Annotated in this window: 49 protein-coding genes (2 of these 49 running past the window's edge); 32 read left to right on the plus strand and 17 right to left on the minus strand. The window is 63.2% G+C overall.

The window, feature by feature from the left end:
- The 4 genes from IB265_RS03575 to glcF all read left to right on the plus strand — a co-directional run.
- A protein-coding gene (locus IB265_RS03575) for an FAD-linked oxidase C-terminal domain-containing protein (RefSeq protein WP_057250902.1) crosses the window boundary here: on the plus strand, positions 1-1,124 show its 3' portion. The gene continues 316 nt to the left of window position 1, outside the view; only the last 1,124 of its 1,440 coding nucleotides appear in the window; its start codon lies off the left edge, out of view; it ends in the stop codon at positions 1,122-1,124.
- Complete coding sequence (gene glcE / locus IB265_RS03580; protein WP_057250900.1) at positions 1,121-2,332, plus strand: glycolate oxidase subunit GlcE; 1,212 nt, start codon at positions 1,121-1,123, stop codon at positions 2,330-2,332. Before IB265_RS03575 ends, glcE begins: the two co-directional genes overlap by 4 nt.
- A gap of 30 nt (positions 2,333-2,362) precedes the next feature.
- Positions 2,363-2,743: a hypothetical protein gene (locus IB265_RS03585; protein WP_057250898.1), complete on the plus strand. Its 381-nt coding sequence runs from the start codon at positions 2,363-2,365 to the stop codon at positions 2,741-2,743.
- Positions 2,744-2,861: 118 nt separating this feature from the next.
- On the plus strand, positions 2,862-4,157 hold the full coding sequence (gene glcF / locus IB265_RS03590; protein WP_057250896.1) for a glycolate oxidase subunit GlcF: 1,296 nt from the start codon (positions 2,862-2,864) through the stop codon (positions 4,155-4,157).
- Between the two features lie 64 nt (positions 4,158-4,221).
- On the opposite strand, the gene IB265_RS03595 is transcribed toward glcF, so the two are convergent.
- The gene (locus IB265_RS03595; RefSeq protein WP_057250895.1) at positions 4,222-4,917 is read right to left on the minus strand and encodes a L,D-transpeptidase; all 696 of its coding nucleotides are present in this window, start codon (positions 4,915-4,917) and stop codon (positions 4,222-4,224) included.
- Between the two features lie 180 nt (positions 4,918-5,097).
- Positions 5,098-5,868 (minus strand): L,D-transpeptidase, encoded by a 771-nt coding sequence (locus IB265_RS03600; protein WP_057250893.1) that lies wholly within the window; start codon positions 5,866-5,868, stop codon positions 5,098-5,100.
- A 253-nt stretch (positions 5,869-6,121) separates the two neighbouring features.
- On the opposite strand from IB265_RS03600, the gene IB265_RS03605 reads away from it, so the two are divergent.
- Positions 6,122-6,766 (plus strand): DNA-3-methyladenine glycosylase I, encoded by a 645-nt coding sequence (locus tag IB265_RS03605; RefSeq protein WP_057250891.1) that lies wholly within the window; start codon positions 6,122-6,124, stop codon positions 6,764-6,766.
- Positions 6,767-6,884: 118 nt separating this feature from the next.
- On the opposite strand, the gene IB265_RS03610 is transcribed toward IB265_RS03605, so the two are convergent.
- On the minus strand, positions 6,885-7,487 hold the full coding sequence (locus IB265_RS03610; RefSeq protein ID WP_244495599.1) for a hypothetical protein: 603 nt from the start codon (positions 7,485-7,487) through the stop codon (positions 6,885-6,887).
- A 254-nt stretch (positions 7,488-7,741) separates the two neighbouring features.
- On the opposite strand from IB265_RS03610, the gene hisS reads away from it, so the two are divergent.
- From hisS to IB265_RS03640, 6 genes are all read left to right on the plus strand, one after another.
- Positions 7,742-9,316: a histidine--tRNA ligase gene (gene hisS, locus IB265_RS03615; RefSeq protein WP_246805865.1), complete on the plus strand. Its 1,575-nt coding sequence runs from the start codon at positions 7,742-7,744 to the stop codon at positions 9,314-9,316.
- Between the two features lie 39 nt (positions 9,317-9,355).
- A complete protein-coding gene (locus IB265_RS03620) occupies positions 9,356-10,498 on the plus strand; it encodes an ATP phosphoribosyltransferase regulatory subunit (RefSeq protein ID WP_057250887.1) in 1,143 nt (380 codons plus the stop codon).
- On the plus strand, positions 10,495-11,190 hold the full coding sequence (hisG, locus tag IB265_RS03625; RefSeq protein WP_057250885.1) for an ATP phosphoribosyltransferase: 696 nt from the start codon (positions 10,495-10,497) through the stop codon (positions 11,188-11,190). The genes IB265_RS03620 and hisG overlap by 4 nt, the downstream gene beginning before the upstream one ends.
- Positions 11,191-11,340: 150 nt before the next feature.
- Positions 11,341-12,048 carry a glutathione binding-like protein gene (locus IB265_RS03630; protein WP_057250883.1) on the plus strand — a complete coding sequence of 236 codons (708 nt, stop codon included), beginning with the start codon at positions 11,341-11,343 and terminating at the stop codon, positions 12,046-12,048.
- A gap of 89 nt (positions 12,049-12,137) precedes the next feature.
- Complete coding sequence (locus tag IB265_RS03635) at positions 12,138-13,361, plus strand: NAD(P)/FAD-dependent oxidoreductase (RefSeq protein WP_057250881.1); 1,224 nt, start codon at positions 12,138-12,140, stop codon at positions 13,359-13,361.
- 212 nt (positions 13,362-13,573) lie between these two features.
- Positions 13,574-16,372 carry an EAL domain-containing protein gene (locus tag IB265_RS03640; protein ID WP_057250879.1) on the plus strand — a complete coding sequence of 933 codons (2,799 nt, stop codon included), beginning with the start codon at positions 13,574-13,576 and terminating at the stop codon, positions 16,370-16,372.
- Positions 16,373-16,453: 81 nt separating this feature from the next.
- On the opposite strand, the gene IB265_RS03645 is transcribed toward IB265_RS03640, so the two are convergent.
- From IB265_RS03645 to groES, 3 genes are all read right to left on the minus strand, one after another.
- Positions 16,454-16,903, minus strand: a complete 450-nt coding sequence (locus tag IB265_RS03645; RefSeq protein ID WP_057250878.1) for a hypothetical protein — start codon at positions 16,901-16,903, stop codon at positions 16,454-16,456.
- Positions 16,904-17,432: 529 nt separating this feature from the next.
- On the minus strand, positions 17,433-19,073 hold the full coding sequence (groL, locus tag IB265_RS03650; protein ID WP_057250876.1) for a chaperonin GroEL: 1,641 nt from the start codon (positions 19,071-19,073) through the stop codon (positions 17,433-17,435).
- Positions 19,074-19,135: 62 nt separating this feature from the next.
- Positions 19,136-19,432: a co-chaperone GroES gene (groES, locus tag IB265_RS03655; RefSeq protein WP_004675403.1), complete on the minus strand. Its 297-nt coding sequence runs from the start codon at positions 19,430-19,432 to the stop codon at positions 19,136-19,138.
- A gap of 434 nt (positions 19,433-19,866) precedes the next feature.
- Between groES and IB265_RS03660 the strand changes: the two genes are divergently transcribed.
- The 5 genes from IB265_RS03660 to IB265_RS03680 all read left to right on the plus strand — a co-directional run bounded on the left by IB265_RS03660 (position 19,867) and on the right by IB265_RS03680 (position 26,111).
- Positions 19,867-20,715 carry a TIGR01459 family HAD-type hydrolase gene (locus IB265_RS03660; protein ID WP_057250874.1) on the plus strand — a complete coding sequence of 283 codons (849 nt, stop codon included), beginning with the start codon at positions 19,867-19,869 and terminating at the stop codon, positions 20,713-20,715.
- 13 nt (positions 20,716-20,728) lie between these two features.
- Positions 20,729-21,712 carry a bifunctional riboflavin kinase/FAD synthetase gene (locus IB265_RS03665; protein WP_057250872.1) on the plus strand — a complete coding sequence of 328 codons (984 nt, stop codon included), beginning with the start codon at positions 20,729-20,731 and terminating at the stop codon, positions 21,710-21,712.
- A 247-nt stretch (positions 21,713-21,959) separates the two neighbouring features.
- Positions 21,960-24,869, plus strand: a complete 2,910-nt coding sequence (gene ileS, locus IB265_RS03670; protein WP_057251100.1) for an isoleucine--tRNA ligase — start codon at positions 21,960-21,962, stop codon at positions 24,867-24,869.
- Positions 24,870-24,996: 127 nt separating this feature from the next.
- Positions 24,997-25,617, plus strand: coding sequence for a hypothetical protein (locus IB265_RS03675; protein WP_057250871.1), 621 nt, complete (start codon positions 24,997-24,999; stop codon positions 25,615-25,617).
- 14 nt (positions 25,618-25,631) lie between these two features.
- A complete protein-coding gene (locus IB265_RS03680; RefSeq protein ID WP_057250869.1) occupies positions 25,632-26,111 on the plus strand; it encodes a GNAT family N-acetyltransferase in 480 nt (159 codons plus the stop codon).
- Between the two features lie 51 nt (positions 26,112-26,162).
- On the opposite strand, the gene IB265_RS03685 is transcribed toward IB265_RS03680, so the two are convergent.
- Entirely contained in the window at positions 26,163-26,612 is a 450-nt protein-coding gene (locus IB265_RS03685; protein WP_057250867.1) for a nucleoside deaminase, read from the minus strand.
- Between the two features lie 73 nt (positions 26,613-26,685).
- On the opposite strand from IB265_RS03685, the gene IB265_RS03690 reads away from it, so the two are divergent.
- The 3 genes from IB265_RS03690 (at position 26,686) to IB265_RS03700 (ending at position 30,455) form a co-directional block, all read left to right on the plus strand.
- Entirely contained in the window at positions 26,686-28,860 is a 2,175-nt protein-coding gene (locus tag IB265_RS03690; RefSeq protein ID WP_058325441.1) for a pseudouridine synthase, read from the plus strand.
- A gap of 6 nt (positions 28,861-28,866) precedes the next feature.
- Positions 28,867-29,427 carry a 16S rRNA (guanine(966)-N(2))-methyltransferase RsmD gene (gene rsmD / locus IB265_RS03695; protein ID WP_057250863.1) on the plus strand — a complete coding sequence of 187 codons (561 nt, stop codon included), beginning with the start codon at positions 28,867-28,869 and terminating at the stop codon, positions 29,425-29,427.
- Between the two features lie 146 nt (positions 29,428-29,573).
- Positions 29,574-30,455, plus strand: coding sequence for a patatin-like phospholipase family protein (locus IB265_RS03700; RefSeq protein ID WP_057250862.1), 882 nt, complete (start codon positions 29,574-29,576; stop codon positions 30,453-30,455).
- A gap of 36 nt (positions 30,456-30,491) precedes the next feature.
- On the opposite strand, the gene IB265_RS03705 is transcribed toward IB265_RS03700, so the two are convergent.
- On the minus strand, positions 30,492-32,327 hold the full coding sequence (locus tag IB265_RS03705; protein ID WP_057250861.1) for a monovalent cation:proton antiporter-2 (CPA2) family protein: 1,836 nt from the start codon (positions 32,325-32,327) through the stop codon (positions 30,492-30,494).
- Between the two features lie 146 nt (positions 32,328-32,473).
- Here IB265_RS03705 and IB265_RS03710 point away from each other — a divergent pair, with 146 nt between their 5' ends.
- The 6 genes from IB265_RS03710 (at position 32,474) to lpxK (ending at position 38,501) form a co-directional block, all read left to right on the plus strand.
- Complete coding sequence (locus IB265_RS03710; RefSeq protein WP_057251099.1) at positions 32,474-33,820, plus strand: TldD/PmbA family protein; 1,347 nt, start codon at positions 32,474-32,476, stop codon at positions 33,818-33,820.
- 82 nt (positions 33,821-33,902) lie between these two features.
- A complete protein-coding gene (locus tag IB265_RS03715) occupies positions 33,903-34,718 on the plus strand; it encodes a 3'(2'),5'-bisphosphate nucleotidase CysQ (RefSeq protein ID WP_057250860.1) in 816 nt (271 codons plus the stop codon).
- Positions 34,719-34,777: 59 nt separating this feature from the next.
- Positions 34,778-35,014: a DUF4170 domain-containing protein gene (locus IB265_RS03720; protein ID WP_057250859.1), complete on the plus strand. Its 237-nt coding sequence runs from the start codon at positions 34,778-34,780 to the stop codon at positions 35,012-35,014.
- 91 nt (positions 35,015-35,105) lie between these two features.
- On the plus strand, positions 35,106-36,419 hold the full coding sequence (waaA, locus tag IB265_RS03725; RefSeq protein ID WP_057250858.1) for a lipid IV(A) 3-deoxy-D-manno-octulosonic acid transferase: 1,314 nt from the start codon (positions 35,106-35,108) through the stop codon (positions 36,417-36,419).
- Between the two features lie 25 nt (positions 36,420-36,444).
- Positions 36,445-37,149: an HAD family hydrolase gene (locus tag IB265_RS03730; RefSeq protein ID WP_057250856.1), complete on the plus strand. Its 705-nt coding sequence runs from the start codon at positions 36,445-36,447 to the stop codon at positions 37,147-37,149.
- Between the two features lie 311 nt (positions 37,150-37,460).
- On the plus strand, positions 37,461-38,501 hold the full coding sequence (lpxK, locus tag IB265_RS03735) for a tetraacyldisaccharide 4'-kinase (protein ID WP_057250854.1): 1,041 nt from the start codon (positions 37,461-37,463) through the stop codon (positions 38,499-38,501).
- A 34-nt stretch (positions 38,502-38,535) separates the two neighbouring features.
- Here the strand turns inward: lpxK and IB265_RS03740 are convergent, their stop codons facing one another.
- A complete protein-coding gene (locus IB265_RS03740; protein WP_057250852.1) occupies positions 38,536-38,769 on the minus strand; it encodes a DUF2093 domain-containing protein in 234 nt (77 codons plus the stop codon).
- An 89-nt stretch (positions 38,770-38,858) separates the two neighbouring features.
- Entirely contained in the window at positions 38,859-40,670 is a 1,812-nt protein-coding gene (gene mutL / locus IB265_RS03745; protein WP_192494630.1) for a DNA mismatch repair endonuclease MutL, read from the minus strand.
- Between the two features lie 378 nt (positions 40,671-41,048).
- Here mutL and IB265_RS03750 point away from each other — a divergent pair, with 378 nt between their 5' ends.
- Both IB265_RS03750 and IB265_RS03755 read left to right on the plus strand, forming a co-directional pair.
- Positions 41,049-42,773 (plus strand): response regulator, encoded by a 1,725-nt coding sequence (locus tag IB265_RS03750; RefSeq protein ID WP_057250849.1) that lies wholly within the window; start codon positions 41,049-41,051, stop codon positions 42,771-42,773.
- Between the two features lie 310 nt (positions 42,774-43,083).
- Positions 43,084-44,391, plus strand: a complete 1,308-nt coding sequence (locus tag IB265_RS03755; RefSeq protein WP_057251098.1) for a bifunctional diguanylate cyclase/phosphodiesterase — start codon at positions 43,084-43,086, stop codon at positions 44,389-44,391.
- A 5-nt stretch (positions 44,392-44,396) separates the two neighbouring features.
- Here the strand turns inward: IB265_RS03755 and IB265_RS03760 are convergent, their stop codons facing one another.
- Positions 44,397-45,335, minus strand: coding sequence for a LysR substrate-binding domain-containing protein (locus IB265_RS03760; protein WP_057250847.1), 939 nt, complete (start codon positions 45,333-45,335; stop codon positions 44,397-44,399).
- 92 nt (positions 45,336-45,427) lie between these two features.
- Here IB265_RS03760 and IB265_RS03765 point away from each other — a divergent pair, with 92 nt between their 5' ends.
- Entirely contained in the window at positions 45,428-46,978 is a 1,551-nt protein-coding gene (locus tag IB265_RS03765) for a trimethylamine methyltransferase family protein (protein WP_057250845.1), read from the plus strand.
- Between the two features lie 39 nt (positions 46,979-47,017).
- Positions 47,018-49,066, plus strand: a complete 2,049-nt coding sequence (locus tag IB265_RS03770; protein WP_192494631.1) for an NADH:flavin oxidoreductase — start codon at positions 47,018-47,020, stop codon at positions 49,064-49,066.
- Positions 49,067-49,147: 81 nt separating this feature from the next.
- Here IB265_RS03770 and IB265_RS03775 read toward each other — a convergent pair whose 3' ends face one another.
- Positions 49,148-49,756, minus strand: coding sequence for a PRC-barrel domain-containing protein (locus IB265_RS03775; protein ID WP_057250841.1), 609 nt, complete (start codon positions 49,754-49,756; stop codon positions 49,148-49,150).
- A gap of 361 nt (positions 49,757-50,117) precedes the next feature.
- Between IB265_RS03775 and IB265_RS03780 the strand changes: the two genes are divergently transcribed.
- Entirely contained in the window at positions 50,118-51,221 is a 1,104-nt protein-coding gene (locus IB265_RS03780) for a hypothetical protein (protein WP_057250839.1), read from the plus strand.
- Between the two features lie 65 nt (positions 51,222-51,286).
- On the opposite strand, the gene IB265_RS03785 is transcribed toward IB265_RS03780, so the two are convergent.
- The 5 genes from IB265_RS03785 to IB265_RS03805 form a co-directional block, all read right to left on the minus strand.
- Positions 51,287-53,011, minus strand: coding sequence for an IlvD/Edd family dehydratase (locus IB265_RS03785; RefSeq protein ID WP_057250837.1), 1,725 nt, complete (start codon positions 53,009-53,011; stop codon positions 51,287-51,289).
- A gap of 91 nt (positions 53,012-53,102) precedes the next feature.
- Complete coding sequence (locus IB265_RS03790) at positions 53,103-53,987, minus strand: SMP-30/gluconolactonase/LRE family protein (protein ID WP_057250835.1); 885 nt, start codon at positions 53,985-53,987, stop codon at positions 53,103-53,105.
- Entirely contained in the window at positions 53,987-54,622 is a 636-nt protein-coding gene (locus IB265_RS03795) for a 2-dehydro-3-deoxy-6-phosphogalactonate aldolase (protein ID WP_057250833.1), read from the minus strand. Before IB265_RS03795 ends, IB265_RS03790 begins: the two co-directional genes overlap by 1 nt.
- Positions 54,623-54,637: 15 nt before the next feature.
- Positions 54,638-55,555: a 2-dehydro-3-deoxygalactonokinase gene (locus IB265_RS03800; protein WP_057250831.1), complete on the minus strand. Its 918-nt coding sequence runs from the start codon at positions 55,553-55,555 to the stop codon at positions 54,638-54,640.
- Positions 55,555-56,325, minus strand: coding sequence for an SDR family NAD(P)-dependent oxidoreductase (locus IB265_RS03805; protein ID WP_057251097.1), 771 nt, complete (start codon positions 56,323-56,325; stop codon positions 55,555-55,557). Before IB265_RS03805 ends, IB265_RS03800 begins: the two co-directional genes overlap by 1 nt.
- Before the next feature lie 151 nt (positions 56,326-56,476).
- On the opposite strand from IB265_RS03805, the gene IB265_RS03810 reads away from it, so the two are divergent.
- Together IB265_RS03810 and IB265_RS03815 are read left to right on the plus strand one after the other, a co-directional pair.
- Positions 56,477-57,292: an IclR family transcriptional regulator gene (locus tag IB265_RS03810; RefSeq protein ID WP_162261289.1), complete on the plus strand. Its 816-nt coding sequence runs from the start codon at positions 56,477-56,479 to the stop codon at positions 57,290-57,292.
- 194 nt (positions 57,293-57,486) lie between these two features.
- Positions 57,487-57,671: the beginning of a LuxR family transcriptional regulator gene (locus IB265_RS03815; RefSeq protein WP_192494632.1), read on the plus strand. It continues 556 nt past the right edge of the window; 185 of the gene's 741 nt are visible here — the first part of the coding sequence; the start codon lies at positions 57,487-57,489; its stop codon lies beyond the right edge, outside the window.

Below are 57,671 nucleotides of genomic sequence, written 5' to 3' on the forward strand. Positions count from 1 at the left end.
TTTCGAAGATGTCGCGCATACTCGATATCGACCTCTTCAATCGCGCCGCGACGGTTCAGGCAGGCGTCACCAATCTCAATATTTCCGAGGCGGTTTCCGCCGACGGTTTCTTCTATGCGCCGGACCCGAGTTCGCAGCTTGCCTGCACGATCGGCGGTAACATCGGCATGAATTCCGGCGGCGCCCATTGCCTGAAATATGGCGTTACCACCAACAATCTGCTCGGCGTGAAGATGGTGCTGTTCGATGGCACGGTTATCGAGCTCGGCGGCAAGGCGCTGGATTCGGTGGGCTACGATCTGCTCGGCCTCGTCTGCGGTTCCGAGGGGCAGCTCGGCATCGTCACCGAAGCGACGGTGCGGTTGATCGCCAAGCCGGAGGGTGCCCGTCCCGTGCTCTTCGGCTTTGCCTCTTCCGAAGCGGCCGGCGCTTGCGTCGCCGATGTCATCGGCTCCGGTATCATCCCCGTCGCGATCGAGTTCATGGACAAGCCGGCGATCGAGATCTGCGAAGCCTTCGCCCATGCCGGCTATCCGCTCGATGTCGAAGCGCTGTTGATCGTCGAAGTCGAAGGCTCCGAGCCGGAAATGGATGCGACGCTTGCCGGTATCGTTGCGGTCGCGCGCCGTCATGGGGTGGCGACGATCAAAGAGTGCCAGTCGGCCATGGAAGCGGCTGCGATCTGGAAAGGCCGGAAATCCGCCTTCGGCGCCACCGGCCGCATCGCCGATTATATCTGCATGGACGGTACGGTGCCGCTCAGCCAGCTTTCGCATGTGCTGCGTCGCACCGGTGAGATCGTTGCGAGCTACGGCCTGCGCGTCGCCAATGTCTTCCACGCCGGCGACGGCAACATGCATCCGCTGATCCTCTACAACATCAACGACCCGGAGGATGCGGCGCGCGCCGAAGCCGCCGGCAACGATATCCTCAAGCTCTGTGTTGACGCCGGCGGTTGCCTGACGGGCGAGCACGGCGTGGGCATCGAAAAGCGGGACCTCATGCTACACCAGTACAACCGGATCGACCTCGACCAGCAGATGGCGGCACGGGCCGCCTTCGATCCGCAATGGATCCTGAACCCGTCCAAGGTCTTCCCGCTCGAAGGGCGTCCCGCCGCATGATCGTGCATTTCGAACCGGCAAGCGAAGAGGGGATTGCGACCGTCGTTCGCGCGATGGCGGCCGATAGGGCTTCGCTCGCGTTGATCGGCGGCAACACGCGCTCGGGTCTTGGCAATCCCGTGCGTGCCGACCGGGTACTGTCGACGCGCCGCTTGTCCGGCATCGTCAGCTACAATCCGGCCGAGATGACGATCACCGCGCTTGCGGGGACGCCGCTGCGCGCGATCGAAGAAGCACTGGCCGAGAACCGGCAGATGCTTGCCTTCGAACCGATGGACCATCGGCCGATTTTCGCCTCGTCGGGCGAGCCGACGATCGGCGGGGTCTTCGCCGCCAACGCCTCCGGCCCCCGGCGCTATGTCGCCGGTGCCGCCCGCGACAGCCTGCTCGGCGTTCGCTTCGTCAACGGTGAGGGGGAGGCAATCAAGGCCGGCGGACGGGTGATGAAGAACGTCACCGGCCTGGATCTTGTCAAGCTTTTGGCCGGCTCGCACGGCACGCTCGGCATCCTCACCGAAGTCACCTTCCGCGTCCTGCCGCTGCCGCCAGCGTCCGAGACCATTGTGGTCTCCGGGCTCAACGATGCCGAAGCCGCGGCGATCATGGCCGAGGCGATGGCGCAGACGGTGGAAGTTTCGGGTGCTGCCCATCTACCGGAAAGCGTGCGCGGGCGGTTCCTGGATGGCGGGCTTCCGGACGGCGCCGCGACGGTACTGCGGCTCGAAGGACTGGAGGCATCGGTTGCGCTCCGGGCTGAAAAACTGACGAATGCGGTCGGTCGCTTCGGCGCGGTGACCCGGCTCGATGCTATCAGGACATCGAGGCTCTGGGCCGAGATCCGCGACGTCAAACCCTATGCCGACGGCACCAGGAAGCCGCTCTGGCGCGTCTCCGTCGCTCCATCGCTCGGCCATCAATTGGTGGCGGCGCTCAGGCTGCAGACCGGCGTCGATGCCTTCTATGACTGGCAGGGCGGTCTCGTCTGGCTGCGCATGGAGGCCGACCCCGAAGCGGAACTCGTGCGTCGTTATATAAAGGTTCTCGGTGGCGGCCACGCGACCCTCGTCAAGGCCGAAGAAGGCTATCGTGCCGCCATTCCATCGTTTGAACCACAACCCTTGGCCGTGGCACAATTGAGCGAGCGCGTCCGCGCGAAGTTCGATCCGCACCGGATCTTCAATCCGGGCCGCATGGCTGCGGTCTCCTGAGGCGACGGCGGTGGAACATGGGAGGAGTTGATGAGCGATAATGGTCCGCAGACACCGTTTTCCCGCGAGACTGATCGCTGGCTGGAGCCGGGCAAGATCAATGTCCAGGTGATCTATGTCCTTTATCTCGTGGGCTTTGCGGTGGGGATCACTCCGATCATCGGCGTGGTGATGGCCTATCTCAATCGCGGCAAGGGTGCGCCGTGGGTCCAGACGCACTATGAATGGGCGATCCGGACCTTTTGGATCGCCCTGTTGTTCGGCGTAATATCGTTGCTGCTGACGGTGCTGTTGATCGGCGTTCTCGGTTTCATCGCCACCGCCGTCTGGATCGTCGTGCGCTGCGTCGTCGGCCTGCAACGGGCCGCGCGCCAGGAGCCGATCACCAATCCCGAAAGCTGGATGGTGTAGACCACGGCGCAAACCCTGAAACCGGGTCCGGTCGAAGGATGCTGAAATGAGAATGCCGCGGTGACCGAAGCACGTCGCAAGTGCCCGTTACCGCGGAACCGGAAAGTGGAGTTCGCGTTTGCAGACCAATTTTACCCCCGCGCAGCTTGCCGACCCGCATGTGGCCGAATCCGAGGCCATCCTGCGCAAATGCGTGCACTGCGGCTTCTGCACCGCCACCTGTCCGACCTATGTGACGCTCGGCGACGAACTCGATAGTCCGCGCGGGCGCATCTATCTCATCAAGGACATGCTGGAAAACGGCAGGGCGGCCGACAAGGAAACGGTCACCCACATCGACCGCTGTCTCTCTTGTCTCGCCTGCACAACCACCTGTCCCTCCGGCGTCGACTACATGCATCTGGTCGACCATGCGCGCGTCCACATCGAAAACACCTATCGGCGCCCGTTTAAGGACAGACTGGCGCGTTCCGTGCTGGCGGCGGTGCTGCCCTATCCCGCGCGCTTCCGCCTGTCGCTGAAGGCGGCCGGCCTTGCCCGGCCCTTCGCAGGGATGATGAAGCGCATGCCGTTGCTGAAGACCTTCGGCGTCATGCTCGATCTCGCGCCAAGCGCTGTGCCGCAGCCCTCTACTTCCGCCATGCCCGGCGTCCACACGGCGCAGGGAAAACGTGTCGGTCGTGTCGCGCTCCTGTCCGGATGCGCGCAGCCGGTGCTGAAGCCGGAGATCAACGAGGCGACGATCCGTCTTTTGACGCGCTTTGGTGTCGAGGTGGTTGTTTCGGCCGGCGAAGGCTGTTGCGGCGCCCTGGTGCACCACATGGGCCGCGAGAACCAGGCGCTTGAGGCGGCGCGCCGCAACGTCGACGCCTGGCTGAAGGTCGCAGACGAGGGCGGGCTCGATGCCATCGTCATCACCGCTTCGGGCTGTGGAACGACGATCAAGGACTACGGCCACATGCTGCGGCTCGATCCTGAGTATGCAGAAAAGGCGGCACGTGTCTCGGCGCTGGCAAAAGACATCACCGAGTACCTGTCTACCCTGGACCTGCCGGAACAGGATGCGAGGGGCATGACGCTTGCCTATCATTCCGCCTGCTCCATGCAGCATGGCCAGAAGATCACCGTGGCGCCGAAGCAGCTTTTGAAGCGTGCTGGCTTCGTCGTCCGCGATCCGGCCGAAGGCCACCTCTGCTGCGGTTCGGCCGGCACCTACAACATCCTGCAGCCGGAAATCTCGGCGAAACTGAAGGCGCGCAAGGTCAAGAACATCGAGGCGACGAAGCCGGATGCGATCGCGACCGGCAATATCGGCTGCATTACCCAGATCGCCAGCGGCACTGCGATCCCCATCCTGCATACGGTCGAACTGCTCGACTGGGCCTATGGTGGAGCAAAGCCCAAGGGGCTCTGATGGACAGGCAAAAGGCCGGCTCCGTGAGGAACCGGCCTTTCAAACTGTGCATGGTCGATGACCGTCAGCCGCCGAAGATCTGGCGGAAGATGTCGACGCCGCGATCGTCGAAATAGGTGTCGCCGGCTTTGCTGCCGGGGCCGATGACGATGACCTTGGTGCCGATGTCGGCGCGATCGTAGAGGTGTTCCACGTCGTCGTTCATCATGCGGATGCATCCGGATGACATGTTCTGGCCGATGGTCCAGGGCTGGTTGGTGCCATGGATCCGGAAGATCGTGTCGCGGCCGCCCTTGTAGAGATACATGGCGCGGGCGCCGAGCGGGTTGTCGATGCCGCCTTCCTGGGTGACCGGCAGGATGCGGCCCTTGGCAGCCTCGCGCTGGCGCATCTCCGCCGGCGGTGTCCAGGTCGGCCATTCGGCCTTGCGGCCAACCTTCACGACACCCGACCAGCCGAAGCCGTCGCGGCCGACACCGATGCCGTAGCGCGTCGCGCGGTTCGGGCCGTCGATGTAGTAAAGGTACTTGTTGTTGGTATCGACGATGATCGTGCCGGGGGCTTCGTCGGTGCGGAAGCGAACCTTGGTGCGCCAGTATTGTTTTGCCGGCTTCTTCGGCGTGGCCACGAGTACAACGTCTGATGATTTGACCTTGGAGCCTGTCGCCGGCGTCGGCGTGAAAGCCGAGGCGCTGGCGGCGACAAGAATAGTGCTGGTCGCGATGGCGATCGCGACCACTTTGCTGGCATGACGCTTCATATACGATTCCCTCTAACCCTCGTTGCAGGCAGGCTAAGCAAAATGCGCCGAAGTTCAAGCCTGCCATACAGCCGGCGGACCGCCGAACTTATATCTGTTCATGCTGCTGTTGCCTGAAAATCACGCATAGGCAATAGCAAAACGTGCGAAGGGGAGGGAATATTCTATGCTATGCTCCAATTATATGACGATAACCTTCGTGCCCACCTTCACGTGCTCGTAAAGGTCGACGACGTCTTCATTGCGCATGCGGATGCAGCCGGAGGAAACGGCATAGCCAATCGTCCAGGGCGCATTGGTGCCGTGGATTCGATAGAGCGTCGAGCCGAGATACATGGCGCGCGCGCCAAGCGGGTTTTCCGGGCCGCCGTCCATGCGCGCCGGCAGGTAGTGGCCCTTGGAGGCCTCGCGGCTGATCATCTCCTGCGGCGGCGTCCAGCTCGGCCACTCCGCCTTGCGGGTGACCTTGTGGGCGCCTGCCCATTCGAACCCCGGCTTGCCGACGCCGACGCCATAGCGCCGTGCCTCGCCGTTGCCAGTCACCAGATAGAGAAAGCGGTTGTTCGTATCGATGACGATCGTGCCCGGCTTTTCCTTGCTCTCATAGGCGACCGTCTGCGGCAGGTATTGCGGGTCGAATTTCGACTTGACCGGCCGCTGGGCGCGCATGGCGTTGGCCGGCTGGATCAGCGGGTTGATGGTGCGGCGCTTGACCTGCGGCTGTGCGACCTGTCCCTGATAATACTGTTTTCGGGTGGCTGCCGGAATCTGCTGCCGGTAGATGACCTGCCGCGTGCGGGCCTGCTGCACGCCGAGCTGCATTACCCAGGGGGCGGTGAGGTCGGGGCTGACGACCACCGGAGGCCGGTTCTGATACCGATCCTGCGCCACGGCGGGAGCGGCGACGAGGGTCAGCAGGGAGACTGCTAAAAGAAGGGATTTTTTCAACATCGGACGGACTCGCTACCTTTCGCCGAAATTCATCAAGGGGCGCAGACAGCCGAAGAACCGGACGCTCGAGCGGGGGGTATGCGCCTTGGCAATGGCGCGATCGTGTCACCCGGGGGGCCACCGAATGGTAAACGGCGCTTCATTAAAAGGCGAAGGCGCCGATAAAGCTTTGGGTAGGGTTATCCGCCGCTTTAGGAATCTGGTTTGCAAATGGTAAAGGCAAGGAAATGAACAGGATGGAGCGAGGAAAGCGATGACGGTCAAGGGCATAGTGATCGGCGAGGACGGACTTCAGCGCTGCGCCTGGCAGGGCAATCTCGACGACTACCGTCGCTATCATGACGACGAATGGGGCCGTCCGGTCACCGACGATCGCCGCCTGTTCGAGAAGATCTGCCTCGAAGGGTTCCAGTCCGGCCTGTCATGGCTGACGATCCTGCGCAAGCGCGAGGCATTCCGTGCCGCCTTTGCCGGCTTCGATTTCGACAAGGTCGCGATGTTCGATGAGACCGATATCGAGCGCTGCCTTGCCGATACCGGCATCGTGCGCCATCGCGGCAAGATCGTCTCGACCATCAACAATGCCCGTCGCGCCCAGGAACTCAGGCAGGAATTCGGTTCGCTCGCGGGCTATTTCTGGTCCTACGAGCCGCAGGCAGCCGAGCGCCCGAAACTGGTAACCTACGAGGCGATCGTCGCCAACCCGACGACCCCGACCTCGACGCGGATTTCCAAGGACCTGAAGAAGCGCGGCTGGACTTTCGTCGGCCCGACGACGATCTACGCCTTCATGCAGGCCATGGGCCTCGTCAACGATCACATCGAAGGCTGCCATTGCCGTGTGGTTGTCGAGGAATTGCGTGGCAAGCTCGCAAGACCCAGGGCTCGCGTGGCCTGAGTGAAGCGCCCGTCGTCAGCTTGGCGATGGGCGTTTCCCGGTGAGGGAGCGCCATCGAGGCGCCTCATAGAGCTGCTTCAGTCCAAGGGAAAAGGGTCTGCGGTTTCAAGTTTTGCGCTCAAGCGCAGAGTATCACGCGCTCGCGCGGAAAGGCAAAGACGCCTTGCAGCAGATCCTCGCCGGTTGGGGTATCGAGCACGGACCGCCCGACGCAGATAAGCTGCGCCGCTTGCGATGTCGGCGCGCGCACCATGGCGGTAAAGCAGAACGAGGATGACGAGGCGGTCGCCTGTTCGAGTATGTTGAGCACGGTTGGGCGATCCTTGCGGTCATAAGCGCGCACCAGATCGATGACACCGCAGGAAGGAGCGGAGATGCCGAGCAAGGCGGCGGTATTTTGGCCGAGCTGGAAAATGCCGGTCTCGAGATCGCAGCGCCAGGCTTCGATGAGGTAGGTCCCCTCGTCGAGGCCCCGCATCCAATTGTCATGTGCGCCCAGATGTCCGGGCCGGATCGCCCCGCAGCCCGGTGTCATGAATCTCAACATGATGCCCATCCCTCTCTTCGCGCCGACGGCGAGACGTCTCCGCAGAAATCCGCCATTCCCGATGAAATGGTTCGCCGTTCCATTTTGCCGTTGGGGTATTAGGTCCGATGCTCGCATTGCATCCGGAGTGACCTGCGGGTAAATGCCGGACCGAAAATAGCCGATGATCTCCATGATCGAAACGTCGGCGATCGATCGAGCGATAAACTTTTAGTGATTGTTGGCGATTTATTGCGCCTTATGGTTGAAGTCAACCCGTTCCGATCGATAGGTCGAGACGACCGGCTCCAGCTTCGGCTCGCGCCGAGTACCCCGCATCGCTTGCTACGACCAGCGCGACGCGCGCTTTGCGCGGTGCAAACCCTTGCCGCCCCCCACTTGATCCGATAGGGAAAGCAGCCAACACGCTGACAGTCCGGAATGCTCCCATGACCGAGAAACAGAAGAAACCGCAGAAGCTCAAGGCGCGCCTGCCGCGCGGCTTTGTCGATCGCTCCGCCGCCGATATCCGTGCGACCGACGAAATGATCGGCAAGATCCGGGCGGTCTACGAGCATTATGGTTTCGATCCGGTCGAAACGCCGCTGTTCGAATATACCGACGCGCTCGGCAAGTTCCTGCCGGATAGCGACCGGCCCAACGAAGGCGTCTTCTCGCTGACGGACGATGACGACCAGTGGATGTCGCTGCGCTACGACCTGACGGCGCCGCTCGCCCGCCACGTTGCCGAGAATTTCAACGAGATCCAGCTGCCGTTCCGCACCTACCGTGCCGGTTACGTCTTCCGCAACGAAAAGCCGGGTCCGGGCCGCTTCCGCCAGTTCATGCAGTTCGACGCCGATACGGTCGGTGCCGCCGGCGTCCAGGCGGATGCCGAAATGTGCATGATGATGGCCGACACCATGGAAGCCCTCGGCATCGCGCGCGGCGGCTACGTGATCCGCGTCAATAACCGCAAGGTGCTCGACGGCGTCATGGAGGCGATCGGTCTCGGCGGTGACGACAAGGCGAACGCGCGCCTGACGGTGCTGCGCGCCATCGACAAGCTTGACAAGTTCGGCACCGAAGGCGTGCGGCTCCTGCTCGGCGAAGGCCGCAAGGATGAGAGCGGCGACTTCACCAAGGGCGCCGGCCTGAGTGCCGAGCAGATCGACAAGGTGCTCTTCTTCGTCGGCATCAAGGACTATGCCGAAAGCGCCGCCGATCTCGCTGCCCTGGTTGCCGGTACGGCCAAGGGTGGGGAAGGCGTCGAGGAACTGAACACGATCCGCAGTCTGGTTCTGAGCGTCGGCTACGAGGCCGATCGTATCAAGATCGACCCCTCGGTCGTGCGCGGTCTTGAATACTACACCGGCCCAGTCTTCGAGGCCGAGCTGCAGTTTGCCGTCACCAACGAGAAGGGCGAGAAGGTCGTCTTCGGTTCGGTTGGCGGCGGCGGCCGCTATGATGGCCTCGTGTCGCGCTTCATGGGCCAGCCGGTGCCGGCCACCGGTTTCTCGATCGGCGTTTCCCGTCTGATGACGGCGCTGAAGAACCTCGGCAAGCTCGGCGCGTCGGAAGTGCTCGCCCCGGTCGTCGTCTGTGTCATGGACCGCGACATCGAAAGCATGGGACACTACCAGCGTTTCGTGCAGCAGCTGCGCCACGCCGGCATCCGCGCTGAGATGTACCAGGGCAACAAGAAGAATTTTGGCGATCAGCTGAAATATGCCGACCGCCGCGGCTCGCCGCTGGCGATCATCCAGGGTGGCGACGAACGCGCCGCCGGTCTCGTGCAGATCAAGGATCTGATCGAGGGCAAGCGCCTGTCGGGTGAGATCGAGGACAATGCGGCCTGGCGCGAGGCGCGCGTGGCCCAGGTTTCCGTTCCAGTGGGTGATCTGGTTACGAAAGTCCAGGAGATGCTGGCGGCGCAGGCCGAGGATCGAAAATCAACTCTGGTAAATTCGGAGAAAGAGTACCAAGCCGATCGAGAAGCTGATGAAGATGAAAATCTGCTTTGAATTTAGCAGTCTGCTAACGCGGGTTGGTATGAGTAGAAAATGCCTCTGATCAACCTACCCATTTTCGCGGACGCGCTGCTTGCCGATTTCGAAAGCCTCGGCGCGCTGCGCGTCGACACGCCGGTGATCCAGCCGGCCGAACCCTTCCTCGCCATGGCCGGCGAGGATCTGCGCCGTCGCATCTTCATGACCGAGAGCGAGACCGGCGAGAGCCTGTGCCTGCGCCCGGAATTCACCATTCCGGTCTGCCTGCGCCACATCGAGGCGGTGACCGGCACGCCGAAGCGCTACGCCTATCTCGGCGAGGTCTTCCGCCAGCGCCGCGAAGGCGGCAACGAGTTCTACCAGGCCGGCATCGAGGATCTCGGTGATACGGATATCGCCAGCGCCGATGCGCGCATCGTCGGCGATGCCATGCGTGTTGTCGCCAACCGTCTACCCGGTCGCGCCCTCAGCGTGACTCTCGGTGACCAGGCTGTGTTCGAAGCCGTCGTCGGCGCCTGCGGCCTGCCGGCCGGCTGGCAGAAGCGGCTGATCCATGCCTTTGGCGACCAGAAGCACCTGCAGAAGCTGCTCACCGAACTCGCTCATCCGCGGACGGTCGGTGTCTTCGGCCCTGAGGTGGTGCGCCTGTCGATGGACGGATTGCTTGAGGATGAAGCCCGCCTCATCGCCCATATCGCCGAAACGATGGAATCGACCGGCTACTCCACCAATGCCAGCCGCTCGCCGCAGGACATCGCCCGGCGGCTGAAGGAAAAGATGGAGCTGGCGAACACGCAGCTCGATCGCAAGACGCTGGACCAGGTTGGCGCGTTCCTGGCGCTCGACGTTCCGCTCGCCGATGCTCCGGCGGCACTCTTCGCCTTCGCGCAGAAGTCCGGCCTCAAGCTCGATGAGGCGCTCATCCGCTTCGATGCCCGTGTCGCAGCACTTTCCAAGGCCGGTGCCGACATAGGCGCGATCCGCTACCGCGCTGCCTTCGGTCGTCCGCTCGACTATTACACAGGCCTCGTCTTCGAGGTCGAAGTCGCCGGCATTCAGGCAGTTCTGGCCGGCGGAGGTCGCTTTGACCGGCTGCTGACGCTGCTCGGCGCCCGCGAACACATTCCCGCCGTCGGTTTCTCGCTCTGGCTCGACCGCATCGAAAAGGCGATTACCTCCCAGGGAGGCGTTCAATGACCATCACCATCGCGCTGCCGTCCAAAGGCCGGATGAAGGATGACGCCTCGGCGATCTTTGAGCGGGCCGGCATGAAGATCGTCGCCGTCGGTAACGATCGCTCCTATCGCGGCCGGGTCGAAGGTTCTGATGATGTGGAGATCGCGTTCCTGTCGGCCTCCGAGATTTCCCGCGAACTTGGCAATGGCTCGATCGATTTCGGCGTCACCGGCGAAGACCTGGTGCGCGAGGGGCTCGCCAATGCCGATGCCCGCGTCGAGTTCTGCGCCCGTCTCGGCTTCGGTCATGCCGATGTCGTCGTCGCAGTGCCGGAGATCTGGTACGACGTCGACACCATGGCCGATCTCGGCGACGTTGCCGCCGACTTCCGTGCCCGCCATGGCCGCCGCCTGGCGATCGCGACAAAGTACTGGCGGCTGACGCAGAACCACTTCTCGGGAAGCCACGGCATCCAGCTCTATCGCATCGTTGAAAGCCTCGGTGCGACCGAAGGCGCGCCGGCGTCCGGCTCGGCCGACATCATCGTCGATATCACCTCGACCGGCTCGACGCTGAAGGCGAACCATCTGAAGATCCTGACGGACGGCGTGATCCTGCGTTCCGAGGCTTGCCTGGTGCGGGCGCGTAAATCGGCGCATGCCGGCGATCCGGTCGTGGCACGGGTTATTGCGGCGGTTCGCGGCGTGCTTTGACGCTGCGAACGGGGCAGGGCGGAGCCTACGGCTATCTCGCTGGCCCCGTGGACTGCAAAAATTAAAGTAGGGCCCTCACAAAGCGCGCCCTCCGCTCCTATGTAAGGCGTGCAGACGGCGCCCTTGCCGCTTCGTTTCCAGGAGACCTTCATGGCCGATCTTTCCGCCTTTCCGATCACCAAGCGCTGGCCGGCGAAAAACCCCGATATTATCCAACTCTATTCGCTGCCGACGCCGAATGGCGTGAAGGTCTCGATCGCGCTCGAAGAGCTGGGTCTCGCCTACGAGCCTCACCGGGTTGCCTTCGATGCCAACGAGCAGAAATCGCCGGAGTTCGTCTCGCTCAATCCGAATGGCCGCATTCCGGCGATCATCGATCCCAATGGCCCGGACGGCAAGCCGATCGGCCTGTTCGAATCCGGCGCGATCCTGATCTATCTGGCGGAAAAGACCGGAAAACTGCTGCCGGCCGATGCGGCCGGTCGCTACGAGACCATCTGCTGGGTGATGTTCCAGATGGGTGGCATTGGCCCGATGCTCGGTCAGTTCGGTCATTTCTTCAAGTTCGCTGCCGATAAGGTCGCCAACAATTCCTATCCCGTCGAGCGTTACCGTGACGAAGCGAAGCGCCTTCTCGGTGTGCTGGAAGCGCGCCTTGAGGGGCGGCAATGGCTGATGGGTGACGATTACACGATCGCCGACATCGCCACCTACCCCTGGGTCGAAGGCGCGCGCAGGTTCTATGGCGGAGCCGAGGTCCTCGATTACAAGAGCTTTCCGAACGTGATGGCCTGGGTCGAGCGCGGCCTGTCGCGCCCGGCGGCTCTAAAGGGCATGGAAGTGCCGCGCAAGGAATAGCAATCACGACAGCCCTGTGCCTGAGTTGACGAAGCTCGGGCGCAAGGCTAGGCCTTGCTGTACAGACGAATAAGAAGCAGGTGAGAAGCGTGTCGGGAAGGCTTGTAGTTGTCGGTGGCGGTCAGGCCGCCTTTGCCCTGGTTGCCAAGCTGCGTGCCCTCAAGGACGAGCGGCCGATCGCCATCGTCGCCTCCGAAGCGAGCCTGCCCTATCAACGCCCACCGCTTTCCAAGAAATACCTGCTGCGCGAGATGAGCCTCGATCGACTGCTCTATCGGCCGGAGGCCTGGTACGGCGAGCACAATGTCGACATACGGCTCGAGACGACCGTGACCGGCCTTGATCGCACCGGCAAGCGCGTGACGCTCAGCGACGGGACCTCGCTCGAATACGAGGTGCTCGCCTTTGCGACCGGCGCCACGCCGCGCCGGTTGCCGGCTTCCGTCGGCGGTGATCTCGACGGCGTGTTCGTCGTGCGCGACTTCCAGGACGCGGATCGCCTTGCCGAGGAAATGAAGCCCGGCCGTCGCGCCCTGGTCGTCGGCGGCGGTTATATCGGCCTTGAAGCGGCGGCGGTCGCCCGGACCTGCGGGCTCGAGGTCACGGTCATCGAGATGGCCGACCGCATCCTGCAGCGCGTTGCCTCATCGGCGACATCCGGCCTGGTGCGCGATATTCACCACGCCCGCGGCGTCGATATCCGCGAGGGGACCGGCCTCAATCGTCTCGTCGGCGAAAACGGCCGCGTCACCGCCGCCGAACTCTCCGACGGTTCGGTCTTGCCGGTCGATGTCGTCATCGTCGGGATCGGTGTCACCGCCAATGACCGCCTGGCGCATGACGCCGGCCTCGAAACGGCAAACGGCATTGTCGTCGATGCCTTCGGGCGAACTACCGACCCGGCGATTTTCGCTATGGGCGATTGTGCCGTGCTTCCCTGGGAGGACCTGCGCATCCGGCTGGAATCGGTGCAGAACGCCGTCGAGCAGGCCGAGGCCGTTGCGGCAATCCTCGCCGGTAGCGAACACCCCTACGAACCCAAGCCCTGGTTCTGGTCCGACCAGTACGACGTCAAGCTGCAGATCGCCGGCTTTGGACTCGGTCATGACGAAACCATCGTCAGGCCTGGTCAGCGCGAGGGCAGTGTGTCCGTCTGGTACTTTAAGCAGGGACGCTTCGTGGCGGTCGATGCGATCAATGACGCCAAGGCCTATGTGACGGGCAAGAAGCTCCTCGAGACCGGCATCAATCCCGACCGGGCCGTCATTGCCGATCCGCAATCGGACCTCAAGGCGCTGCTATCGCAGCCCTGAGCGGGACCACGCCTGGCCGCGCTTTCCACCTGCTGCAACTTGCAGGCGGTCCAATTTCAAATTTCGTTAACGACGAAACGACTGTTTGGCCACGCAATTGTGCGCTGGAGCGACGATTTATCATTTCCTTAAATCACCTGCCGTCAACACAGGCCGCTTAACTGGAGGCGAAAGGTCTCGTTTCCCGGCGGTTGTTGATTTAGGCGATTGCGATGTTCAAGGTTCTTACATGCCTGGTGGTGGAGCATAATCCGAAGCTGGTCGCGTTGGCGGCGCTCATATGCTTCCTGTCCAGCTACGGCGCGGTGGCGCTGTTGCAGCGCGCTCGTGGATCTTCCGGCAAGGCGCGGACGATCTGGGCGGTGGCTGCAGGCATTGCCAGCGGCTTCGGCATCTGGGCCACCCACTTCATCGCCATGCTTGCCTACGACCCCGGGGTCGTCCTTGGCTACCAGATGGATCTGACGGCCCTGTCGTTGGCCGTTGCGATCGTGCTGACCACGACAGCGCTGCTGATCGCGACCTGCGTGCAGGATCGGCTGGCCTGGATTGCCGGCGGCCTAGTGCTCGGCGCCGGTGTTGCCTGCATGCATTTCCTCGGCATGGCCGCCCTCGATGTTCCCGGCAACCTGCGCTGGGACGCCACGCTCGTTGTCGCGTCGATCGTGCTCGGCTCGCTGTTCGACATCGGCGCACTCGGCACGATTGCCCGTATGGGCAAGCCGCTGAAGGCGAAGATCATCGCGACGCTCCTGATGACGCTCGGCATCGTCGCACTGCATTTCACCGCCATGGGCGCCGTGACGATCGAAGTCGGTCTCATCACCCCGACCTATGAAGGCATGATCCAGCCGCATCTGCTTGCCTTCGTCATTGCCGGAACCGCCTTCTTCCTTCTGTCCTTGGTGCTGGTTGCCGCCGGCTTTGCCCATCATGCCGAGCTCTCCGCCGCCGCGACCGAACGGGAGTTCACGCGCTTCGTCCGCAGCGTGAAGGACTACGCGATCTACATGCTCGACGTCGATGGCCGCGTGGCGAGCTGGAATGCCGGCGCCGAGGCCAACAAGGGTTATGCCGCCGAGGAAATCATCGGCAAGAATTTCGCCTGCTTCTATTCGGACGACGATCAGCGCGATGGCCTGCCGCGCCGCGCGCTTGAGGTTGCCGTGGCCCAGGGCAAGTTTGAGAACGAGGGTTGGCGCTATCGCAAGGACGGCTCTCGCTTCTGGGCGCATGTGGTGATCGATCCGTTCCTGGACGAGCAGGGCAAGCACGCCGGCTTCATCAAGATCGTCAAGGACACCACCAAGGCGAAGGCCGATGCCGATCGCATCGCTGAGGTCAGCAACAACCTCGATGTCGCGCTCGAGAACATGTCGCAGGGTATCTGCCTGTTCGATAGCGATGACCGGCTGCTCCTGTCGAACCGACGCTGCCGCGAGATCTTCGGCTTCTCCGAGACGCTTGCCGGCAAAGGCCTGACCTTCCGCGAGATCGTCGATATCGTCTTCGCCCGCATTTACGCCGAGCCCGAAATTGCGCGAGCCAAGGCCGAGGAACTCTATCAGAAACACCGGATCGAAATGGTCGGCAAGGGCGGTGGCGATATCGTCGAGAAGCTCGCCAACGGCCGCTCGATCCTGACCAAGCACCGCACGCTGCCCGATGGTGGCTGGGTCAGCACCTATGAAGACATTACCGAGCGCCTGGATACCGAGGAACAGATCACCTTCCTTGCGCGTCACGACAGCCTGACGGGCCTGCCGAACCGGTTGCAGTTCAGCAGCTACCTCGAAGAGGAACTGGATGCGGCCGCCTGGTTCAACCGCAAGGTTGCCGTCATCGGCATCGACCTCAACAAATTCAAGGAAGTCAACGACCTGCACGGTCATGCCGCCGGCGATTTCGTGCTGGTGACGATTGCCCAGCGCGTGAAGGGCCTGTTGCAGGAAGGCGAGTTCGTGGCGCGCCTCGGCGGCGACGAGTTCGCCGCGGTCAAACGCTTCGAGGAACTGGCCGAACTCAACGACTTCCTGCGGCGGATCGAGAAGAGCTTGCACGAGGAAATGCGCTTCGGCGATTTCGAGCTGAAGTCCGGCGGCAGCATGGGCGTCGCCATCTACCCGCAGGATGCGGAAACGGCCGATACGCTGATCAACAATGCCGACCTTGCGATGTACCGGGCGAAGGCCGCGCTCAACCAGACCGTCTGCTTCTACGAGGTTTCGATGGACGAGGCTGCCCGCCAGCGGCGCGCACTTGCCAACGATCTCTGGGATTCCGTCGACAAGAAGCAGCTTGCTCTGCACTACCAGGTGCAGAAGTCGGTGATGACCGGCGTCGTCATCGGCTACGAGGTGCTCCTGCGCTGGCATCATCCCGAACGCGGCATGGTGCCGCCCAGCGAATTCATTCCACTCGCCGAAGAGTGCGGTGCAATCCTGCCGATCGGCGAGTGGGTGCTGCGCGAAGCCTGCCGCGAGGCGGCTGGCTGGGAGAGCAACCACAAGATCGCGGTCAACCTGTCGCCGGTCCAGCTCGCCAATGGCGATATCGTCAGCCTGGTGCAGGACGTGCTTGCCGAGACCGGGCTCAATCCGAACCGGTTGGAGCTTGAGATCACGGAGTCGACGATCATCGACGACAAGGAGCGCGCGCTGCTGACCCTGCGTCAGATCAAGGAGCTCGGCGTGACGATCGCGATCGACGATTTCGGCACCGGGTACTCGTCGCTTGAAACGCTCCGCTCCTTCCCCTTCGACAAGATCAAGCTCGACAAGAGCTTCATGTGGGAAGTGGAGGGCAGCCCGCAGGCCAAGGCGATCGTCCGCGCCATCCTGGCGCTCGGACAGAGCCTGTCGGTGCCGGTCCTTGCCGAGGGCGTCGAGACGCAGACGCAGCTCGATATCCTGCAGGCGGAAGGCTGCGACGAGGCACAGGGCTATCTGCTCGGCCGGCCGGCCCCGATAACGCTCCTCTTCAGCGGCGACGAAGAGGCGGCCGCCGCCTGATCGGCGGACGTCATCATCGCGAGGGTCGCGTCCATGGCGAGCGCCTTGTCTGCGCGAACTGTCGGCCGGGTCAGGCTTGCGCTATTGCCGCAGCAACGTCCGGCCGGCGCCTTCCACCAGGAAGCGCGGGAAGAAGAAGACACCCGTTATCGTGCCGGAATAGCGCTGTTCGAGGCCTGAGGATTCGCCGATGCAGAACAGCGGCTGTTTCTGGCCGTGCTCTTCGAGTGCGATCGTCGTCGAAAAGCAGAAAGATGAGCAGCTTGTCGCCGCCTGCTCGAAAAGCTCGAGCACGTGGTTGCGGTCGGCTGGGTCGTAGCAGCGCACGAAGTTGAGCAGGCCGCATTCGCCGTCGCGCAGGCCATGGATGGCGGCAGCTTTCTCGCCAAGCCGGAACAGCCCCGTGGACAAGTCGCCCGACCAGCCTTCCGCCGCACAGAACTGTTGCAGGAACTCATGATGTGGCAGGTCGAGGTGCGGCTGTCCCGGAGAGCCGAGGGGAACGGAATTTGCTCTCGTGATCTTGAACACGGTCTACCCCAGCAGCATTCCTGGACATCGTCTTCGACGCCCCAGGAAACACGTCCTATTGTGCAAATTCCGCCCAACCATCAACCAATGCAAGAGTACACGCCACCTATTGCGGGCGTTTGTTCAACTCGAAAGGTCGCGAGATAGTAATGAAGCTCGCCTACGAAGTAATTTCGTCGGGGAGGTCGGCTCAATTTGCGATTAAATACTTATATGCTTTTCGTGATATTCTCGAAGAGGTCTCGGATGTTCGGTTAGTGCGAAAAAGCTTCGGCGATTGTTCGCCCGCTTGAGTTCGCTACCCGATCTCCCATCAATCTCCGCCCACTTGGGGCGCTGTTATAGTTCGTTTTTTTTCGACTTCAACGGTTTTTTGAAACCGGACTACAACCGGCGGCTTTTTTCTGCGGAGAGATTGGCGGGGGGCTCGCCCAGCCGCGAACGGCATTGATAAAAAACGAGAAAGGGCGACCCGAGGGCCGCCCTTCCGATCCGGATGGATCGCTAATGTGAAAAGGCTATCGCCTTATCACATCATGTCCATTCCACCCATGCCGCCCATGCCGCCCGGCATGCCAGCAGGTGCATCCTTCTTCGGCAGTTCGGCGATCATGGCTTCCGTCGTGACGAGGAGGCCGGCAACCGAAGCTGCGTCCTGAAGGGCGGTGCGAACGACCTTGACCGGGTCGATGATGCCCATGGCGATCATGTCGCCATATTCGCCGGTCTGGGCGTTGTAGCCGAAGTTGTCCTGGTCCTTGTCGAGGATCTTGCCGACAACGATCGAAGCTTCGTCACCAGCGTTCTCTGCGATCTGGCGGGCCGGAGCCTGCAGAGCGCGACGAACGATGTTGATGCCGGCTTCCTGGTCGTCGTTGGCACCCTTGACGGTGATCTTGACGGAAGAACGCAGCAGGGCAACGCCGCCGCCCGGTACGATGCCTTCCTGAACAGCAGCGCGCGTCGCGTTGAGAGCGTCGTCGATGCGGTCCTTCTTTTCCTTCACTTCGACTTCCGTCGAGCCGCCAACGCGGATCACGGCAACGCCGCCAGCGAGCTTGGCAAGACGTTCCTGCAGCTTTTCGCGGTCGTAGTCGGAGGTGGTTTCTTCGATCTGGGCCTTGATCTGGGCAACGCGGCCTTCGATGTCGGCCTTCTGGCCGGCGCCGTCGACGATCGTCGTGTTTTCCTTGGAGATCGAAACCTTCTTCGCACGGCCGAGCATGTCGAGCGTGACGTTTTCGAGCTTGATGCCGAGGTCTTCGGAGATCACGGTGCCGCCCGTCAGGATGGCGATGTCTTCGAGCATGGCCTTGCGGCGATCGCCGAAGCCCGGAGCCTTGACAGCAGCAATCTTCAGGCCGCCACGCAGCTTGTTGACGACGAGCGTTGCAAGAGCTTCGCCTTCTACGTCTTCAGCGATGATCAGGAGCGGCTTGCCGGTCTGAACGACAGCTTCGAGAACCGGGAGCATGGCCTGGAGGTTCGAGAGCTTCTTCTCGTGGAGGAGAACGAAGACGTCGTCGAGGTCAGCGACCATCTTTTCCGGGTTGGTGACGAAGTAGGGGCTGAGGTAGCCGCGGTCGAACTGCATGCCTTCGACGACTTCGAGTTCGGTTTCGGCGGTCTTGGCTTCTTCAACCGTGATGACGCCTTCGTTGCCGACCTTCTGCATCGCTTCAGCAATGTCGAGGCCGATCTGACGCTCGCCGTTTGCCGAGATCGTGCCGACCTGTGCGACTTCTTCCGAAGTGTTGATCTTCTTGGCCTTGGCCTGGAGATCCTTGACGACTTCGGTGACGGCGAGGTCGATACCGCGCTTCAGGTCCATCGGGTTCATGCCGGCAGCAACGGCCTTGGCGCCTTCGCGAACGATCGCCTGGGCAAGAACGGTTGCAGTCGTGGTGCCGTCGCCGGCGATGTCGTTGGTCTTCGAAGCAACTTCGCGGACCATCTGGGCGCCCATGTTTTCGAACTTGTCTTCGAGTTCGATTTCCTTGGCGACCGATACGCCGTCCTTGGTGATGCGCGGAGCGCCGAAGGACTTGTCGATGATGACGTTACGACCCTTCGGGCCGAGCGTGACCTTTACCGCGTCAGCGAGGATGTCGACGCCACGCAGCATCTTTTCGCGCGCGGTGCGGCCGAACTTGATTTCTTTTGCAGCCATTAGAGAAAACTCCCGGGCTCATTGCCCATTGGTTGTCATAAAAAGGGGTGGACGACGGCTGATCAGCCGATGATGCCCATGATGTCGGCTTCCTTCATGATCAGAAGGTCTTCGCCGTTGATCTTGACTTCGGTGCCCGACCACTTGCCGAACAGAACGCGGTCGCCAGCCTTGACGTCGAGAGCAACAACCTTGCCGCTTTCGTCACGGGCGCCCGAACCGACGGCGACGATTTCGCCTTCCTGCGGCTTTTCCTTGGCGGTGTCCGGAATGATGATACCGCCCTTGGTCTTCTCTTCAGACTCGACGCGGCGAACGACGACGCGGTCGTGCAGCGGGCGGAAGTTGGTGCTTGCCATTAGTCTAATCCCTCGATCAAATGACATTACGGATCGCTGATCGACCCGATGGATGGGTGTTAGCACTCTCATTTATCGAGTGCTAGCGATGCCGAGATAAGCCTGGGTATGGGGTGAGTCAAGGATCGGCGCCTAGATTTTTTGCCGGCGGCAGTAGCCTTGGGCGAGCGCAGCAGGCGAGGGCGTAGGCAGCCTAGCCCCATTCTTGGCGAAATGTAGGCGATCGCGTCGACGAATGGCATTGGCGGGATTTTGACGGTTGATAACCGCTACAAAGTGCTTTGGCGAAGCGGGCGGCATCGGCAATGCACTTTTCTTTGACGCCCGACACCGCCGGAATCCTTGGGAGGGGGCGCCTTTTTCGGGCGCCGAGACTTGTAATCTCCTGCCTTCCTTGCCATGCAAGCCGGAAACCGTGTTTGCAGGAAGCCAGAATGGCCGCAAGGATCAACAGTTTTCGGGAAATCGCTGCGCGCTACGACGTGGTGCTGTGCGATGTCTGGGGCGTTCTTCATAACGGCGTGCAGGCCTTTGCCTCCGCTTGCGAGGCGTTGGCCGAGGCGCGTGCCGCCGGCCTGACTGTGGTGCTGATCACCAACTCGCCGCGTCCGCATCCGGGTGTGAAGATCCAGATCCGCGGTCTCGGCGTGCCGGACGAAGCCTACGACCGGATCGTGACCTCGGGCGATGTGACCCGCGCGCTGATCGCCGCCGCCGCCAAAAAGATCTTCTTCATCGGTGCCGAGCGCGACCTGCCGCTGCTCGAAGGCCTGGGAACGCAGATCGTTTCGTCGGAAGATGCTGAGACGGTCGTTTGTGCCGGCTTCTATGACGACGAAACCGAAACGCCGGAGCATTACCGCGCGACACTGACGGGGCTTGCCAAGCGCAAGATCCCGTTCATCTGTGCCAATCCGGATCTGGTGGTCGAGCGCGGCCACAGGCTGATCCCCTGTGCCGGCGCAATCGCCAAGCTCTATGAAGAGCTCGGTGGCGAGGCGCGCATTGCCGGCAAGCCCTATATCGCCATCTACCGTGCGGCGCTGACCGAGGCGAAGGCCGTTCGCGGCGCGCTTGACCTGTCGCGTGTCATCGCCGTTGGCGACGGCATGCCGACGGACGTCAAGGGTGCCCAGGATGCCGGCTTCGATCTGCTCTATATCAGTGCCGGTATCCACGCCCAGGAATACATGAACGAAAGCCGCACCGACGAGGCGAAGCTCGCCGCCTTCCTGAAGAAGGAAGGCGCGTCGCCGAAATATTGGATGCCGCGGCTCGCCTGACGGGAAGACGGAGATGACGGTTTTTCATCGCAACGAGACCCGTGATCCGCTTCCGCAGCATCTGCGCGGCGGCGTCGTCGCGATCGGTAACTTCGACGGCGTGCACCGTGGTCACCAGTCGGTGCTCAATCGGGCGCTGGAGGAGGCCAATGCGCGCGGTGTGCCGGCGCTCGTGCTGACCTTCGAGCCGCATCCGAGAACCGTGTTCCGTCCGGAAACCCCGGTCTTCCGACTGACGCCGGCACCGCTGAAGGCGCGCATTCTCGAAGGCATGGGTTTCGGCGCCGTCATCGAGTATCCGTTCGACCGCACCTTCTCGCAGCTTTCCGCATCGGATTTTATCCACCGTATCCTGCTCGAATGGCTGCACGCCTCGCATGTCGTCACCGGTTTCGATTTTCACTTCGGCAAGGGGCGCGAGGGCGGCCCCGCCTTCCTGATGGCGGCCGGCGGCGATAACGGATTTGGCGTGACGCTCGTCGATGCCTTCCGCGACGAAAACGCATCGGTCATCTCGTCCAGTTACGTGCGCTCGCTGCTTGGCGAAGGTGATGTCTCGCAAGCTGCCGGCATGCTCGGCTATCGCTATCTGGTCGAGGCGGAAGTGATCGGCGGCAAGAAGCTCGGCCGCGAACTCGGCTTTCCCACCGCCAATATGCGGCTTGCGCCCGAGGTGGAACTGAGGCCTGGCATATACGCCGTGCGTTTCCGTCGGGCCGACGGCTCGCTCTACGACGGCGTCGCGAGCTTCGGGCGCCGTCCGACTGTCGACAGCGACGGCGAGCCGCTGCTCGAAACCTTCGTCTTCGACTTTTCGGGCGATCTCTACGGCGAGATCTGTGCGGTCACCTTCTTCAGCTACCTGCGCGACGAACTGAAGTTCGACGGGCTCGATCCGCTGGTGGCGCAGATCCGTCAGGACGAGGCAGAGGCGCGGGCGTTGCTCTCCGGTGTGCAGCCGCTCGGCGACATCGACCGCAAGCTCAACTTCGCCTGACAAAAGAATTCGGCGTCCGCGCAGCGGCGGACCTTTTCAAAAGGCGGAAAACGCCTTAAACAACCGGCCACCATGACCCGGCACCGTCGATTGATCATCGATCAGCGAATTATTGGCCCGGCCTTCCGCGCGCTTTAGTCAGCCGGAAGGTCCGGGATTTCGGCGTTTCCGACGCCCCAGTCATCTCTCGATACCGAGCCCATTTCGTATGCGCGGCCCCTCGCGCGAAGAAGCGATTGCAAAGACCATGACCGATACCGCTGAAAAGATCGACTACTCCTCGACCCTCTATCTGCCGCAGACGGAATTCCCGATGCGCGCCGGCCTGCCGCAGAAGGAGCCGGAAACGGTGGCCCGCTGGCAGCAGATGGGCCTCTACAAGAAGCTGCGCGCATCGGCCGCCGGCCGCGACAAGTTTGTGCTGCATGACGGCCCGCCCTATGCGAACGGCAACATCCACATCGGCCATGCGCTGAACAAGATCCTCAAGGACGTCATCAATCGCTCGTTCCAGATGCGCGGCTTCGACGCCAACTATGTGCCCGGCTGGGACTGCCACGGTCTGCCGATCGAGTGGAAGATCGAGGAGAAATACCGCGAGAAGGGCCAGAACAAGGACGAGGTCCCGGTCAACGAATTCCGTAAGGAGTGCCGTGACTTCGCCTCCGGCTGGATCCAGGTCCAGGCCGAGGAGTTCAAGCGCCTCGGCATCGAGGGCGATTTCGACAATCCCTACACGACGATGAACTTCCATGCGGAAGCGCGCATCGCTGGCGAACTGATGAAGATCGCCAAGCTCGGCCAGCTCTATCGCGGCTCCAAGCCGGTCATGTGGTCGGTCGTCGAGCGCACCGCGCTTGCCGAAGCCGAAGTCGAATATGCCGATGTCGAGAGCGACATGATCTGGGTGAAGTTCCCGGTCACCGAAGGTCCGGACGCGCTTTCCGGCGCCTTCGTCGTGATCTGGACGACAACGCCCTGGACCATCCCGGGCAACCGCGCCATCGCCTTCTCGTCGCGTTATGCCTATGGCCTCTATGAAGTGGCGACCGCCGAGAACGACTTCGGCCCGCAGCCGGGCGAGAAGTTGATCTTCGCCAAGCGCCTGGCCGACGAATCCGCAGCCAAGGCCAAGCTCACCTTCAATTTCGTTCGCGACCTTGAGGCCAACGAGCTTTCTGCCGTCACCTGCGCCCATCCGCTGCATGGTCTCGGTGGCGGTTACGCTTTCAAGGTGCCGCTGCTCGATGGCGATCATGTCACCGACGATGCCGGCACCGGCTTCGTGCACACCGCCCCCGGTCACGGCCGCGAGGACTTTGATGCCTGGATGGACAGTGCCCGCGCGCTCGAAGCCCGCGGTATCTCCTCGGCGATCCCGTTCACGGTCGACGATGCCGGCTACTTCACTGCCGACGCCCATGGCTTCGGTCCCGATGCCGAAGGTGGCGCCGGCCGCGTCATCGACGACAAGGGCAAGAAGGGCGACGCCAACGATCGCGTCATCAAGGCGCTGATCGCCCGTCATGCGCTCTTTGCCCGCGGCCGCCTGAAACACTCCTATCCGCATTCCTGGCGTTCCAAGAAGCCGGTCATCTTCCGCAACACGCCGCAATGGTTCGTCTATATGGACAAGGCGTTCGGCGACGGCACAACGCTGCGTTCGCGTGCGCTTTCGGCCATCGACGACACCCGCTTCGTTCCCGGCGCCGGCCAGAACCGCCTGCGCGCGATGATCGAGGGACGCCCGGACTGGGTGCTCTCGCGTCAGCGCGCCTGGGGCGTGCCGATCGCGATCTTTGCCGACGACCAGGGCGAGATCCTGATCGACGAGGCCGTCAACGCCCGCATCCTCGACGCGTTCGAGCAGGAGGGCGCCGATGCCTGGTTTGCCGAAGGTGCCAAGGATCGCTTCCTCGGCAACGACCACGACCACGAAAAGTGGCACCAGGTGATGGACATCCTCGACGTGTGGTTCGATTCCGGTTCGACCCACACCTTCACGCTCGAAGACCGTCCGGACCTGAAGTGGCCGGCCGACGTCTATCTCGAAGGTTCGGACCAGCATCGCGGCTGGTTCCATTCCTCGCTGCTCGAGGCCTGCGCGACGCGCGGCCGCGCGCCCTACAACGCCGTTGTCACCCATGGCTTCACCATGGATGAGAAGGGCGAGAAGATGTCGAAGTCCAAGGGCAACACCGTCACGCCGCAGGAGGTGATGAAGGATGCCGGCGCCGATATCCTGCGCCTGTGGGTGATGACGACGGACTATTGGGAGGATCAGCGTCTCGGCAAGACGATCATCCAGACCAACATCGACGCCTATCGCAAGCTGCGCAACACGGTCCGCTGGATGCTCGGCACGCTTGCCCACGACAAGGGTGAAGAGATCGCCTATGCCGACATGCCGGAACTCGAAAAGCTGATGCTGCATCGGCTGGCGGAACTCGATCAGCTTGTGCGCGAAGGCTACGATGCCTTCGACTTCAAGAAGATCGCCCGTGCGTTGATCGATTTCTCGAACGTCGAGCTCTCGGCTTTCTATTTCGACGTGCGCAAGGACGCGCTCTACTGCGATGCGCCGTCGAGCCTGCGCCGCCGTTCGGCACTCGCCGTCATCCGCAAGCTCTTCGATTGCCTCGTCCTGTGGCTGGCGCCGATGCTGCCGTTCACCTCGGAAGAAGCCTGGCTGTCGCGGAAGCCCGATGCGGTTTCGGTGCATCTCGAACAGTTCCCGGCGATCCCGGCGGAATGGAAGAACGATGTGCTCGAAGCCAAGTGGGACAAGATCCGTACGGTCCGCACCGTTGTCACCGGTGCGCTCGAGATCGAGCGCAAGGACAAGCGCATCGGCTCGTCGCTGGAAGCGGCTCCGGTCGTCTACGTCGCCGATCCGGAACTCTTGAAGGCGCTGGAAGGCCAGGACTTCGCCGAGATCTGCATCACGTCGGGCATCGTGATCGAAGCCGCGGAAGGCCCTGCGGATGCGTTCCGCCTTGCCGACGTGGCCAAGGTGAGCGTCGTGCCGAAGCTTGCCGAAGGCCAGAAATGCGCCCGCTCCTGGCGGATCACGACCGATGTCGGTTCCGACCCGATCTACCCCGACGTGTCGGCCCGTGACGCCGCTGCCTTGCGCGAACTTGGTTTCAAGGCTTAACGCATTGTTACCGGATGAATTGCACTCGTTGCGTTCATCCGGTAAAACCTGCCCGAAATTTGGCGGATTTCTCCGCCATGGGCGCTTGAGTGGCCGCGCTGACCGGTGGCCGGCTGGAAGGAATCTCATGGAAATGACGCGAGAGTTGCGAGTGTTTGCCAGCGTGGCCGCCATTTTGACGAGCGGCCTGGTGCTTTCGGGCTGCATCGGCGGCCCGACCTATGGCACGGACAAGACCGCCGGCGAACAGCTCATGGACGACCTCGGCAGCGTCGCCAGCTTCGGCCCGCCGAAGCGTGATCCGGTCAAGTATCAGCCGCGCCCCGGCCTCGTTCTGCCGCCGTCGGCGCAGCAGACTGCTCTCGTCGAGCCGCAGAAGTCGCTTGCCAGCCGTGAGGCTAACCCGGAATGGGTCGAGTCTCCGGAAGAGGTTCGCAACCGTCTGCGCGAAGAGGCCGACGCGAACAAGAACAACCCGAACTACGTTTCCCCGCTTGCCAAGGCTAGCGCCAACGGCCGCCGGCTCTCGGCCAAGGAGCAGCAGGAAGCTTATCGCGCAGGCCGTAAGATCGAGATGGGCGCCTATTCCGACAAGCGACGCTTCCTCAGCGATCCGCCGCTTGATTACCGCCGCCTGCCGGAGGGTACCGAGACCGAACTCGGCGAGCCGGAGAAGGACAAGGAGCGCCGCCGCAAGAAGGAGGCGCAGATCAAGAATTCCGGCTCCAAGTGGTATTGGCCTTTCTAAGCAGCGCATAAGCCATGACGATCAGCATTCGCGACGCTCGCCCGGAAGACGCGCAGACCATTCTGCGCTTCATCACCGAACTTGCCATCTACGAGAAGGAGCCCGACGCAGTCGAGGCGACGGTCGAGATGTTGCAGGCCTCGCTCTTTGGTCCGGGTTCCATTACCCGCGCCGTGATCTGCGAGAAGGACGGCAAGCCCGCAGGCTTCGCCATGTGGTTCTACAACTATTCGACCTGGCAGGCACGCAAGGGTCTCTACCTTGAGGACCTTTACGTTACGCCGGATTGCCGTGGCTCCGGCGCTGGCAAGATGCTGCTGAAGCATCTGGCGAAAATTGCCGTCAAGGAAGGCTGCGGCCGCTTCGAATGGAGCGTGCTCGACTGGAACGAGCCGGCGATACGGGTCTACGAGGCGGTCGGTGCCGAGCCGATGTCCGAATGGACGCGCTACCGTCTCTCCGGCGCGGCCCTCGAAAGCTTCGCGGCCGACTGAGGCGACCTCAGAAAATCTGAAACGGGCTCGCGTTCAGAGTCGGGATTGGTTTCACCGCTTGCCGGCGAAGAAATTCCTGAGAAGGTCGGCAGCCTCGCGCTCGGCGAGGCCCGAATAAACGTCCGGCACGTGATGGCAGGTGGGAGAACCGAAGAAGCGCACGCCGCTGTCGACCGCGCCGCCCTTCGGATCGTCCGCGCCGTAGTAGAGGCGGCGGATGCGGGCGAACGAAATCGCCGCGGCGCACATGGTGCAGGGTTCGAGGGTGACGTAGAGATCGGCGCCCGTCAGCCTTTCGTCCTTGAGGACGGCAGCAGCCTCGCGGATGGCGACAATCTCCGCATGTGCAGTCACGTCGTTGAGTTCACGGGTGCGATTGCCGGCGCGGGAGACGATCTGGCCATCGAAAACGACCACGGCGCCGATCGGCACTTCGCCGCGTTCTGCCGCCTTCCTGGCCTCCTCAAGGGCCACATCCATGAAGTGTGTCGTCTCAGCCATCGCTCAAACAATAATTTCTCTTAACCCACGGGCCGCGACCTGATAGGACAGCCGCAAAAGGCAGGCAACACAAATGACATCCAAAGACAAGCCCACACGGCCTGGCGGCAAGTCCGCCGGCCGGGACAAGAAACCGCATTTCGCCGACAAGAAGGCTGGAGCACCGAAAAAGGTTGCAGGCCCGAAGACATTTGGCGCCAAGACCTCCGGACCGAAGGCTGACGGCCCCAAGTCCTTCGGACCAAAGACCGGCGCTTCGCGTCCGGCCAGGGAGCGCCCGAACGCGGCTGCTCCGGGTGTCGACGAACCGCAGCGCATCTCCAAGATCCTGGCGCGCGCCGGCGTCGCCTCGCGCCGCGACGTCGAGCGCATGATCATGGAAGGCCGCATCAAGCTCAACGGCGTCATTCTCGATACGCCGGTCGTCAACGCGACGCTTGCCGATGCGATCGAGGTCGATGGTCAGCCGATCCGCGGCATCGAGCGCACGCGCCTCTGGCTCTACCACAAGCCGGCCGGCCTAGTGACCACCAATGCCGATCCGGAAGGCCGCCCAACCGTATTCGAAAACCTGCCCGACGAACTGCCGCGCGTTCTGTCGATCGGCCGCCTCGACATCAACACCGAGGGCCTGCTGCTTTTGACCAACGATGGTGGTCTTGCCCGTGTGCTCGAACTACCGTCGACCGGCTGGCTGCGCCGCTACCGCGTTCGCGCCCACGGCGAGATCGATCAGGAAGCGCTCGACCGGCTGAAGGACGGCATCGCCGTCGACGGCGTGCTCTATGGCGCGATCGAGGCGACGCTGGACCGGGTGCAGGGCTCGAACGTCTGGATCACCATGGGGCTGCGCGAAGGCAAGAACCGCGAGATCAAGAACGTGCTCGGCGCGCTCGGTCTCGACGTCAACCGCCTCATCCGCATTTCCTATGGACCCTTCCAGCTCGGCGAACTGCCGGAGGGACATGTCCAGGAAATCCGTGGCCGGACGCTCCGCGATCAGCTCGGGCCGCGCCTGATCGAGGATGCCAAGGCAAACTTCGACGCACCGCTTTACAACGATCAGGCAGCGACCGTAGCCGGCGACGCGCCGGAGGATGATACCGCCGATACGCGCCGGCCTGAACGTGCCAACCGCTGGGAAAAGCCGGAGGACAAGCGCGAGCGTGCTCTGGCCCGGCTCGACACGCGTCGCGACGATCGCCGTGACGGCGGCCGCAAGGACGGTCCTCGTGGCAAGGGCGGCTCCCGCGACGACCGTGACGCCAAGTTTGAGGACCGGCCGAAGCGCGCGCCGGCGCAGCGCGCCCGCACCGCCAATGTCTGGATGGCGCCGGGCGCCCGTCCGCTGGCCGAAAAGAAGCCGAAATCCGCTGAAGGCGACGCCACGGAGAAGCCCGCCCGTCGCGAGCGTCCGGAAGGCGCGCCGAAGACCAAGCGCTACGGTCGCAGCAAGGATGGCTTTGCGACGAAGACATCCGGCAAGTTCGACCCGGACCGCAAGGGCGGCTCGCACAGGGACTTCGATCGTCCCGCTGCGGCCGCGCCGGTCAAGCGTCGCGACGAAGAGGGTGAATGGATCAGCGCCAGCGAGCCTGCCCGTCGCGGCAAGGACGAGGGCCGGGATGGCGGCTTCGGTCGGCGCAAGGCGGGCGACGCGGGAGACCGCAGGTCGCGCGATCACGGTGACCGTCCTGCGCGCCGTGAAGGCGGCGACCGTCCTGCTCGTTCTGAAGGCGGGCCGCGCAGCTTCTCCGACAAGCCGCGGTTCCCGCGCGCCGATGGCGACCGGCCTGCCCGCCGCGAAGGTGGCGACCGCCCGCGTGGTGATCGACCTGCCCGCTCCGAGGGTGGTCCACGCAGCTATTCCGACAAGCCGAGGACCCCGCGTGCCGAGGGCGATCGTCCGCCACGCCGCGAAGGTGGAGACCGACCGTTCGGTGATCGGCCTGCCCGCGCCGACGGCGGCCCGCGCAGCTATTCCGACAAGCCAAGAGCCCCACGCGCCGAGGGCGATCGTCCGCCGCGCCGTGAAGGCGGGGACCGTCCGTTCGGCGATAAACCCCGCGGCAAGTCCTTCGGGGGCAAGCCGTCCGGTGGAAAGTCCTTTGGCGAACGCACTGGCGGTCCGCGCGGTGGCAAGCCCGGCGGCGGCAAACCCGGCGGTGGGCGCCCCGGCGGCGCTGGACGCTCCGGTGGTGGCGGACGCCCGGCCGGCGGCGGCAAGCCGCGCGGCAGAGGAAACTAAGCGGCGGTGCGTATCGTCGGTGGAGAGTTTCGGGGGCGCAGCCTTGCGACCCCCAAGTCCAACGATATCCGTCCGACCACGGACCGGACGCGCGAAAGCCTGTTCAACATCCTGAGCCATTCCTATCCGGAGGCGCTCGACGGCACCCGTGTGCTCGACCTTTTTGCGGGCACCGGCGCCGTTGGCTTCGAGGCTCTCTCACGCGGGTGCCGGCAGGCACTCTTCGTCGAGCAGGGCGTCGAGGGCAGGGGACTTCTGCAGACGAACATCGAAACGCTCGGCCTCCAGGGCCGAGCCAAGGTCTTCCGCCGTGACGCCACCAGCCTCGGCGGCGTCGGCACGATGGAGCCGTTTCATCTGGTTTTCGCCGATCCGCCCTACGCGAAGGGTCTCGGCGAGAAGGCGCTGGAATCTGCCGCCGCCGGCAATTGGCTCGTCCCCGATGCACTGGTGATCCTCGAAGAGCGGGCGGACGTTCAGCCCGCGCCGACGGCCGTGTTCGAGCGGCTCGATGTCAGAGCCTTCGGCGATACACGCATGCATTTCTACCGCTTCCGCGGTGCCTGACCGTCATATTTTCGATTTCTTTGCGAAGATAGGCTGACGCCGACCATACACGTTTCCTTATCCCGCGCCTTACGGCGACCTTCTGCATAATTTGTCCTTAAAATGATTCCGCTTTAGGGAATCATGCAGAAGCGGAGGACATGCCGATGAAGCAGGATCTTTCGATGACGAAGGCGCCGACGCAGGTGACGAGCCAACCGACGGTGGCCCTGGCGCTTGGCGGCGGCGGCGCGCGCGGGCTTGCGCATATTCACGTCATCGAGGCCCTGGACGAGCTCGGCATTCGCCCGGTGGCGATCGCCGGCTCTTCGATAGGCGCAATCATGGGTGCCGGCATGGCGGCCGGCATGCGCGGCGAAGAGATCAGGGGCCACACGCTCTCGACCATCGGCCATCGCCGCGAGGTCCTCAATCGGCTCTGGCAATTGCGGCCGTCGAGCCTTTCCGAAGCCATGGCGAACGGTTTTCGTTTCGGGCAATTCAATGTCGAGCGCGTTCTCAGGGCTTTTCTGCCCGAGGCCATTCCGCCGAAGTTCTCGGATCTAGGCATTCCGCTCAAGGTGGTCGCTACCGACTATTACGGCCAGACAGAACATATCTGCGAAAAGGGTGACCTGTGGCAGGCGCTGGCTGCCTCCGCTGCCCTGCCGGCGATCTTCATCCCGGTGAAGATCGGCGGGCGCGTGATGATCGACGGCGGCATCTACAACCCTATCCCCTTCGATCATCTGCGCGGCCTGGCGGACATCGTCATCGCCGTCGACGTCGTCGGTGGTCCTGACGGCGACGGCAAGACGATCCCGAGCCGCATCGACAGCCTGTTCGGTGCGAGCCAGTTGATGATGCAGTCGATCATCGCGATGAAGCTCAAGGAAGGGGCACCGGATATCCTGCTGCGCCCCGATGTCGGCCGCTACCGGGTGATGGATTTTCTGCGGGCCCAGGACGTGCTGAACGGAACCGTCGCCATCAAGGACCAGCTGAAACGGGCGCTCGACGAGCGGATGCGGGCGCCGACGCTCAAGTGAACGCCGACGACTGAGGGGCGGTTCGCCTGAGCGAGACTACGCGCTCTCGCGCTCGTCGGCAGGAAGCCCCGGCAGGATCCGTTCGCCCGTCTCCTGGGAGTGATCGACCTCGCGCTTCGGCTTGACCAGCGGCTCCGGCCTGACGGGACGCGAATGCAGCATGTCGCGACCGGCGGTGATGCCTTCGGCCTCCTGCAGCACGAGCCGGGCCTCGTCGCGCTTGCGGATGTCGTCCATGATGGCGATTGCCTCGTCGTCGCCGACCCCCAAAGCCTCCAGTGTCTTGCGGCCGAAGAGCAGGCCGGACTCGAAAGTCTCGCGCAATTCGTAGTCGACGCCTTTGGCGCGCAGTTCCAGCGTATGCAGGCGGTCGTAGGAGCGGGCGTAGATGCGTGCATTTGGATATTCGGACTGCACGAGGTCGATGATGTGGTCGGTCGTTTCCTTCTTTTGGGTACAGACGGCGACGATCTTGGCCCGCTCGATGCCGGCCGCGCGCAGCACGTCGAGACGATTGCCGTCGCCGAAATAGATACGGAAACCGAAGGTCGCGGCCTGGCGCACGCGTGCGGCCGAATGGTCGATGATCGTCACGTCGCGGCCGCCGGCGAGCAGGATCTGCGCCGCGATCTGGCCGAAGCGGGAAAAGCCGATCATCAGCACGTCGGCATTGGCGCCGTCGAAATCTTCTTCGATCTCCTCGTCCATCTCGTCCTGTTCGTGCATCAGCTTTGCGGCCAGCATGGAGGCAAGCGGCGTCAGCGCCATCGACAGCGTCACGATCGCAACCAGCAACGAGGCGTCGCCATCCGAGAAGACGCCAGCGGTTGCCGCCGCGGTGAACAGCACGAAGCCGAATTCGCCGCCCTGCGGCAGGAGCAGGCTGATGCGCACCGCGTCGTTGTGGTGTGATCCGGTGAGCCGGCAGAGCCAGTAGAGCACCAGGCTCTTCAACGCCATCAAGAGCGGCACGGCGATGATGATCAGCTGGTAGCGCTCGACGATGACGCCAAGCTCCAGCGACAGACCGACGGCCATGAAGAACAGAGCCTGCAGGATACCGCGGAACGGTTCGATATCCGCTTCGAGTTCATGGCGATAGGAGGATTCCGCCAAGAGCACACCCGCGAGGAAGGCACCCATCGCCATGGAGAGTCCGGCAAGCTGCATCATGGTCGCCGCGCCCATGACGACGAGCAGGGCGGCGGCGATCATGACGTCGCGGGCGCCCGTGCGGCCGATGATCTGGAACAGGGGGTTAACGAGGTAGCGGCCGGCAGCGAAGAGCACGACGATCGCTGTGGTGGCGATCGCAAAATCCTCGAGCGGCGGTGTCGTATCCTCAGGCGCTTGCGCCGCCATAAGCGGGATCAGCGCCAGCAGCGGCACGATCGCGAGATCCTGCAGCAGGAGAATGGAGAAGGATCGCTGCCCGTAGCGGGTGTTGCGGTCGTTGCCCTCGTCGAGGATCTGCATGGCAAAGGCGGTCGACGACAGCGCCAGGCCGAAGCCGGCGATGATGCTGCCGCCCTGGCCGAGGAGCCCGAGGGCATAGATCATGGAAGAGAGCACGATGCCGGTCAGCACGACCTGAGCCGTGCCGAGGCCGAAGATATCGCGCCGCATCTGCCAGAGACGTGACGGTTTCAATTCGAGGCCGATGATGAACAGCAGGAACACGACGCCGAGCTCCGAGACATGCAGGATCTGCTCGCCATCGGTGATGCTTTGGGCGACCGGACCGATGAGCACGCCGGCGCAGAGATAGCCGAGGATAGTGCCGAGGCCGAGCCGCTTGAAGATTGGTGCGGCGACCACTGCGCCGCCGAGCAGCATCAGCGCCTGAGAATAGATGATCGGTGTCGTTGCCATGCCTGCGGCTTTCACTATTGGGCACCCGGCCCCGATGAGGGAGCTTTCGAGAGCGGTCATTTGCGGTGTATGGGCGGGAATCAGGCCGATGCCCTTGATGCCTGCGTCACTGCACAATAAATGGGGCAGGAATGAAAGGCTACATCATGTCAGACACGATCGATTCTGCCGACCTCGAAAAACGCGCCTCCGAACTCGTGGACCTCGCCCGAAAGGCCGGCGCCGATGCGGCGGATGCGGTGGTGGTGCGCGGGCGCTCCCGTTCCGTCTCCGTGCGCCTCGGCAAGGTCGAAGCGACGGAAGCCTCCGAAAGCGACGATTTCTCGCTCCGGGTATTCGTCGGGCGACGCGTCGCCAGCGTCTCGGCCAATCCGGGCTTCGATCTGAAGCTGCTCGCCGAACGCGCCGTCGCCATGGCCAAGGCTTCGCCGGAAGATCCCTTTGCCTCGCTCGCCGATGCGGACCGGCTCGCAAGCTCCTACCCCGACCTCGACCTCTTCGACCCCACCGCCGTTTCCACGGATTCGTTGACGGAAGCGGCATTGGCTGCCGAAGAGGCAGCACTTGCGGTCTCAGGCGTCACCAATTCCAGCGGCGCCGGCGCTTCGGCCGGCATGGGCGGTCTGGTTCTCGTCACGTCGCACGGCTTCTCCGGCTCCTACATGGCGACCCGCTTCGGTTGCTCCGTCAGCGCGATTGCCGGCGAAGGCACGAAGATGGAGCGCGACTATGATTTCGACAGCCGCCTCTATGTCGGCGACCTCCGGCCGGCCGAGGAGATCGGCCGACTTGCCGGCGAGCGCGCGGTGGCACGCCTCAATCCGCGCCAGGTGCCGACGGCCAAGAACGTCACCGTCGTTTTCGATCCGCGCATGGCGCGCGGCTTCGTCGGCCATCTGGCGGGCGCGATCAACGGTGCGGCCGTCGCCCGCAAGACGAGCTTCCTGCGTGACCGGATGGGCAAGCAGGTGATGAAGGCGGGTCTTTCGGTGACCGACAACCCGCTGATCGTGCGCGGCTCCTCTTCGCGTCCCTTCGACGGCGAGGGCGTCAGCGGTTCGAAGCTGGCGATGGTCGAGGATGGCGTGCTGAAGCATTGGTTCCTGTCGACCTCCGCCGCTGCCGAACTCGGCCTGGAGACCAACGGTCGCGGCGTGCGCGGCGGCCCGACGGTCAACCCGGCCTCGACCAATCTGGCGCTCGAGCCGGGTTCGATCTCGCGTGAGGATCTGATCCGCGGTGTCGGCAACGGCTTCTACGTGACCGAACTGATCGGCCAGGGCGTCAACATGGTGACCGGCGAATACAGCCGCGGCGCCTCCGGCTTCTGGATCGAAAACGGCGAACTCACCTTTGCCGTCTCCGAGGTGACGATCGCCTCCAATCTCAAGGACATGTTCATGGCATTGACGCCGGCAGACGACATCGATCGCAAGTTCGGCGTTGCCGCACCGACGCTTGCCATCGAGGGCATGACGCTCGCTGGTCTCTAAACAGGCCGAAGACAAACCGGCGCGGGGACCCGCGCCGATCCGGCTCTCGTGCTATAGGAGAGGCGGGCTGACGGGGTTTTGAATGTTCGACACAGCACCATCGGGCGCGGACTGGAAGCCGGATCTCGAGTTGATCCGCGCCGCGGCGGTCGTCGCCGGCGAAACGGCGCTCGGTTATTTTCGCAAATCGCCCGATGTCCGCTGGAAGAACGAGGGCCGCTCGCCGGTCAGCGAAGCGGATCTGGCGGCAAACGATGTGCTGAAGACGCGGCTGCTCGCAGCGAGACCCGGCTATGGCTGGCTGTCGGAAGAGACAGACGATGATTCCAGCCGCCTGACCCGCGAAACGGTCTTCGTCGTCGATCCGATCGACGGCACGCGTGCCTTCATCGCCGGCAAGGAGCTCTGGTGCGTCAGCGTTGCGGTCGTCCACCGGGGGAAGCCCGTCGCCGGCGTCCTCTATGCCCCGGCGCTTGACGAACTCTTCGAGGCGGTTGCCGGCGGTAGCGCGCTGAAGAACGGCACGGCGATCTCGGTGCGAGAGGCGAAGGCCGGGGAAACGCTGCATCTGGCGGCCGCCGAAGATACGGTCGGCAAGCTTCCGGCCGTCTATCGCAACACCGTCACACGCGTGCCGCATGTTCCGTCGCTTGCCTATCGGCTGGCCATGGTTGCCGACGGGCGGATCGACGGTACGCTGGTGAAGAAGAATTCCCATGATTGGGATCTGGCTGCGGCCGATCTCATTCTCGCCCGGGCCGGTGGCGCGCTCGTCGATCTCGACGAGCAGCCCTTGTCCTACAATCGCTCCAGCGTCGTTCACGGCGTTCTCTGCGCAGCGGCAAAGCCGCTCTTGCCAGGCCTGATCGCCGCATCGCGGTCGATGGAGCCCCATTGACCTTTGGGGCCGAATGCCTCAAATCAACGCCCATACCCAAAAAGAAAAATGGAATTCCGATGGCTCACGAATCCGAGAAGAAACAACGTCTGCACCTCGTCTTTGGCGGTGAACTCACCACGCTGACGGACGTCCACTTCCGCGATCTGGACAAGCTCGATATCGTCGGCATCTACCCGGACTACGATAGCGCTCTCGTTGCCTGGAAATCCAAGGCGCAGATGACCGTCGACAACGCTCACATGCGCTATTTCATCGTTCACATGCATCGTCTGCTCGACCCGGAAAACGGCTGATGCCGATGAGGTCGGGATGCGCGGCGCAAACCCGCATGCCAGTCGCCCCTAAGTTTCTCGCCGCTGAGACGGCTGGGGAAGGTGTCTCGTCATGAGCAGCTTTCGCGCGCGCCTGGCGCTCTCCAGCTATCGCTGGATCGGCTCGGCCATCTATCCCCTGGTTTGGTCCTACCTCGCCATTCGCGCGGCGAAGGGCAAGGAGGATCCGGCTCGGCGTCGCGAGCGCTACGGCCATGCGAGCGCACCGCGGCCGCAAGGCCCGCTCGTCTGGTTTCATGCCGCCAGCGTCGGCGAGACCAATGCGGTCATCCCGCTGATCAAGGAAATCCGCAGGCGCGGCATCAATGTCGTGCTGACGACGGGAACGACGACCTCGGCACGCGTCGTCGCCCAGCGCCTCGGTGCGGGTGTCATCCACCAATATGTTCCGCTCGATTTCAAGCCGGCGGTCAGCCGGTTTCTGAACTATTGGGAGCCGGATCTCGCAATCATCGCCGAGTCCGAAATCTGGCCGATGACCATCCTGGAGCTCGGCCGGCGCCATATTCCGCAGGTTCTGGTGAACGGCCGTCTGTCCGATCGCACCTTCGCCCGGTGGAAGCGGCGGCCGGCGCTCGCCGACGCGCTGTTCGAAAACCTGGCGCTGGTCATCGCCCAGTCCGATGTCGATGCGGAGCGCTTCCGCACCCTCGGCGCACTGCCGGTCATGGTCTCCGGCAACCTGAAGGTCGACACAGATGCGCCGCCGCATGATCCGCTGGCGCTGAAGGAGTATCAGCAGCAGATCGGCACGCGGAAGACCTGGGCGGCGATCTCGACCTTCGACGGCGAGGAAAACGCGGCCGGCGTCGTGCACCGCGCGCTGAAGGAACGGACTGGCCTCCTGACGATCATCGTGCCGCGCCATCCCGAGCGCGGCGATGCGATCGAGGCGGCGCTGACGGCCAAGGGCCTGAAGGTCGCGCGGCGCACGCGGCGTGATCCGCTGACGCCGGATGTCGATGTCTTCCTCGGCGACACCATCGGTGAAATGGGCCTCTATCTGCGCCTGACCGAAGTCGCCTTTGTCGGCCGCTCGCTCTTTGCCGAAGGCGGCCAGAACCCGCTGGAGCCGGCGATGCTCGGCTGCGCTATCCTGTCCGGCGGCAATGTGCAAAATTTTCGCGAGACTTATCAGACGCTTGCAAAGAACGGCAGCGCCAAGATCGTGCGCGACGTCGAGATGCTGGCGAAGGGCGTCAACTATCTGCTCGCCAACGACGACATGCGTCGCTCGATGATCGATGCCGGCCTCGAAACCGTGCAAGAGATGCGCGGCGCTCTGTCGGCGACGATGAAGGGGCTCGAGCCCTATATCAATCCGCTCATCGTCAAGGCGCGTCTCAATCCCCCGACCGAAAGCTGACACAAACAGGAGACGATCCCTCATCATGACCGCACCCAAGGCCATAGCCGGCATCCTGTTCGACAAGGACGGAACCCTGCTCGACTACGCAAAGAGCTGGGTGCCGGTGAACTATGAGCTGGCACGGCTTGCGGCCAAGGGTGATGAGGCATTGGCCCGCGTATTGCTGAAAGCGGGCGGCATGGACGCCGACACCGGCCATGTACTGCCTGACAGCCTGCTTGCGGCGGGCAACACGGTTGAGATCGCGACCGGTTTCGTGGGGGCGGGCGCGCCCTTTACCGTGGCGGATCTCACCACCCTGTTCGACAGCCTGTTCGCGCGCTCGGCGGAATATGCCGTCCCGGTCACCGATCTTGGCACATTCTTCGCCGGTCTGCATGCCAAGGGCTATCGGCTTGGGGTCGCCTCCAGCGACAACGAAAAATCGATCCGCGAGACCGCCAAACGCTTCGGTTTCGATGGTTACCTGCATTATGTAGCGGGTTATGACAGCGGCTACGGCGTCAAGCCGGAGCCTGGCATGGTGCTCGGCTTTTGTGCCGCAACAGGCTTGGAGCCGCATCAGGTCGTCGTCGTCGGCGACAACAATCACGACATGCACATGGGCCGCAGTGCCGGCGTCGGCATGACGGTCGCGGTGCTGACCGGGACCGGTTCGCGCCAGTCGCTCGCGGCGGCTTCGGACCATTGCCTTGCCGACATCACCGAACTTGAGGCTGTCCTCTAGAGCGCCGTGTGTTCAGATGAACGCACTAAGGACGCTCTAGCACTTTGTTTCTAGAGCATCTTTCCGCTTTCACGTGATTCCGCTTGAAAGCGGGACGCTCTAGTCGCAAATCCGGGAAAAGCGTGAAGCACTTGTCTGTCGGCAGGCCATTCTGCCGCGCGGCCGCCGGCCCAGGTCGCTGCAATCGTATCCATAGCTTGCGTTTTTTCACATTCTGACGTTTTTTGGGCGATCCGCCGGCTTCCGGCGGCAAGAACGACATATGTCCTCCCGGAGCGGATGGACGACACCGGCTGGGGCACGGAACGAAGATGGTATCGGAAGCGCCACCATTCTGGTGGACAAAGGCGGATTGGCGTGCGCGCGCGTTGTGGCCGTTTTCATGGGTATATGGCCGGATTGCCGGCCTGCGCATGGACCGAGCCCATCGAGCCTCGGTTCCGGTTCCGGTCATCTGCATCGGCAACTTCACCGTCGGCGGCGCCGGCAAGACGCCGACCGCGATCGCGCTTGCCCGCGTCATCCGTCAGAAAGGGTTGAAACCCGGGTTCCTGAGCCGCGGCTATGGCGGCTCGCTCGACGTGACGACCGTCGTCGATCCGGAGCATCACCGTGCGCGCGATGTCGGCGACGAGCCCCTGCTTCTGGCGCGTGAGGCGTTGACCGTCGTCTGCCGCCGCCGTGTCGATGGCGCCCGCCGGCTGGCGAAGGAAGGTGTCGATATCATCATCATGGACGACGGCTTCCAGAGCGCGCGTCTGGCCTTCGACTTTGCGCTTTTGGTCATCGACTCGCGCCGCGGCATCGGCAACGGCTATCTGGTGCCGGCAGGCCCCGTGCGGGCGCCGCTGCCCAATCAACTTCGGCACGCCACGGCATTGCTGAAGATCGGCGGCGGCACGGAGGCCGATGCCCTGATCCGCCGCGCAGCCCGCGCCGGAAAGCAGATCTACGAGGCCGATGTGGTGAGGCTCGACGACGGGTCGCTGAAAGGCGTCAAGGTCCTTGCCTGGGCCGGTATCGCCGATCCGGAGAAATTCTACCGCACGGTGCGCGAGACCGGTGCTGTCGTCGAGGAAACCCGCAGCTTTCCGGATCATCACCATTTCTCCGACGACGAGATCGCCGACCTGCTCGATCGAGCGGCGGCCTTGGGCTGCACGCTTGTCACGACCGCCAAGGACATGGTTCGGCTCGAGCCCGGCCATGGCCGCGCCGCCGAGCTGGCCGCGGCCAGCCGCGTGATCGAAATCGACGTGCGCTTCGACGACCCTATGGCGCCCAAGAAGATTATCGAGACGGCACTTGCTGCCGCGCGCGCGCGAAAGCTGCGCGAAGGCGCGAGCAAGTAATCACTTATCGGTGTGGGAGAAGCCGGGCTGAGCCTTAGCGGCGCTGGTTCGGCAGCGCGCCGGCGCGCTTTTCCGCCTCGAGCGAGGCTTCCGCATCGACATAGGCTTCCTGCCGGGCGACGCTCCAGTAGCGCAGCTCGTCGACGGGAATGGTCTTGCCGGTCATCGCGCAGATCACATGCGAGCCGGCGAGAATGATCTGAAAGTCGCCGTCGAGATAACGGATTTTCGCCTCGCGCGACGCGCTTCCTTCAAACCGGTTCATCATGTTCGTTGCCTATTGCGTCTCTGTGGTCTGTTCTCTGGTCTAGCTCGCCATCCGGCAAAATGCCAGCCGCATTTCGCCGCCGCGCGCGATCAGCTTCGGCCGAACAGCCGTTCAATATCGGAAAGCTTGAGCTCGATATAGGTCGGCCGCCCGTGGTTGCATTGGCCGGAGCCGGGCGTCGCCTCCATCTGCCGCAGCAAAGCGTTCATTTCCTCGGTGCGCATGCGTCGGCCGGAGCGCACCGATCCATGGCAGGCCATCGTCGCGGCAAGATATTCGAGCCGGCTTGTGAGGCCGTTGGCGGTGTCCCATTCGGCAAGTTCGTCGGCAAGCTGGCGCACCAGGCCGACGGCATCCATTTCGCCGAGCATGGCAGGCGTCTCGCGCACGGCGATCGCCCCCGGGCCGAAGCGTTCGATGGCAAGGCCAAGGCGGGCGAACTCCGCCGCATGCGCCATCAGTCGGTCGCAATCGTCTTCGGCCAGATCGACGATTTCCGGGATCAGCAAAGCCTGCGCCGCGACGGGCCGTGAATGCAGCGCCGTGCGCATCGCCTCGAACACCAGCCGCTCATGGGCGGCATGCTGGTCGACGATGACGAGGCCGTCATTCGTCTGGGCGACGATGTAGTTCTCATGGAGCTGCGCCCTGACCGCGCCGAGCGGGAAGGATGGCGGTGCCGGCGTTTCCTGTTGCGCGACCGCTGCCTCACGCTCGGACGGGGCGCCAGTCCGTGCCGATGGTGCCGCAAAGGCAGCGAAGCTCGCCTGCGGCTGTTCGGAGAAGCGGCCGTTCACCGTCTCGAATTGCATGGGTCGTGATGGCGAAGTTTCCGGCGTCCACGGCGCCTGCGGCCGATAGGACTCCGCTCGGAAGGCCCGCATCAGACCACTGGCGCCGGTGGTTGCCGCCCGGTCGCCTTCGCGCGTCAGCGCCTCGCGGATGGCACCGATGATCAGCCCGCGGATGAGGCCCGGGTCGCGGAAGCGCACATCGGATTTCGCCGGATGCACGTTGACGTCGACGAGCGCCGGGTCGAGCGCGATCGACAGCACCGCGACCGGATAGCGGCCGCTCGGGATCGTTTCGGAATAGGCGGCCCGGATCGCCGACAGCAACAGCTTGTCCTGCACCGGGCGGCCATTGACGAAGACATATTGCTGCAGCGAGTTGCCGCGATTGTAGGTCGGCACGCCGGCAAAGCCGGTGAGCCCGACATCTTCGCGTGTCGCATCGATTTCGATCGCGTTGTCGCGGAAATCCTTGCCGAGCACCTGGGCCATGCGCGCCAGACGATCGTCGCCGGTCGCCGGGAATTCCAGCGTCGAGCGGTCGCTGCCTGAGAGCACGAAGCGGACCGCCGGGAAGGCGATCGCCATGCGGCGTACGATCTCGGAGATCGCCGCCGCTTCCGCCTTCTCGGACTTCATGAATTTCAGCCGCGCCGGCGTCGCGAAGAAGAGGTCGCGGACCTCGACAACCGTGCCGGTATTGGCGGGCGACGGGCGAACCGGATCGGTCTTGCCGCCGGTGACGGCGATGACCGCGCCTTCAGTGGCGCCGACCGTGCGTGTGGTGATCGAGAGGCGAGCGACCGAGCCGATCGAAGGCAGCGCCTCGCCCCGAAAGCCGAGCGTGCGAATGTCGAACAGGCTGTCGTCGAGCTTCGACGTACAGTGCCGGCGCACCGCCAGTTCGAGATCGTTCGGCGTCATGCCTGAGCCATTGTCGGTCACGCGCAGGAGCGTCTTGCCGCCGCCTGCGGTCGCGATTTCGATGCGCGTGGCGCCGGCGTCGAGGGCGTTCTCAATCAGTTCCTTGGCGGCGCTGGCGGGGCGTTCGATGACTTCGCCGGCGGCGATCTGGTTGATGAGGGTTTCTGAAAGTTGCTTGATGGCCATGTCCCATTTTCCCGGATTCGCTTGGGAAACGAAAGGGGAAATGGCGCCTCGTCCGCGGCCTTAAATGAACGCGGTCTTCGTTGCGGAAAAATGAGCGGGCGGTTTAATCGCCCCTTAACACTCTGCTGCGATTTTCCACCACAACCTGAATGATCACGGGTTTTGTCTTTTGAGCATTGCGGCGTAGCTGGACGCCGTACTCCCGCCGCTCGAAGAGACGCCTGCCAAGGCCTTCCCAGCATGTCCCGAAATGAACCGCCGCCGCAGCGCCGCGCGTCCTACTGGGCGCGCTGAGGTCGCTGTAGCACTGTGAATGGCCGCATGTTTCCTCAGATCGGGGACGATTGAAGCATGCGGTAGGCGAGTGAGGACAGCGCAATGAGCGATGGGGCGTCGAACGGCGCGGACATCAACCGGATCATTCTGGAGTCGAGCTGCGACGCACTCGGCATCGCTGTGCTTGTCTGCAGTCGAGACGACACCATTCTCTTTGCCAGCCGCACGATGCTGCAGTTCTTCCCTGTGCCGTCGGAAATCCTGATGCCGGGCACGCGTCTGCGAGATTTTCTCGGCGCCGTTTATGACACCGGCGTTCGCCCGGGCACCGTTCCGGAAAGCAGCCGCCGCCGCACCAATCGCGAGGACTGGATTGCCGAGCATATGGCGCTGCACTGGCGCGAACGTTACGAAAGCGTCGAGCGCGCCGGCCGTACCCGCTGGGTTTCGATGCGCAAGCGTCGGCTATCGAGCGGCATCGGCATCCTGTCGATCAGTGACGTTTCCGATCAGAAGAAGCGCGACGAGCAGCTTCAGACGGACCTGGAGCGCGTCGAGCTGACCGAACAGATCCTCGATGCCCAGCCCAATCCGATCTGCGTCAAGGATCGCAACCTCAACTATATCGCCGTCAACAAGGCCTTCTGCCTGATCCATGATCTGCAGCAGGATGCCATTCTCGGCCGTTCCGCCTGGGATCTGGTCGAAAGCGAGCTTGCCGAACGTTTCGAGCAGTCCGACCGCATGGTGCTCGAGACCGGCAAGCCATACTCGCAGGCCGAGCACATCGTGCGCGCCGATGGCAGCGATCTCTGGGTGCTCACGCGCAAGTACCGCGTCGGCATGCCCGGCCGTCATTTCGTCGTGACCTGCATGAACGACGTCACCGATATCGCCCTCTTGCATCAGAGTAGCGATGAACCTCCGGCCGAAGTTGGCCTGCAGATCCGCGATTACAGCATCTTCGCGGCGGCGCAGAATTTCTACGACCCGTTCCGGGCGCTGAATGTCCAGCAACTCGTGGAAGCGGGATCGATGATCGAGACCTTGCCGGCCCGCGGTCTTCGTGTCCTGGTTGCCACGACCGACCGGGCGATGGAAGACCGGCTCGTCGGGCGTCTGCGTGGCTCTGGGCTCGACGCCTGCGCTGTTCGCGATGCGGGTGAGCTTCGTGCCTTCGGACATGCGGTCGAGGACGCCGGCATCAAGCTCGATGTCCTGCTTCTCGACCTGGCGTTTTCCGAGAGACAGCAGATCGTTTCGGCCTGGCGTCATTGCCCGGTCCTGCCGCTTTCCGCGCAGCAGGACGGCGCTGCGGTGCTGGCCGAAGTGTTCCGCGTCTGCTCCGAGCGGACTACGGCGTCTCCGACGCTGCAGCCCGATTGGTCGTTGTCGTTTGAAGGCGAGGGGATTGCTGCACCTCCGCCGACGCCACAGGTCGACGTGCTCGTTGCCGAAGACAATCAGATCAACCAGTTCGTGTTCACGCAAATCCTGGAGGGGCTCGGCGTCTCGCATCGGATCGCCGCCAACGGCCGCGAGGCCGTCGAGCTCTGGCATGAACTGCAACCGGCTCTGGTGCTGATGGACGTCTCGATGCCGATCATGAACGGCTTCGATGCCACGGTCGCCATCCGGTCGGCAGAAAATACCAGAGGGCAGAAAACGCCGATCATCGCGGTCACCGCGCAGGCGCTGGATATCGACCTGCAGCAGTGCAAGGCATCGGGCATGGACGACCATATCATGAAGCCCGTGAGCCCCGACATGATCGAGGCGGTGCTTAGAAAATTCATGCCGGCAAAGGCGATGCGAACGGCAGGTTGAATGAAAGACGTGTCAACTCGCTAGAATTGGGGAGGCTAATGGCAGATCTAGGAGCAGAGCGATATCGGATTGTTAACCGCCGATTGCGATCGTCTGCACCGAATTGCCGTTAAAGTGTAGAGCCCGCCCGAATGCATTGCGCCCATCCCGTTGCCCATGTCCGGACCGTGTCGGAACGACATTGCCGGTTCGCGCCGTGGCGTTCGGTTTCGCCGGCAGCGGAGCGTCGTCGCCCGCATACTGCTGACCGAGCTGCGGAGACGCGGCAATGACGGCGGTTGAGACCCCCTATCATCGCATCGGCCTCGAGATGCCCGCCGTGACGGGCAACGTCGATCTATTGACGGGGCTCGGTAATTCCCGCTGCCTGCGCCAGACCGTGCTGGATCTCGCCAGGGAGCGTGCAAGCGATCCCGCGCCCTTCACCATCGGCCTTGCCAATATCGATGGTTTCAAGCCGATCAATGACCTGTTCGGGCCGGCGGCTGGTGACGAGATCCTCTGCCAGGTGGCCTACCGGCTGAAAGCCTGCGCGCCCGAGGGGGCGACGATCACCCGTTCGGAAAGTGACGAGTTCGCCTTCGTCCTGCCGCTCGTCTTCGAGCGCAAGGGGGCGGAGAAGGTCGGGCAGATGTTGAAGGAGGTGCTGTCGGCGCCCTTCGATCTCGGCGACCGCCATGTGCGTCTGTCCGCGTCCTTCGGATTTGCGGTCTACCCCTTTGCCGGAGAAGTGTTCGAGGATCTGCTGAAGAGCGCAGATACAGCACTCTATCGTTCGAAGCGGCGCGGCCGTGGCCAGATCACCGTCTATTCGCAGGAAATCGCTCAGGAAATGAAGCGCGCAACGCAGCTCGAGCAGGCGCTGCGCAATGCCATCATCGCCAATGAGGTCGACGTGCATTTCCAGCCGATCGTCGATCTGCGCAATGATGCAGTCGTCGGTTTCGAAGCCCTGGCGCGCTGGTGCGACGCCGATCTCGGCTATGTTTCCCCGGCTGTTTTCGTGCCGCTGGCCGAGGAGCGCGGGTTTATCGAATCTCTCGCTGAAGTGCTGTTGCGCAAGGCGGCGCATGCGGCGCTCTCCTGGCCGAAGGAGCTTTTCCTCTCCTTCAATCTCTCCTCGGCGCAGCTCATGGATCCGGCGACCAGCCACCGGTTGCTGTCGATCATCCATCAGATCGGCCTCGATCCCAGGCGATTGGAACTGGAGATCACCGAGACGGCTGTCATGGCCGATGCCGACATCGCCCAGAAGATCGTTGCGGAACTGCGTGCCGCCGGCGTGCGCGTCTCGCTCGACGACTTCGGCACCGGGCAGTCGAGCCTGGGTCGCCTTCGCGATTTTTCTTTCGACAAGGTCAAGATCGATCGCGCCTTCGTCTCGCGCATTTCCGCCGACCGTGCTTCGGAACACATCATCAAGGCGATCGTCTCGATGTGCGAGGGCCTCGAACTGGAAGTCGTCGCTGAAGGCATCGAGGACTTTTCCGAAGCCTTGAAGCTGAAGGCGCTCGGTTGCGGCCTCGGGCAGGGCTACTTCTATGGAAAACCGGCCGATGCCGTGGCGACGATGCGGTACCTTTCCGATCGTTATAGCGGTGTTTCGGTCCAGGCCTGATCGGTCTATTCACCGGTTCCCGAGAGCGCCACGCGATCCCGCCGCCCCTCTTCCAACAACCAGTCGCGGACCCGTTTTGCCTGGGCGTTGAGTTCGCGTGACCGCGGCCAGACGACATAAAAGGCGAGACCGGTCTTGAGCACGTGTCCGGCGACCGGCATCAGGGCGCCGGAGCGGATCTGCGGGTTGATCAGGTGTTCCCAGCCGAGCGCCACGCCTTCGCCCGCGAGCACCGCCTGCATGACCAGAACATAATCGTTGATCGTCAGGCGGCGTGCCTGCTTGGGATAGGTGAGGCCGGCGCTCGCAAACCATTCGGTCCAGTCGCAGGCCCGTCGCACCGGTTCCTCGAGATGAATGAGGTTGTGCCGCTGCAGGTCGGCTGCGGTCCCCGGCAGCCCGTGCTCCTCGATATAGGCCGGCGTTGCGACGGCGTTGACGACCTCCTCGGCGAGCTGGGCGGCATGATAGCGCGGCCAGTGGCCGGGGTCGCCGCCGCGGATGCCGAGCGGGATCGGTTCCTCCTCAAGATCGAGATCGCGCACGCTCGTCTGGATGCGGAGGTCGATCTCCGGCAGATCCTCCCGCATGCGGTTGAGGCGCGGCAGCATCCACATCGAGGCAAAGGCGGTCGACGCCGCAAGCGTCACGTTGGTTTCGCGGCCCTTGGCGCGGATGTCCTCGGCCGACTTCTGAATGCGCGACAGACCGACCGACACGTCGGCGTGAAATTTCTCCCCCGCCTCGGTTAGTTCCACCGCCCGATGCACACGGTGAAACAGCGGCACGCCCAACTGGTCTTCGAGGCCGCGGATGGCATAGGAGACGGCAGCCTGCGTCATGCCGAGCTCGCTGGCGGCTCGGGTGAAGTTCTGGTGACGGCCGGCGGCCTCGAAAACGATGAGGCTGGCGGCGGAGGGAAGCAGGCGGCGCAGGTTTTCCATAAATAATGCTTATCGCATGGCTCGAATTTTTCCAGCGTTACAATGGAATTTTTCACCAATAGCATCATTTCAGGTGATGGGAGGATGTGAGAATGGACACAGTACTGGCAGCAGGCGAGGCGGCACCGAGACGGACGCGAGGCTCAAGACCGCAACGGCGCGAAGGCGCGGGCCGGAGCCTCGGCGTTCCCTACATCGTCCGCAACATCCCGACCTACGATATCCTCGGCGAGGAGAGCCTGCTGCGTATCGAGGCGGTCGCCGATCGTATCCTTGCCGAGGTTGGCATCGAGTTCCGCGACGACCCTGAGGCGCTCGACCATTGGAAGCGGGCCGGCGCCAGGATTGATGGCGTGCGCGTAACCTTCGAGCCCGGTATGCTCAAGCAAATCGTCGCGTCGGCACCACGGCAGTTCACCCAACACGCCCGCAATCCGGCCCGCAATGTCGAGATCGGCGGCAACAACGTCGTCTTCTCCCCGGCCTATGGGTCGCCCTTCGTCATGGATCTCGACAAGGGCCGGCGCTACGGCACGATCGAGGACTTTCGCAACCTGGTCAAGCTGGCGCAGTCGAGCCCCTGGCTGCACCATTCCGGCGGCACGATCTGCGAGCCGGTCGATGTGCCGGTCAACAAGCGCCATCTCGACATGGTCTACAGCCACATCAAGTATTCCGATCGCGCCTTCATGGGCTCGATCACCGCCGAAGAGCGGGCGGAAGATTCCATCGAGATGACGCGCATTCTTTTCGGCCGCGATTTCGTCGACCGCAACTGCGTCATCCTCGGCAATGTCAACGTCAACTCGCCGCTGGTCTGGGACGGGACGATGACGAAGTCGTTGCGCGCCTATGCGCGCGCAAACCAGGCGGCGGTCATCGTGCCCTTTATTCTGGGCGGCGCCATGGGACCTGTCACCAATGCCGGCGCCATCGCCCAGTCCTATGCCGAAACGCTCGCCGGCTGCGCGCTGACCCAGCTCGAACGCAAGGGCGCACCGGTGATTTTCGGTAATTTCCTGTCGTCGATGTCGCTGCGTTCGGGTTCGCCGACCTTCGGCACGCCGGAGCCGGCGATCGGCAGCATGGTCGTCGGTCAGCTTGCGCGCCGGCTCGGCCTGCCGCTGCGCTGCGCCGGCAACTTCTCCAATTCGAAGCTGCCCGATGCCCAGGCGATGCAGGAAGGCGCGATGTCGATGCTGTCGGCGGTGCACTGCGGCGCCAATTTCATCCTGCACTCGGCCGGTTTCGTCGATGGGCTGCTCGCCATGTCCTACGAGAAGTTCGTCATGGACACGGATTTCTGCGGCGCCCTGCATTCCTATCTCGCCGGCGTCGTCGTCGACGATAACACGTTGGCGATGGACGCTTTCCTGCAGGTCGGTCCCGGCAGCCACTTCCTCGGCTGCGACCACACCATGCGCAACTACCAGACGGCCTTCTGGGACTCCGCTGTCTCCGACAATGAGCCTTTCGAAAAATGGGTCGAGGAGGGCGAGACCGATATGGCAACACGCGCCAACCGCGCCTGGAAGAAGACGCTTGCCGAATACGAAGCGCCGCCGCTGGATGTGGCACTCGACGAGGCGCTGATCGATTATGTCACGCGCCGCAAGGAGAGCATGGCGGATGCCTGGTACTGACGAAACCGGCATGCTCGATCGCCTTTCAAGGAACAGGAAATGACATCGTCGAAAGACCCGCTGCTCCAGCCCTATCGCCTCAAGCATCTGACGCTCAAGAACCGGATCATGTCGACGGCGCACGAGCCGGCCTATTCCGAAGACGGCATGCCGAAGGATCGCTACCGGCTTTATCACCTGGAAAAGGCCAAGGGCGGCATGGCGCTGACGATGACCGCGGGCTCGGCGATCGTGTCTGAGGATTCGCCGCCGGCCTTCGGCAATCTCTACGCCTATTCGGACGAGATCGTGCCGTGGCTGAAGAAGATCGCCGACGACTGTCATGAGCATGATTGCGCGGTGATGATCCAGCTTACCCATCTCGGGCGCCGCACCGGCTGGAACAAGGGTGACTGGCTGCCAGTTCTCTCCGCATCGCCGGTGCGTGAAGCCGCGCACCGCTCCTTTCCCAAGGAGATCGAGGACTGGGATATCGAGCGTATCGTCGGCGACTATGCGGCGGCCGCCGCGCGCATGCAGGCCGCCGGCCTCGACGGCATCGAGCTCGAGGCCTACGGCCACCTGATGGATGGCTTCTGGTCACCGGCGACGAACCATCGTGACGACGATTTCGGCGGCTCGCTCGACAACCGGCTGCGGTTCACCAACATGGTGCTCGACGCAATCCGCGCCTCCGTCGGCGCGGATTTCATCGTCGGCATCCGCATGGTCGCAGACGAGGATTGGGACAAGGGGCTCTCAAAGGAGGAGGGCATCGAAATCGCCCGGCGGCTGGCGGGTTCCGGCAGGGTCGACTTCCTCAACATCATTCGAGGCCATATCGATCATGACGCGCCGTTGACCAAGGTCATTCCGATCCAGGGCATGGCCGCATCGTCGCATCTCGATTTCGCCGGCGAGGTGAGGGCGGCGACGAAGTTTCCGGTCTTTCATGCCGCGCGCATCGCCGATGTCGCGACCGCCCGCCACGCGATTGCCGAAGGCAAGCTCGACATGGTCGGCATGACCCGCGCCCATATCGCCGACCCGCATATCGTCCGGAAGATCGAAGAGGGCAGGGAGGCGGAAATCCGTCCCTGCGTTGGCGCGACCTACTGTCTCGACCGTATCTATGAAGGCGGCGGGGCGCTTTGTATCCACAATGCGGCCACCGGGCGCGAGGCGATCGTGCCGCACGTCATCCGGAAGAGCGAAGGGCCGAAACGCAAGGCGGTCGTCGTCGGCGCCGGTCCGGCTGGGCTCGAAGCTGCCCGGGTGCTTGCCGAGCGCGGCCACCAGGTCGAGGTGCTGGAGGCGACGGGAGCAGCCGGCGGCCAGATATTGCTGGCGCAGCGCAATCCGCGGCGCCGCGAACTGATCGGCATCATCGACTGGCGGCTGGCCGAGCTGGAGCGGTTGGGCGTTCCAATCCACTACAACGTCTTTGCCGGGGTGGACGACATAGAGGAACGTGCCCCTGATCTCGTCGTGGTGGCGACCGGCGGTATTGCGCAAAATCCTGCGCTCGATGCGGGCGACAACCTCGTCGTGTCGAGCTGGGATATCATAGCCGGAGCTGTGAAGCCGGAAGGCCCGGTGCTGCTCTATGACGACAACGGTGCCCATAGCGGCATGACGGCTGCCGAACTGATCGCGCGTGCCGGCGTCGAGCTCGAGATCGTTTCGCCCGAGCGCATGTTCGCGCCGGAGATCGGTGGCATGAACCATGTGCCCTATGCGGCCGCCTTCGCCGAGCACAATGTCCGGGTCACGATCAACACGCGGCTGAAATCCGTCCGCCGCGATGCCAATGGGCTGATTGCGACGCTGGGGTCGGACTTTTCGGGGAAGGCCGTCGTCGAACGGCGCGTGGCCCAGGTCGTGGTCGAACACGGTACGTTGCCGATGGATGAGCTCTATCGTGAACTGAAGCCGCTGTCGCGCAATCTGGGCGCTGTCGATTACAAGGCCCTGCTTCGCGGCGAGAACCCGATCCCGCAGCGAAACCCCGCGGCCGGCTTCGACATGTTCCGGATCGGCGACGCCGTGTCCAGTCGCAACATCCATGCGGGCATCTATGACGCCCTTCGTTATGGAGTGCTCGTCTGAGCAAAGCCCGTTTGAACAAGGATAGAGCGGCGATGGGTACCGCCGCTCTCTGTAGGTGCACTGAAGACAGCCTGATACTGATTACTGCTGCGGCTGAGCCGGTGCCGTGCCCGTCGAAGAGGTCGTCGAGGTGTCAACCGGCTGGTTGGCGTTCTGCTCGGCCACCTGCTGCGCCTTTGTCTTGAACTCCGGTGCCGCCTTCAGCGTGTCGGCGGTTTCCGTCGTTGTCAGCTTCAATGCGTCCGTATTGGGCTGTTCGGCGATCGCGATGCGATCAAACGGGACCGCAACATTCTTTTCGCCCAGACCCAGGAAGCCACCGACGCCGATCACGGCCGCCTCGACGGCACCATTCTTCTTGATGATCAGGTCGTTGATCTCACCGATGCTCTCGTCACCGGCATTGTAGACGGTCTGGCCCATATAGGTGCTGGCTGCAATCTGGTCGCTCGCCTGCTCGGTCAGATAGGTGGCATCCGACTTCGCGACGTCGGCAGGTGCTTCACCTGCAGCCGGAGGCGTCGTCGTCTGAGCTTCGTTAGCCGGAGCTTCCGTGGTCGGTGCCGGCTGCATGGTCTGCGTCTGGTCGGGCTGAGGCTGCGTCGTATCCTGGGTGTAAGCTACCGGGGCGACAGCAAGACCCGCGAAGAGCGCGCCAGCCGCGACGGTTGTTACGAGTTTCTTAGTCATGTCAAACTGCCTTTCCTTGACGTTTCAGATCAAGGTACGGGCCTGGCTGCTGTCGCCAGATCCACCGCACCGGTGATATGACGTCAACGCCTAAGCTCCCAAACGGTTCCGGAAAAACAGTCAAAATCTCAATGGGTAAGGCCGCACTTGCGTTCATCCCCGATGTCCTTTGGAACTTAGCGGGAGATTACCGGCCAATTTTTCACGGGAGTTGTCTTTATATTCTGCACTCATGTATTTTAGAGGTTTATAATGGTCTTCTATTCGTTGACGGATTCTTGATTGTTCTTGCAGATACTTCCCGGAACACAGGATATAGAACGCAGAGCTGCTTCGTCCTGTCATCCTGGACGACATCACCATGTTTCTGCCGCGGCGCTTTCTTTCGGTCTCCCTCCTGTCTGTCCTGGCGATGGCCGCGCTCGTTTCCATCGAGCGCAACCTTTTCGGCGCTCGCTATTTTTCCGAGCGTGCGCCTCAGGTTCAGCCCTATAACCTCTGGCATGCCTGGGTCGCGCTCAGCCTGTCGCTCGCCGCGGTTCAGGGGTTCACCCGCGATGTCTCCAGGCTCGGAGAGCCGGTGCTCCGGCTGGCCTCGCGTCGCGAGCTGTGGATCTGCGTGGCGACATGGACGCTTGTGACGCTCATGGCACTGATCTTCGCGATCGATGCGAACGTCTTCAGTGTCCTGGCGCGCGAAGACGGCCTGGTTGAGTGGTCGTCCGCCCTGCTGATCTTCATCGCCAGCGGGTTCCTTGCCGCAGCGGCCACGGGGCAGCTTCGTGCAGCCCTCGCCGGGGGAACGCGGCTTGCGTGGATCGCCGCAAGCGCCGCGGCCCTTCTAAGCGCCGGCTTCTTCGTGATTGGCATGGAGGAGATATCCTGGATGCAGCGCATCTTCGGCATCTCCACGCCGGAAGGGCTGATGGCCGCCAACAAGCAGCAGGAATTGAACCTGCACAACATTTCAACCGGCTTTTCCGAGTTGCTCTACTACACCGGCAGTTTCGTGCTGCTGACGCTTGCGCCCTTCATTTGGCTCCATCTTCGCAAGGGCGCGAGCCTTGGCCGGCTCGACGCCTTCGCGCCGGGCGTGCTCGTGCTGGTGGCAAGCGCGCCTATGGCCGCCTTCAACAGCGACAACTGGAGCATGCTGCCGACGCAGATGATGGTGATGATGACCGTGATCATGCTGCTGGTGATTGCGGATATCGCACTGAAGGCGGGTCACTGGCGCGAGTTCATCGTGCTGACGATCGGCGCCGTCCTGATCGTTGCCATCCAGGAGCTGTTTATCCTGCAGGCTTCACTGCTCGTTCGGCTCTGGGACCCGACCGAATACAAGGAGTTCTTCATTGCCCTTGGCCTGGCGCTTTACGGCGTTCAGACCTGGTCGCGTCTGCGTTCGCCCGTCACGGCATCGGCAGCAACACGCCCCTTCAATTCGCATCCGCTCGCCGGATAAAAATACCCCGCCGGAGTGGCGGGGTATCTGAACACTTCGCGAATTACCGTTGCGACGCGTCGTCGTCAGTGGCTTTCGCGCAGGACCTCGCTGCCGCTGCCACCGACGAGGAAATCCAGGTCTGCGCCCTTGTCGGCCTGCAGCACCGTATCCTGGTAGAGCTTGTAGTAGCCGCGCGTCCATTTCTGCGGCGGCGCCTGCCAGGCGGCCATGCGCGTCGCAAACTCTTCCTCGCTGATCATCAGGTTGAGTTCGCCCTTCATCGCGTCGAGGCGGATGCGATCGCCGGTTTTGACGATGGCAAGCGGCCCGCCGGCATTCGATTCCGGGCTGACATGCAAGACCACGGTGCCGAAGGCGGTGCCCGACATGCGGGCGTCCGAAACGCGCACCATGTCGCGCACGCCTTTTTCCACCAGCCGCCGCGGGATCGGCATGTTGCCGACCTCGGCCATGCCCGGATAGCCTTTCGGTCCGCAGCCCTTGAGCACGAGAATGGTATCCTCGGTCACCGGCAGATCCGGATCGTCGATCTTCGCCTTCAGTTCCTCGATCGTTTCGAAGACATAGGCCGGGCCTTCATGAACGAGCAGATGCTCGCTCGCCGCCGATGGCTTGATGACGGCGCCGTTCGGCGCAAGGTTGCCCTTGAGAACGCGGATGCCGGCTGCAGCGCGCAGCGGATTGTCGAGCGGCCGGATGACGTCGTCGTTATAGACCTCGACATCTTCCCAGTACTTGCTGATCGGCACGCCGAAGACGGTCGGTGCATCGGCATGCAGCAGATGCTGGATGCGGTTCATCACCGCCGGCAGGCCGCCGGCATAGGCGAGGTCTTCGATCAGATACTTGCCCGACGGCATGCAGTTGACGATGCACGGAACCTGGCTGCCGACGCGGTCGAAGTCCTCGAGACAGAGATCGACGCCGGCACGGCCGGCGATCGCCAGCATGTGAACGACAGCATTTGTCGAGCCGCCGACGGCGGCATTGGCGATGATGCCGTTCTCGAAATTCTTCTTGGTCAGCACCTTCGACAGGCGCAGGTCTTCATGCACCATCTCGACGATGCGTTTGCCCGTCATGTGCGACAGCGCCATGCGGCGGGCGTCGACGGCGGGAAGCGCCGCGTTGGTCGGCAGCGACAGCCCCATCGCCTCGACGATCGAGGCCATGGTGGTGGCGGTGCCCATCGTCATGCACACGCCCGGCGAGCGCGACATGCCGCTTTCGGCCGCCATGAATTCCTGCATGCTCATTTCGCCGGCGCGCACGGCCTCGGAGAACTTCCAGACATCCGTGCCGGAGCCGATGTCCTTGCCCTTCCATTTGCCGTTCAGCATCGGTCCGGAGGAGACGACGATGGTCGGCAGGTCGACGGAGGCCGCACCCATGAGCTGGCCTGGCGTCGTCTTGTCGCAGCCGCCGAGCAGAACCACGCCGTCGATGCCATAGGCGCGGATCGCCTCTTCGACGTCCATGGCGAGCAGGTTGCGGAAGAGCATCGCGGTCGGACGCATCTGCGTCTCGCCGAGCGAAGACACCGGGAACTCGACCGGGAAGCCGCCGGCTTCCCAGACGCCGCGCTTCACCCCTTCGGCAAGGATGCGAAGGTGGCTGTTGCAGGGCGTCAGCTCGGACCAGGTGTTGCAGATACCGATAATCGGACGGCCGTCGAAAACGTGGTCCGGAAATCCCTGGTTCTTCATCCAGGAGCGATGGATAAATCCATCCTTGTCGGTGCCGCCGTACCAGTGACGGCTGCGCAGTTCTTTCTTCTTTTCGCTCATGCGAGCTTCCTCCTCACCATGCGATGAAACGCGTGGCCGAATTGTATGACTTTTTATTGGCGCTTCGCCAAGAGGTTAGTCGCGCTTCCGCTCAGAGGCGGAACGATGGCTCAAACCGGCCCTTGACGCTGATGCCGAGATCGAAGGTCTTGCCGGCATGCGGATCGGCCGCACGCGCTGCCTCGTCCAGGTCCTGCCAGGCGGATGTCACCAGCAGGCGGTCGGCCCTCGGCCCGATGAAGGCCGTGCAGCTCGGCTGCGTTGTCGGCATCGCATAGCGCGCGATCCGCGCACCGTCGGGCCTGTAGACATCGACCGTGCCGCTGCCCCAGCGGGCATTCCATATCAGACCATCGGCATCGCACACGGAGCCGTCGATGCCGCCGGCTTCGCCACTACTGTCGACTAGCAGGCTAGGTTCACCCTTCGGCAGCCCGGTCTCGGCATCGATATCGACGCGCATCAGGTGGTTGATGTCGGTGTCGACGAAGTAGGCGATGGTCCCATCCGGCGAAAAGCAGATGCTGTTGGGAATGGTGATCCTGTCGTAGAGCTTCGTCACCTTCGTGCCGGCGACGTGATAGATCGCGCCGGCGCCCTTCTCGGCGCTGCGGCCCATGGTGCCGATCCACAGCGAACCGGAAGCGTGCACGCGGCCGTCGTTCGAGCGATTGCCGGGCTTGTCCTCAAGCGTGGTCAGGAGGCTGAAGGTGCCTGTCTGCGTATCCCTGAGGAAAAGCCCCTGATCGGAGGCAATCAGTTGCCGGGATGGATCGATGACGGCAAGCACGCTGCCGAGGAATGGCAGGTTATGTACAGTCTTGCGGCCGGTTTCGAGATGTAGCTCATGCAGTTCCTGGCCCTTGATGTTGAACCACCAGGCGGTGCCGCTGACGGGGTCATAGGTCGGGCCTTCCCCGAGAATCGAGGGCGATTCGCAAAGGATGCTGCCGGAAAAAGGAATGGTATCGCTCATCAGCGTGCTCCGTAGACGGCGTCATAGGCCTTGATCGTTGCGACGGCGCGTTCGCGGACTTCGGCGCCGCTCATGCCCGGCTTGTAGAGGCTCGAGCCGAGGCCGAAGCTGCGAATGCCGGCCTTGGCGTAGTCGCCGAAGTTGGCATCGGAAACGCCACCGACGGCGGCAATCTCGAGGTCGGGCGGCAGGATCGCGCGGATCGCGGTAATGCCCGATGGCCCGAGCACGCTTGCCGGGAAGAACTTGAGGCCGGTCGCGCCCGCTGCCGCGGCCGAAAGCGCCTCGGTCGGGGTGAGCACGCCGGGCATGGTAACCATGCCCTTCTGTGCCGCAAGCGAAATCACCGCCGGTTCGACGTTCGGGCTGACCATCAATTGGCCCCCGACATCGGCAAGCTGCTCCACCTGTGCCGTCGTCAGCACCGTGCCGGCGCCGATCAGGCAATTTTCCGGTGCCATTTTCACCGCCGTCTCGATCGAGCGGAACGGATCGGGGGAGTTCAGCGGGATCTCGATCGCAGTGAAGCCGGTTTCGATCAGCGCCCCGACGACGCCTTCGGTCTCCTCGGGCTTGAGGCCACGCAGGATCGCGATCAGCGGGTACTTCATCGGCGGGAAGGGAATGCGGGTCATGAGCTTGTCTTTCGTTCAGAGAGGCCAGATCGCCTGGGCGGCGGTCGAAAGGCCGGCGCGGACTGCCGTGTCGGCGTCGACGACCCGAAGCGGGCGGTCGAGGCTTTCAAGCGCGGCTTGATAAAGTGTACCGAGTGAACCGGAGGCCACGAGGCAGATGCTGTCGATCGTCTTGGCTGACGCCAGCGCGCCGGCGATCTCAAGGCCGATCAACGTGCCCGACAACAAGGCCTTGGCGTCGGTCGCACTGGCGCCGTGCAGCAATTGTCCGGCGCGCGCGCCGAAGACCAAGCTGGTCCCCAAGGCGGGATTGGTGCGTGCCTCGGCTACCGCCGCCGCGAAGGCAGGGTGATCGCCGGAAAACGCATGGGCATCTGCGATCGAGTGGCTGAGGATCGAGTGCTTCGAAATCACGTCGAACAGTTCGCCGGTCATGAAAGTGGAAAAGCCGCTAACGGCGCCGTCTTCGAGGCGAACCCATTTGCTGTGCGTGCCCGGCATGCAGACGAGGTGTCGGCCGCGGCCGAGTTCGCCGGCAGCGCCGAGCAATTGCGTCTCCTCGCCGCGCATGACGTCCGGGTGCCGCATGTCGCGTTGCGCGAGACCCGGCAGGATGCGGATGTCACGATCGCGATCCGGCACCGCAACCGCATGGGAAGCGATGTCGGCAAGGGCCGCGGGGGTATCAATATAGCCGGCCTCGACCCAGCCCTGCTTGGCGCCGGCCATGCCGCAGATGATCGCCGGCAGGTGGCTCGGCGCGTCGACGGCAGCGAGGTGGCGTTCCAGGATCGTGTGGAAACCGGCCTTGCTGGCGGTCGTCATGCCTTCGCCGCTGCGGCGTTCGGCAAGCACCGAGCCATCCTCGCCGATGATCCACAGTCGGAAACTCGTCGTTCCCCAGTCGACTGCCGCATAATAGGCTGCCGTCATCACAGTGCGCCTCCATCGATGATCATTGTTTGCGCCGTCATGCCCGCGGAGCAGTCCGACGCGAGGTAAAGGCAGGGCCCGACGAGATCGTCGGCGGTTAGGCTGCGTTTCAGGCACTGCCTTTCCTGCATCTCGGCGATCGCCACGTCGTTCAGCCACAGCCGCTTCTGCCGTTCGGTGACGATCATGCCGGGCAGGATTGCGTTGACGCGGATATTGTCGGGCCCGAGCCTGCCGGCGAGCGATTTGGTCAGACCGACGATACCGGCCTTCGCCGTGGCATAGGCTGGAATCTCGCCCATGTTGAGCAGAAAGGCGATCGAGGAGAAATTGACGATCGAGCCGCCGCCCGCTTGCCGCATGTGTGGCACGATCGACTGGCTCATGAAGAAGAGGTGCCTGAGATTGACCGCCTGGCTTTCGTCCCAGATCTCTTCAGTCACGGCTTCCAATGCCTGGCGATCATCGCGCGCCGCATTGTTGACGAGCACATGGATCGCACCGAGCGATGCCGCCGCCGCTTCCGCCGTATGACGCACCGCTTCGATATCGCGCAGGTCGCCGGGGATGAAATGCGGCTTGTAGCCCGTTTGATCAGCAAGCCGTTCGACGAGCTCGGCACTTGCCCGCTCGTCGATATCGGCGAAGGCGACCCGCGCGCCCTGGCGCACGAAACCCTCGACCAGGGCCGCGCCGATGCCCGAGCCGCCGCCGGTTACCAGCACGCAGCGGTCGCGCAAATCGTGAAATTGTGCCTTGGGCGCCGGCATGTCCCGCATTCCCTCGTAAGACCGTTCTAAGCCTATGACTTGTTCCATTATTTGGAACTTGATTTTAGTATGTGGAATTATCGTGTCGAAGCGTCTATCTTGTCAAGATCAGGCGCGCGACGCGACGCCACTTGAAGACAAGCGAACGACGATGACAAACGACATGATGGTGGCGGACGAGGGGCGAGGGGAGGCCGGTACCGGCACGCTCGGCAAGGCGATTGCCGTGCTGGAAGCGGTGGTCACGGCAGACGGCCCGCAGCGCTTTACCGATATTCTTGCCCGATCCGGCCAGCCGCGCGGCACATTGCACCGGTTGCTCAGCCACCTCGTCGAGGAAGGGCTGCTCATTCAGCGCCGGGATCTCTCCTATGAGCCCGGCCTCCGGCTGCTGACGCTTGCCTATCGTTCCTGGTCGGCCAACCGCTTTCGCGACGTTGCCGAACCGCACCTGCAGCGCCTGCACGAATTGACCGGCGAGACCGTGCATCTCGGCATCCTGCGCGAAACGGAGATCGTCTATGTCGACAAGGTCGAGAGCCGTCAGACGGTGCGCATGAGCTCGCAGATCGGCAAGGCCTCGCCCGCCTATTGCACCGGCATCGGCAAGGCGGCGTTGTCCTTGCTGGCGCAGCCGGTGCTGAAGCATGTGCTGGCGAGAACGGCGTTTCACCCTTTCACTTCGCACACGCATCGTTCGGCGGCCACGCTGCTGGCGGAAGTCGAAGAGATCAGGCGCGACGGCCATGCCTTCGATTGCGAGGAGCATGAAGCGGAAATTCGTTGCGTGGCTGCACCCATTGCTATCCCCGGTAGCGAGCTTGCGGCGGGGATATCGGTGACGGGGCCGGCCTACAGGGTGAGCATGGAGCAACTGGTGGCTTGGGCGGCACCTGTGCGCGAAGCGGCTCGGGCGATTGCCGAGGAGGCCGCGATCCGGCTTGGGCCCGGACGTGGTGGACCTTGAATTCACTTTACGGTAAATTAGAAACATCGACTGGACGCGGCGCGTCAAGCTCGATAGCTTTAATATATCAGACTCAGGTTCGTGGATGGTCTTAGTCTGGTTTGGTTTTGGTATTTATAGAATTATTGACGTGGTCTTCATGCGGCGTCAGCGGCCGGCCTTTCTTTGGCGCCGGATGTGGAGAAGGGCGGAAGATGATCGATTTCAGCGCGAATTTGTCGTCGTTGACGCTTCCTGATGGGCGGAGCATCAGGGGGCCAATCTGTTGCGAAGAAGACTTTCGGCGAGTGATCGCCCAGGTAGCGGATGCCTATGGCTTCCGCGGCTTTCTGGTTCTTGCAGTTCCGGAGACGGGCTGCAGCAGCCTGACGGCCAATGC

The organism is Ensifer sp. ENS10 (genome assembly GCF_014852025.1).
In the GTDB taxonomy this organism is placed as follows: Bacteria; Pseudomonadota; Alphaproteobacteria; order Rhizobiales; family Rhizobiaceae; genus Ensifer.

Coding starts and splice junctions, on each gene's coding strand:
- groES (WP_004675403.1), bottom strand. CDS start 19,432: ATGGCAAGCACCAACTTCCGCCCGCTGCACGACCGCGTCGTCGTTCGC.
- IB265_RS03750 (WP_057250849.1), top strand. CDS start 41,049: ATGAGCGATGGGGCGTCGAACGGCGCGGACATCAACCGGATCATTCTG.
- IB265_RS03630 (WP_057250883.1), top strand. CDS start 11,341: ATGGCCGATCTTTCCGCCTTTCCGATCACCAAGCGCTGGCCGGCGAAA.
- groL (WP_057250876.1), bottom strand. CDS start 19,073: ATGGCTGCAAAAGAAATCAAGTTCGGCCGCACCGCGCGCGAAAAGATG.
- IB265_RS03710 (WP_057251099.1), top strand. CDS start 32,474: ATGTCAGACACGATCGATTCTGCCGACCTCGAAAAACGCGCCTCCGAA.
- glcE (WP_057250900.1), top strand. CDS start 1,121: ATGATCGTGCATTTCGAACCGGCAAGCGAAGAGGGGATTGCGACCGTC.
- IB265_RS03770 (WP_192494631.1), top strand. CDS start 47,018: ATGACATCGTCGAAAGACCCGCTGCTCCAGCCCTATCGCCTCAAGCAT.
- IB265_RS03680 (WP_057250869.1), top strand. CDS start 25,632: ATGACGATCAGCATTCGCGACGCTCGCCCGGAAGACGCGCAGACCATT.
- waaA (WP_057250858.1), top strand. CDS start 35,106: ATGAGCAGCTTTCGCGCGCGCCTGGCGCTCTCCAGCTATCGCTGGATC.
- IB265_RS03715 (WP_057250860.1), top strand. CDS start 33,903: ATGTTCGACACAGCACCATCGGGCGCGGACTGGAAGCCGGATCTCGAG.
- hisG (WP_057250885.1), top strand. CDS start 10,495: ATGACCATCACCATCGCGCTGCCGTCCAAAGGCCGGATGAAGGATGAC.
- IB265_RS03660 (WP_057250874.1), top strand. CDS start 19,867: ATGGCCGCAAGGATCAACAGTTTTCGGGAAATCGCTGCGCGCTACGAC.
- IB265_RS03790 (WP_057250835.1), bottom strand. CDS start 53,987: ATGAGCGATACCATTCCTTTTTCCGGCAGCATCCTTTGCGAATCGCCC.
- IB265_RS03760 (WP_057250847.1), bottom strand. CDS start 45,335: ATGGAAAACCTGCGCCGCCTGCTTCCCTCCGCCGCCAGCCTCATCGTT.
- IB265_RS03720 (WP_057250859.1), top strand. CDS start 34,778: ATGGCTCACGAATCCGAGAAGAAACAACGTCTGCACCTCGTCTTTGGC.
- IB265_RS03675 (WP_057250871.1), top strand. CDS start 24,997: ATGGAAATGACGCGAGAGTTGCGAGTGTTTGCCAGCGTGGCCGCCATT.
- IB265_RS03810 (WP_162261289.1), top strand. CDS start 56,477: ATGACAAACGACATGATGGTGGCGGACGAGGGGCGAGGGGAGGCCGGT.
- IB265_RS03605 (WP_057250891.1), top strand. CDS start 6,122: ATGACGGTCAAGGGCATAGTGATCGGCGAGGACGGACTTCAGCGCTGC.
- hisS (WP_246805865.1), top strand. CDS start 7,742: ATGACCGAGAAACAGAAGAAACCGCAGAAGCTCAAGGCGCGCCTGCCG.
- lpxK (WP_057250854.1), top strand. CDS start 37,461: ATGGTATCGGAAGCGCCACCATTCTGGTGGACAAAGGCGGATTGGCGT.
- ileS (WP_057251100.1), top strand. CDS start 21,960: ATGACCGATACCGCTGAAAAGATCGACTACTCCTCGACCCTCTATCTG.
- IB265_RS03685 (WP_057250867.1), bottom strand. CDS start 26,612: ATGGCTGAGACGACACACTTCATGGATGTGGCCCTTGAGGAGGCCAGG.
- IB265_RS03705 (WP_057250861.1), bottom strand. CDS start 32,327: ATGGCAACGACACCGATCATCTATTCTCAGGCGCTGATGCTGCTCGGC.
- IB265_RS03740 (WP_057250852.1), bottom strand. CDS start 38,769: ATGATGAACCGGTTTGAAGGAAGCGCGTCGCGCGAGGCGAAAATCCGT.
- IB265_RS03595 (WP_057250895.1), bottom strand. CDS start 4,917: ATGAAGCGTCATGCCAGCAAAGTGGTCGCGATCGCCATCGCGACCAGC.
- IB265_RS03785 (WP_057250837.1), bottom strand. CDS start 53,011: ATGAGCGAAAAGAAGAAAGAACTGCGCAGCCGTCACTGGTACGGCGGC.
- IB265_RS03600 (WP_057250893.1), bottom strand. CDS start 5,868: ATGTTGAAAAAATCCCTTCTTTTAGCAGTCTCCCTGCTGACCCTCGTC.
- IB265_RS03665 (WP_057250872.1), top strand. CDS start 20,729: ATGACGGTTTTTCATCGCAACGAGACCCGTGATCCGCTTCCGCAGCAT.
- IB265_RS03585 (WP_057250898.1), top strand. CDS start 2,363: ATGAGCGATAATGGTCCGCAGACACCGTTTTCCCGCGAGACTGATCGC.
- IB265_RS03755 (WP_057251098.1), top strand. CDS start 43,084: ATGCCCGCCGTGACGGGCAACGTCGATCTATTGACGGGGCTCGGTAAT.
- IB265_RS03765 (WP_057250845.1), top strand. CDS start 45,428: ATGGACACAGTACTGGCAGCAGGCGAGGCGGCACCGAGACGGACGCGA.
- IB265_RS03795 (WP_057250833.1), bottom strand. CDS start 54,622: ATGACCCGCATTCCCTTCCCGCCGATGAAGTACCCGCTGATCGCGATC.
- IB265_RS03610 (WP_244495599.1), bottom strand. CDS start 7,487: ATGGAGATCATCGGCTATTTTCGGTCCGGCATTTACCCGCAGGTCACT.
- IB265_RS03800 (WP_057250831.1), bottom strand. CDS start 55,555: ATGACGGCAGCCTATTATGCGGCAGTCGACTGGGGAACGACGAGTTTC.
- IB265_RS03690 (WP_058325441.1), top strand. CDS start 26,686: ATGACATCCAAAGACAAGCCCACACGGCCTGGCGGCAAGTCCGCCGGC.
- IB265_RS03640 (WP_057250879.1), top strand. CDS start 13,574: ATGTTCAAGGTTCTTACATGCCTGGTGGTGGAGCATAATCCGAAGCTG.
- IB265_RS03780 (WP_057250839.1), top strand. CDS start 50,118: ATGTTTCTGCCGCGGCGCTTTCTTTCGGTCTCCCTCCTGTCTGTCCTG.
- IB265_RS03700 (WP_057250862.1), top strand. CDS start 29,574: ATGAAGCAGGATCTTTCGATGACGAAGGCGCCGACGCAGGTGACGAGC.
- IB265_RS03775 (WP_057250841.1), bottom strand. CDS start 49,756: ATGACTAAGAAACTCGTAACAACCGTCGCGGCTGGCGCGCTCTTCGCG.
- IB265_RS03620 (WP_057250887.1), top strand. CDS start 9,356: ATGCCTCTGATCAACCTACCCATTTTCGCGGACGCGCTGCTTGCCGAT.
- IB265_RS03805 (WP_057251097.1), bottom strand. CDS start 56,325: ATGCCGGCGCCCAAGGCACAATTTCACGATTTGCGCGACCGCTGCGTG.
- mutL (WP_192494630.1), bottom strand. CDS start 40,670: ATGGCCATCAAGCAACTTTCAGAAACCCTCATCAACCAGATCGCCGCC.
- IB265_RS03730 (WP_057250856.1), top strand. CDS start 36,445: ATGACCGCACCCAAGGCCATAGCCGGCATCCTGTTCGACAAGGACGGA.